This is a genomic window from Novosphingobium naphthalenivorans NBRC 102051, from assembly GCF_001590985.1.
Classification (GTDB): domain Bacteria; phylum Pseudomonadota; class Alphaproteobacteria; order Sphingomonadales; family Sphingomonadaceae; genus Novosphingobium; species Novosphingobium naphthalenivorans.
The window spans coordinates 1-44,535 of sequence record NZ_BCTX01000041.1 but is presented as its reverse complement, the minus strand read 5'-3'; the positions used below and the strand labels follow the sequence as shown (position 1 = coordinate 44,535).

General features: G+C 62.3%; 38 protein-coding genes and 3 tRNA genes. 20 read left to right on the top strand and 21 right to left on the bottom strand.

Annotated features, from left to right (window positions below; all coding sequences use genetic code 11):
• Positions 1-79: 79 nt before the first annotated feature.
• Positions 80-973, bottom strand: a complete 894-nt coding sequence (locus NN5_RS14395; protein WP_067734790.1) for a LysR family transcriptional regulator — start codon at positions 971-973, stop codon at positions 80-82.
• Between the two features lie 156 nt (positions 974-1,129).
• Between NN5_RS14395 and NN5_RS14390 the strand changes: the two genes are divergently transcribed.
• Together NN5_RS14390 and NN5_RS14385 are read left to right on the top strand one after the other, a co-directional pair.
• Complete coding sequence (locus NN5_RS14390; RefSeq protein WP_067734789.1) at positions 1,130-2,077, top strand: alpha/beta hydrolase; 948 nt, start codon at positions 1,130-1,132, stop codon at positions 2,075-2,077.
• Positions 2,074-3,039, top strand: a complete 966-nt coding sequence (locus NN5_RS14385) for an alpha/beta hydrolase (protein ID WP_217998657.1) — start codon at positions 2,074-2,076, stop codon at positions 3,037-3,039. Before NN5_RS14390 ends, NN5_RS14385 begins: the two co-directional genes overlap by 4 nt.
• Positions 3,040-3,228: 189 nt before the next feature.
• Here NN5_RS14385 and NN5_RS27440 read toward each other — a convergent pair whose 3' ends face one another.
• The 5 genes from NN5_RS27440 to NN5_RS14360 all read right to left on the bottom strand — a co-directional run bounded on the left by NN5_RS27440 (position 3,229) and on the right by NN5_RS14360 (position 9,376).
• Positions 3,229-4,281, bottom strand: a complete 1,053-nt coding sequence (locus NN5_RS27440) for an aromatic ring-hydroxylating oxygenase subunit alpha (RefSeq protein WP_067734787.1) — start codon at positions 4,279-4,281, stop codon at positions 3,229-3,231.
• 203 nt (positions 4,282-4,484) lie between these two features.
• Positions 4,485-4,868, bottom strand: coding sequence for a VOC family protein (locus tag NN5_RS14375; protein WP_067734786.1), 384 nt, complete (start codon positions 4,866-4,868; stop codon positions 4,485-4,487).
• 11 nt (positions 4,869-4,879) lie between these two features.
• A complete protein-coding gene (locus NN5_RS14370; RefSeq protein WP_067734785.1) occupies positions 4,880-5,863 on the bottom strand; it encodes an isopenicillin N synthase family dioxygenase in 984 nt (327 codons plus the stop codon).
• 27 nt (positions 5,864-5,890) lie between these two features.
• Positions 5,891-6,919, bottom strand: a complete 1,029-nt coding sequence (locus tag NN5_RS14365; protein WP_067734784.1) for an isopenicillin N synthase family dioxygenase — start codon at positions 6,917-6,919, stop codon at positions 5,891-5,893.
• A gap of 87 nt (positions 6,920-7,006) precedes the next feature.
• Entirely contained in the window at positions 7,007-9,376 is a 2,370-nt protein-coding gene (locus tag NN5_RS14360) for a TonB-dependent receptor (RefSeq protein ID WP_169800994.1), read from the bottom strand.
• A 76-nt stretch (positions 9,377-9,452) separates the two neighbouring features.
• Here NN5_RS14360 and NN5_RS14355 point away from each other — a divergent pair, with 76 nt between their 5' ends.
• The 5 genes from NN5_RS14355 (at position 9,453) to NN5_RS14340 (ending at position 12,487) form a co-directional block, all read left to right on the top strand.
• On the top strand, positions 9,453-10,430 hold the full coding sequence (locus tag NN5_RS14355) for a LysR family transcriptional regulator (RefSeq protein WP_084384946.1): 978 nt from the start codon (positions 9,453-9,455) through the stop codon (positions 10,428-10,430).
• A gap of 124 nt (positions 10,431-10,554) precedes the next feature.
• On the top strand, positions 10,555-10,797 hold the full coding sequence (locus NN5_RS14350; RefSeq protein ID WP_067734782.1) for a ribbon-helix-helix domain-containing protein: 243 nt from the start codon (positions 10,555-10,557) through the stop codon (positions 10,795-10,797).
• Between the two features lie 18 nt (positions 10,798-10,815).
• Positions 10,816-11,238, top strand: a complete 423-nt coding sequence (locus tag NN5_RS25205; protein ID WP_084384943.1) for a putative toxin-antitoxin system toxin component, PIN family — start codon at positions 10,816-10,818, stop codon at positions 11,236-11,238.
• Positions 11,239-11,594: 356 nt separating this feature from the next.
• Positions 11,595-11,915, top strand: a complete 321-nt coding sequence (locus NN5_RS14345; protein ID WP_067734781.1) for a DUF736 domain-containing protein — start codon at positions 11,595-11,597, stop codon at positions 11,913-11,915.
• Between the two features lie 347 nt (positions 11,916-12,262).
• Positions 12,263-12,487: a hypothetical protein gene (locus tag NN5_RS14340; RefSeq protein ID WP_067734780.1), complete on the top strand. Its 225-nt coding sequence runs from the start codon at positions 12,263-12,265 to the stop codon at positions 12,485-12,487.
• 74 nt (positions 12,488-12,561) lie between these two features.
• Here NN5_RS14340 and NN5_RS14335 read toward each other — a convergent pair whose 3' ends face one another.
• From NN5_RS14335 to NN5_RS14320, 4 genes are all read right to left on the bottom strand, one after another.
• Positions 12,562-13,497: a nucleotidyltransferase and HEPN domain-containing protein gene (locus NN5_RS14335; protein WP_067734796.1), complete on the bottom strand. Its 936-nt coding sequence runs from the start codon at positions 13,495-13,497 to the stop codon at positions 12,562-12,564.
• 78 nt (positions 13,498-13,575) lie between these two features.
• On the bottom strand, positions 13,576-13,818 hold the full coding sequence (locus tag NN5_RS14330; protein WP_067734779.1) for a hypothetical protein: 243 nt from the start codon (positions 13,816-13,818) through the stop codon (positions 13,576-13,578).
• Between the two features lie 3 nt (positions 13,819-13,821).
• Entirely contained in the window at positions 13,822-14,754 is a 933-nt protein-coding gene (locus tag NN5_RS14325) for a tyrosine-type recombinase/integrase (RefSeq protein ID WP_169800993.1), read from the bottom strand.
• Positions 14,755-15,013: 259 nt separating this feature from the next.
• A complete protein-coding gene (locus NN5_RS14320; RefSeq protein WP_169800992.1) occupies positions 15,014-16,309 on the bottom strand; it encodes a tyrosine-type recombinase/integrase in 1,296 nt (431 codons plus the stop codon).
• Between the two features lie 466 nt (positions 16,310-16,775).
• Between NN5_RS14320 and NN5_RS14315 the strand changes: the two genes are divergently transcribed.
• The 6 genes from NN5_RS14315 (at position 16,776) to NN5_RS14290 (ending at position 25,320) form a co-directional block, all read left to right on the top strand.
• On the top strand, positions 16,776-17,078 hold the full coding sequence (locus NN5_RS14315; protein ID WP_067734776.1) for a hypothetical protein: 303 nt from the start codon (positions 16,776-16,778) through the stop codon (positions 17,076-17,078).
• Positions 17,075-19,132, top strand: coding sequence for a type IV secretion system DNA-binding domain-containing protein (locus tag NN5_RS14310; RefSeq protein ID WP_067734775.1), 2,058 nt, complete (start codon positions 17,075-17,077; stop codon positions 19,130-19,132). The genes NN5_RS14315 and NN5_RS14310 overlap by 4 nt, the downstream gene beginning before the upstream one ends.
• On the top strand, positions 19,129-22,101 hold the full coding sequence (mobF, locus tag NN5_RS14305) for a MobF family relaxase (protein ID WP_067734774.1): 2,973 nt from the start codon (positions 19,129-19,131) through the stop codon (positions 22,099-22,101). Before NN5_RS14310 ends, mobF begins: the two co-directional genes overlap by 4 nt.
• Entirely contained in the window at positions 22,091-22,732 is a 642-nt protein-coding gene (locus tag NN5_RS14300; RefSeq protein WP_084384945.1) for a restriction endonuclease, read from the top strand. Before mobF ends, NN5_RS14300 begins: the two co-directional genes overlap by 11 nt.
• A 119-nt stretch (positions 22,733-22,851) precedes the next feature.
• Complete coding sequence (locus NN5_RS14295; protein WP_067734773.1) at positions 22,852-23,295, top strand: lytic transglycosylase domain-containing protein; 444 nt, start codon at positions 22,852-22,854, stop codon at positions 23,293-23,295.
• 453 nt (positions 23,296-23,748) lie between these two features.
• Positions 23,749-25,320, top strand: a complete 1,572-nt coding sequence (locus NN5_RS14290) for a recombinase family protein (protein ID WP_084384940.1) — start codon at positions 23,749-23,751, stop codon at positions 25,318-25,320.
• On the opposite strand, the gene NN5_RS14285 is transcribed toward NN5_RS14290, so the two are convergent.
• Together NN5_RS14285 and NN5_RS14280 are read right to left on the bottom strand one after the other, a co-directional pair.
• A tRNA-Asn gene (locus tag NN5_RS14285) sits at positions 25,306-25,380 on the bottom strand. The two genes, NN5_RS14290 and NN5_RS14285, sit on opposite strands and share 15 nt — an antisense overlap.
• Positions 25,381-25,490: 110 nt before the next feature.
• The gene (locus tag NN5_RS14280) at positions 25,491-26,270 is read right to left on the bottom strand and encodes an NAD kinase (protein WP_157081147.1); all 780 of its coding nucleotides are present in this window, start codon (positions 26,268-26,270) and stop codon (positions 25,491-25,493) included.
• An 86-nt stretch (positions 26,271-26,356) separates the two neighbouring features.
• On the opposite strand from NN5_RS14280, the gene NN5_RS14275 reads away from it, so the two are divergent.
• Positions 26,357-27,688 (top strand): bifunctional diguanylate cyclase/phosphodiesterase, encoded by a 1,332-nt coding sequence (locus NN5_RS14275; protein ID WP_067734771.1) that lies wholly within the window; start codon positions 26,357-26,359, stop codon positions 27,686-27,688.
• Positions 27,689-27,691: 3 nt separating this feature from the next.
• Here the strand turns inward: NN5_RS14275 and NN5_RS14270 are convergent, their stop codons facing one another.
• The 7 genes from NN5_RS14270 to NN5_RS14240 all read right to left on the bottom strand — a co-directional run bounded on the left by NN5_RS14270 (position 27,692) and on the right by NN5_RS14240 (position 36,102).
• A complete protein-coding gene (locus tag NN5_RS14270; protein ID WP_067734770.1) occupies positions 27,692-29,227 on the bottom strand; it encodes a glycosyltransferase family 39 protein in 1,536 nt (511 codons plus the stop codon).
• Between the two features lie 88 nt (positions 29,228-29,315).
• On the bottom strand, positions 29,316-32,819 hold the full coding sequence (mfd, locus tag NN5_RS14265) for a transcription-repair coupling factor (protein WP_067734793.1): 3,504 nt from the start codon (positions 32,817-32,819) through the stop codon (positions 29,316-29,318).
• Between the two features lie 628 nt (positions 32,820-33,447).
• Positions 33,448-33,684: a thioredoxin family protein gene (locus tag NN5_RS14260; protein ID WP_067734769.1), complete on the bottom strand. Its 237-nt coding sequence runs from the start codon at positions 33,682-33,684 to the stop codon at positions 33,448-33,450.
• Between the two features lie 13 nt (positions 33,685-33,697).
• Positions 33,698-34,753, bottom strand: a complete 1,056-nt coding sequence (locus NN5_RS14255) for a permease (RefSeq protein ID WP_067734768.1) — start codon at positions 34,751-34,753, stop codon at positions 33,698-33,700.
• Between the two features lies 1 nt (position 34,754).
• Entirely contained in the window at positions 34,755-35,090 is a 336-nt protein-coding gene (locus NN5_RS14250) for an ArsR/SmtB family transcription factor (protein ID WP_245656499.1), read from the bottom strand.
• Positions 35,091-35,352: 262 nt separating this feature from the next.
• A complete protein-coding gene (locus NN5_RS14245) occupies positions 35,353-35,622 on the bottom strand; it encodes an FAD assembly factor SdhE (protein ID WP_067734791.1) in 270 nt (89 codons plus the stop codon).
• A 54-nt stretch (positions 35,623-35,676) separates the two neighbouring features.
• A complete protein-coding gene (locus NN5_RS14240) occupies positions 35,677-36,102 on the bottom strand; it encodes a baeRF12 domain-containing protein (RefSeq protein WP_067734767.1) in 426 nt (141 codons plus the stop codon).
• Positions 36,103-36,206: 104 nt separating this feature from the next.
• Between NN5_RS14240 and recG the strand changes: the two genes are divergently transcribed.
• Entirely contained in the window at positions 36,207-38,264 is a 2,058-nt protein-coding gene (gene recG / locus NN5_RS14235; RefSeq protein WP_067734766.1) for an ATP-dependent DNA helicase RecG, read from the top strand.
• A gap of 79 nt (positions 38,265-38,343) precedes the next feature.
• Here the strand turns inward: recG and NN5_RS14230 are convergent.
• Positions 38,344-38,420, bottom strand: a tRNA-Pro gene (locus NN5_RS14230).
• Between the two features lie 301 nt (positions 38,421-38,721).
• Between NN5_RS14230 and thyA the strand changes: the two genes are divergently transcribed.
• From thyA to NN5_RS14210, 4 genes are all read left to right on the top strand, one after another.
• Entirely contained in the window at positions 38,722-39,657 is a 936-nt protein-coding gene (gene thyA, locus NN5_RS14225) for a thymidylate synthase (protein ID WP_067734765.1), read from the top strand.
• A 332-nt stretch (positions 39,658-39,989) separates the two neighbouring features.
• Positions 39,990-41,288 (top strand): 3-methyl-2-oxobutanoate dehydrogenase (2-methylpropanoyl-transferring) subunit alpha, encoded by a 1,299-nt coding sequence (locus tag NN5_RS14220; protein WP_067734764.1) that lies wholly within the window; start codon positions 39,990-39,992, stop codon positions 41,286-41,288.
• Positions 41,289-41,293: 5 nt separating this feature from the next.
• Complete coding sequence (locus NN5_RS14215; RefSeq protein WP_067734763.1) at positions 41,294-42,346, top strand: alpha-ketoacid dehydrogenase subunit beta; 1,053 nt, start codon at positions 41,294-41,296, stop codon at positions 42,344-42,346.
• A gap of 4 nt (positions 42,347-42,350) precedes the next feature.
• Positions 42,351-43,682, top strand: a complete 1,332-nt coding sequence (locus tag NN5_RS14210) for a dihydrolipoamide acetyltransferase family protein (protein ID WP_067734762.1) — start codon at positions 42,351-42,353, stop codon at positions 43,680-43,682.
• Between the two features lie 6 nt (positions 43,683-43,688).
• Here the strand turns inward: NN5_RS14210 and NN5_RS14205 are convergent, their stop codons facing one another.
• Entirely contained in the window at positions 43,689-44,054 is a 366-nt protein-coding gene (locus tag NN5_RS14205) for a hypothetical protein (RefSeq protein ID WP_245656497.1), read from the bottom strand.
• 290 nt (positions 44,055-44,344) lie between these two features.
• Between NN5_RS14205 and NN5_RS14200 the strand changes: the two genes are divergently transcribed.
• Positions 44,345-44,421, top strand: a tRNA-Asp gene (locus tag NN5_RS14200).
• The last annotated feature ends 114 nt before the right edge of the window (positions 44,422-44,535 follow it).

Genomic DNA, 44,535 nt, shown 5'->3' with positions numbered 1-44,535 from the left:
ATGCCGGAACCAATAGCTGTCGGTCCGCAGCCGGGGATGAACAAAATGTCTCTGAGCATCCGGGAAGGGTCGACCTCGGCTAGCCTCGGTGACGTAGAGTATCGATCAACATCGTGAATGCGGCGGAGGCATGCCGGCGGTGCGGGTAATAGAGGTGATAGCCCGGTAGGTCCGGCGTGAACCGATCGAGGACCCGCATCAGGCGGCCCTCGTTCAGGTCGCGCTGGACCTGGTCTAGCGGGAGATAGGCAAGCCCGAGGCCGTCGATGGCAGCATCCCGGATGAGGTCGATCGAGTTCAGCACCAGCGGGCCGTCGATGCGCACGCGCGTCTCCCGACCTCCGCCGACGAGACGCCATCCGTTGAGTGTGCCCGAGGTCGGCAGGCGAAGATTGATGGCGCGATGGTCGATGAGCCGGGCCGGCGAGGCTGGTGGAGGACATCGGCTGAAGTACTGGGGCGCCCCCACAATCGCCATCGGCGTGTCCGGGCCAATGCGGACGGCGATCATGTCCTTGGCGATCTCGCCACCAAGCCGGACGCCCGCGTCGAAGCGATCGGCTACGACATCGGCAAGGCCATAGTCGATGTTGATCTCCACGGTGATGTCGGGGTTGTCGATCAGGAGGTGCTTCATGGCCGGAACCAGAATGGTCTTTGCGGCATGCTCGACGCTGGTGATGCGGATCGTGCCAGTCGGGCGGTCGCGCAAGTCGCTGAGTGAGGCCACTGCAGTATCGAGATCATGCAGCATTGGGCCCAGTGTCGCGATCAGGCGCTCTCCCGCTTCCGTAGGCGCCACACTGCGCGTAGTGCGCGACAGAAGTCGCACGCCAAGCCGCTCCTCGATGCGTCGGACGATCTGGCTGACGGCGGATTGCGCCATGCCAAGACGCGCGGCTGCACGCGTAAAGCTGCGTTCTTCCGCCACGACCACGAACGTCGCAAGATCGGCGATCTCGTCGCGCCTCATTCATCACCTCAATGATGGAACCAATACAAATTATCCGTCTAATCGGATCAATTCCGAAGGTCTAGATTGCCTCTCGTCAGCAGGGAACCGGCCAGATGCAGACCAGATGCCGGTCACATGCCGAACAAGGCGGGAGGGACCCGCAGGAGACTGGAAATGGAAAAGATCAGCTTCGTCAATTCGAACAACCCGACGATCATCATGTCGGCCGTCATCGCGTTCCCCGAGGGCTTCGACGCAAGTCGCCGCTACCCGGCTATCGTCGTCTCGCATCCCGGTGGCGGGGTGAAGGAGCAGACGGCCGGGACCTATGGGCGCAAGCTCGCCGAACTCGGCTTCGTCACCGTCGCCTATGACGCGTCCTACCAGGGCGAAAGCGGCGGCGCGCCGCGCCAGCTCGAAAATCCGCATGTCCGCACCGAGGATGTCAGCGCGGTCATCGATCACCTTTCCACGCTGCCCTACATCGACCTGGATCGCATCGGCGCCATGGGCATTTGCGCGGGCGCTGGCTACACCGTCAACGCGGCCATCCAGGATCGCCGGATCAAGGCCCTGGGCACCGTCAGCGCGGTCAATATCGGCTCGATGTTCCGCAACGGCTGGGACAATTCCGTCCGCTCGATCGATGCGCTGCCCTATGTCGAGGCAAGCTCGAACGCCCGCACGGCCGATGCTGCCGGTGGCAACATTGCCACCATGCCGCTAGCACCGATGAGCGAAGCGGACGCGCCGAACGAGGAGCTGCGCCAGGCCTGGGAATACTACCATACGCCGCGCGCCGAATATCCGACCGCGCCAGGCTTCGCGACGCTGCGCAGCCTCAACCAGATCATCACCTACGATGCCTACCACATGGCTGACGTCTACCTTACGCAGCCGCTCCAGATCGTCGCCGGCTCCGTGGCGGGTAGCAAGTGGATGAGCGATGACCTGTTCGGCCGGGCCGCAGCAACGGACAAGGCGATGTATGTCGTCGAAGGGGCCAACCACATGGACCTTTATGACGGCGCGGCCTTCGTCGAAGAGGCGGTTGCCGTGCTCGGCACCTTCTTCAACGCCAGGCTTGCGGCAGGCGCAGCGGTTGAGACCGCCGCACAGTGACCGAGCAGACTTCGGCCAATAGACAGGAAAATCTCATGGAAACGGTCAGCATTCGCAATCCCGGCATGTACTGGGACATTGCCGCCAACATCCACTTCCCGCCCGCGTTTGACGCCAGCAAGCGCTATCCGGCGGTTATATCCAACCACCCAATCGGTAGCTGTAAGGAACAGACCGCCGGAAACGTCTATGGCGAGGCGCTGGCCAGGGCCGGCTTCGTGGTCATCGTGCCCGACGCCAGCTTCCAGGGTGCGAGCGGCGGAAGCCCGCGCTGGATCGAAGACCCCGAACAACGCGTGAAGGACTATCGGGACGTCATCGATTACGCCCAGTCGCTCCCTTATGTGGATCCCGAAAGGATCGGCATCCTCGGGGTCTGCGGCGGTGGCGGCTACTCGGTGAAGGCGACGATCATCGACAAGCGCATCAAGGCGCTGGTCACGATCACCGGCGTCAATTTCGGCCGCCTGATGCGCGAAGGTTTCAGCGCCTTCGATCCCGTCGCGGCGCTCGAAGGGATGGCCGCACAGCGTTCGGCCCAGAACGCCGGCGGCGATGAACTGGTCAACGTCTTCCTTCCCGCCAGTGTCGAAGAGGGCAAGGCCGCCGGCATCACCGACATCGATGTGCTCGAGGCGACCGACTACTATCGCAACCGCTGCGTGGCGGAAGGATCGGGGACCCGCATGCTGGTCTCGCATGCGGCGCCAGCCATCGCGTGGGACGCCTTCGCCTTTGCCGAGACCCTGCTGACGCAGCCGATGATGGTCGTGGTCGGCGACAAGCCCGGCGGCTTCGGCGCCTATCGTGATGGCCTCGAAATCCACAGCCGCGCCGCCTCGAAAGACAAGGAACTGGTCGTCGTCGAAGGCTGGTCGCACTACGACCTCTACGATCAGACCGAACCCGTCGGACAGGCGCTGGAAAGGCTCATCCCGTTCTTCGTGAAGCACCTGGGCTAAGCGAGGCCAGTGTCACACCCCGAAAGCGGCTGTATCGCGGTTGCCGGGGTGAGCCACCTTCCCGGACTGACATTTCAATGTCCGTGCTTGCAAGCACGGAGACAGAAATCGGATTGCAGACTGTCGGCACCTGAAGCGTTGAAAACGCCTGCTGAGCGTCTTGAAAGGGTCGAAATTAAATTGATCCATCTAGCAATAGAAAAATTCACCGAGCCCCAACGCGCGTAGACCACGGCGATACATCAACGAGCTCATGTCGGCGGGAATGTGGGCTTCCAGATCAGGATCAAGCGGAAGGCATTCCGGTATCTGTGCCTCTACGATTGCCTTATCTTCCTCAAAAATCCTCCGGGTGAACTCGTAAATTTCGTCCTCGGGGCGATCTGTATCGAAATTGCGGCAGGTAGGCGCAAATAGTCTCGTTTCCTTCGCCGAGACTGGGGAGGCCGCATTCATGACTACGAATCGTCCGTCATTGGGGAAGTGAATCTCAATTGTTGCGCTAAATGGCAGATGGCAACGGAAGTGACGCAGCCATTGAAACGTCGGCATTGCACGCCGGTGATCCTCAACGGGGTAGTTGCTCACACTGCTCCAATACTCTGCCTCAAAGCCGTTTTCGGTTCGCACCGGTGAATAGGGCGGGACTTCGCTGATGTCTGGGTCGCCAAACGTTTCCTTGTGAACAAAGGCAAAATGCGCGACATCCAGGAAGCCTTCGACTTGCCTCCCGGCGAAAGCGTGGATGTCAACTGAAGGGCAGACAACGCACTGGTAGCCCGCCTCGCCCCAGTGGGGCATGTCAATAATCATTCCCGGTTCCGGACACTCAACTGACCTGTCGAGGCAAGTCCAAATCAGGCCGTACCGTTCGATGTGTGGAAAAGGGACGAGGTGCATTCGCGCCGGGATGTCGCGGCTGGGATGGGCAGGTACGTGTGTGCATTGACCTGCCGGCCCAAACCGTAACCCATGGTAGGCACATTCAACGCCGCTGGGGACTTGCTTGCCCATGCTAAGCGGCACGCCGCGGTGAGGGCAAATGTCGGGTGCGACCACGAGTTCATCATCTGCGCGGTAGATGACAAGGGGCTGGTCCAACAGCTTGGTTCCAACAGGCCGCTGCCCCACCTCGCGCGCAAGAGCGATGGGATACCAATGACGAGCTAGAATGAACCAGTCGTCATGTGCGAAAGTGCAATTGCGAGGGATAGCGAGATTAGGGACAAGCGCCGCAGTCATGCCCGGACCCCTAGCTGCCTGCATTATTTGAACCTCATGAGATTTACGATCACGCCATCTAACTACGATATAGAGCCTTTCCGATACGAAAATTCGAGATGATACACCACTCCAAGGCATAATAAATTGCCGTTGGATTTAGAGGCGAGCAGGGATACTTGCAGCCCAGTCCTGCTCGCCTTCATAGGCAAAAACCAAGGTAACTAGCCGTGGAAATTTATCCGGAATGCATTCCCATCCAGATCGCGCAGGACAGATTGAAACCACCCATAGTAGGTCGTGAATGGCTCCTTCAGAATGCTTGCTCCAAGCCGGGCGGCCTTGGCGGTAAGTGAGCGAACCATTTCTTCGCTTTCGACATCGAATGTCAGGAGTACCCGGTCACCTGGCAGTTCTTGCTCTTTCAGACCAAGCAGATCGTAGGCATCCGGCGCACTGAAACCAATCGATGATCCTCCGGTGAGGAAACCTCGAAAGATTGGCGAGCGGCTCTCCAGGATCTCATCAAGGTCGAAAAGGCCACTGTAAAAGTCAGCCAGCCGGTCGATATCGGCAGTGAATATATTGGCATAGGTAAGCGCAACCATGCGTGGATTCCTTATGCGGTCAGGCCATAGGTCTTGCGGTACATTTCCGCGATGTGGGCTCCGACTGTCATCTCTCTGAAATCTGGTTTGCCGTTTTCCGGCATGCAGGTCGGGGCGCAGCGGACCGTGTAAAAGTAGTCAGGATCGAAGAACGTCGGCACCGAGTACCGGTCACGGCCGCTGTGGTTGTTGCGGACGCGGTGCATGTTGGAGTGATAGAGGCCGTTGGTAAGTATCCGGACCATCTCGCCCAGGTTAATGACGAAAGTCTCGGGGATCGGCGGTGCGGAAATCCAGTCCCCGGCTGCATTCTGTACTTCCAGGCCGCCAACATCATCCTGCAGAAGTATGGTGATCATTCCCCAATCAGTGTGCGCACCAGCACCAATTTGGTTGAAAGCGGCATCAACCGGCTGAGGACCGTACTTGAGCAGCCTGCCATTGAAGAGTGGCTCTCGCAGGCAATCTTCAAAATAGTCGCCGGGCAAATCGAGCGACTGCGCAATCAGACCCATCAGGTGGCGGCCGACGCGGAACATTTCGGCAATGTAGGCTTCGTACCGCTCGCGGAAATGCGGAAGATTCTGGGGCCACTGGTTTTGCCCGCAATTGGGTACACCGGCGCGCACATAAGGATGGTCATCGGACAGATCGCACCCGATCACAAACCCCTCTTTGAGGTCCGGCGGCGATCCGTCATCAAGCGTCTGCACTCCCGGAGCCTCGTATCCGCGCGTGCAATTGGAATGACGGGCATCGACTTTCAGCTTTTCCTCCAAAGGCAGGCTGAAAAATTCCCGCGCGAGTTCCAATTGCCCGTCCATCAAGGCGCGGGGCACGCCATGTCCGGAGATGTAGAAGAAACCTGTATCGCGGGCAGCCTTGTGGATTTCCCACGCAACGGCTTTGCACGCAGAGCTGTCGCCATTGAAACTCGGTGCGAGATCTATGACAGGAATGAACTCGGCAGGTTTGGGCGGTGTATAGACGATCATTGGAGAAGACTCCTGTACAGAGGGTGCTCAAACCGCGTCCGCTTGCCTGAATTTCGGTGTGTCGTTCATTTGGTTCATTTTCATTTCCAAATGCTCGAGCGATGTGGTCGGCGCATATTTCACAGGCTGACCGATGGCGCAGGTCGGGATGCACTCGATTACCGCGTCGTAGTTGGGCTGATGGAAGAAGACCAAGGACTGCCGGCGGCTGCCAACGCCCTCTTCGTGCGGCGGATTGACGACCCGGTGCATGGTGGAAACCCACTGGTCGTTAGTCCACTGTGCCATGAGGTCGCCCAGATTGATGATGAAGGTTCCCGCCACGATGGGCACGGGCACCCAGCGGCCATCAGCGGTCTGTACTTCAAGACCGCCCGGCTTGTTCTCGGTCTTGAGGATTGTCAGCCCGCCGTAATCGGTATGCGCGCCTGCCCGCAGTTGGCCTTCCTCCAGCATCTCCGGCTGGTCGGGATAGTTGCTGATCACCATGTTGGTGATGTGCTTGTTGATCTTGTCCTGAAACCAGTCCGGCGGCAGGTGCAGCGCCCGCGCGCACAATTCCATGAGGAGCGCTGCCAGGCCTTCCATCTCGCGATAGTAATCGATGATCGCAGGACGGAATTCGGGAACGTCTGGATCGGGCCAGATGTTGTCGCGGAAAATCCGCATTGCCGTTGGCGTGGTGAAGTAAGGGTCGCTCTTGTCGAGATCGAAGCGACCGATGTTGAAATATTCCCGATGATCGGGTTTGGCCTCGTCCTGGCCGATCGTGCTGGCCAGATTCCCGGTCTCGATGCCGAAATAACCGCGATAGATATCCGCGCTTGGCGCGGTGTATTTGACCTTGTCCTCGCCGGACAGATCGAAAAATCGCCTGCTGACGTTCTCCGCCCGCTCGATCACCCCGGCAGGAACGCCATGTCCCGACACCACGAGAAAGCCGATGCTGCGGGCCGCTTCCCCCACCTGTTCAGCCACTGCCTGGCGTTCTGCAGGCGTCCCGGTCCTCGCAGGATTGAGGTCAATGATGGGCACTACGCTTCCGTCGAAATTCATATCAATCTCCTGCGTTGCCGTCGAATGTTGTGGCAACGCAAATAGTCAACCGGCCGCCGCACCAACCGATTGCACGTTGGCACCCAATCAAAATTCGTACTTCACCGAAGCAATCGCCTGGCGCGGCGGGATGTACATGTCGCTTGTGGTGAAGCTGCCGAAGGGATTGGAATATCGCGAGGCGATGCCAGCCTTGTCGAAAATGTTTGTCACAGTAAGCCCGATCGTCCAGCGGGTATCCTGCGGCATGAACACCACATTAGCGTTCACCTGCGTGTAGCCAGGCACCACGTCCCTCGCACCGTCATTGAAGATGCGGTACTGAAACTTGCCGCGATAGATCAGTTCTGCATGGGAACGCAGCGTGCCCAATCCGCCAAGCTCTAGAGTGTGGGTCGCGCCGATAGTGCCTTGCCACTTTGGCAGCTTTGGCGGCAGGTTGCCCTTGGTATTGCGCGTCTGCAGGGCACGCAAACCAATTGTGTAGGCATCAAACGGCCCGTAACCCAGGGCCGCAGCCGCCAGCGTCGCCGCATGCGCGCGCGAGGGATCGAGTGTAATGTAATCACCGACCAGTTCACCGTCGAGGTAGGTCACGTTGCCGTCGAGCCTGAGATGGTCGGTCAGGTCCACCGTGGCTTCGGCTTCGGCACCCCAGATCCGGGTCTTTGGGACGTTCGAGACGCCGCCCTGATAGGGGATCGGATCTTCCTCCTGATACTGCAGGTTCTTGTAGTCATAGAAGAAGGCTGCTGCATTGAAGGTCGCGCGGCCACCGGCGAAACGGTTTTTCGCTCCCAGCTCATACGCCCATACATGCTCGGAATTATAGGTCAGCGGAACCAGGAGCGGCGTGCTGTTGTTGCTGACGCCGCCGGGCTTGTAGCCGCGTGAAATGCTCGCGTAGACCATATTGGCCGGCGTGATTTCGAAGTCGATCTCTCCCTTGCCGGTTACAGCATCTTCCCGCGTCCGGGCTTGGACCGGCGGGGCAAATATGTCGAACAGCGTGCTGTTTCTGCTCTTGAAATTGTCATGGTTGAATCGCAGACCCACCGTCGCGCTCAACCGGTCGGACAGCTTGTACGTGCCTTGCGCGAAAGCGGCATAGCTGTAGCGGCTCTGGCGTGAGTTCAACGCGTAGTCGAGATTGTAGGGGTAGTTCGCAAAGGTCAGCGGCAACGTCAGATCATAGCTGGGAACGGCGTCTGTCCCGCGGTACTCGAGGATATCCTGCCCCAGTTTCTGGTAGAGGAAATAGGCGCCCACAATGTAGCTGAGCGGCCCGTCGCCGTTCGATGTGAGATTGAACTCCTGGCTGAACGCATCGACGCTGTTGTTCCAGTACGGCTGCGCATCGTATTCACCGGTGCTGGCATAATCGAGCCGGTCTACGTCTATTTGATTGTGGTTGCGCGTCGTCTGGTACGACGTGAGCGACTTCAAGGTCGCAGCCCCGAAATCATAACGCAGGTCCGCGTAAGCCAAAAAGAAGTCGAGCTTGTACTTGTTGGGGTAATCCTGCGAAATTCGGCGCGGATTCGGATCAGGGTCGTCCAGATTCTTCTGCGCCGCACCATGTTCGTCGGCGTTGAAGTATTGCGCCGTGATCTGGGCGGAAAAGCGGTCGTTCGGTGTCCAGAGCAGCGAGATCTTGCCGGAGACCCGGTCTGCATCATCAAGGCCATATCGTCCGTAATTTGGACCCAGACTGGTCTGACGTGCGAAGCCTTCGTGATAATAACGCTGGACTGTGCCGCGAACGGCCAGTGTGTCCGAGACCGGGATGTTGAGTGTGGCCGTAGAGCGAAACAGATCGTAATTGCCCAGTTCAAGCTGCACGGAACCTGAGGTGCTCCCGGTATCCGGCTTCGTGGTGATGGCATTGATAATGCCGCCAGTCGCGCTCTGGCCAAAAACCGTGCCCTGAGGTCCGCGGAGGACTTCGACCCGCTGCAAGTCAAGGAAGTCCTGCTGCAACGCATAGGGGCTGACAACATAGACCCCATCAATATGGAAGGATGTTCCCGGCTCTGCGCTCAGGTTGTCCGAAGCCTCATATCCGATACCGCGAATGGAAACGACCCGCACGAAGCTGCCGCTGTTCGCCACGGTGAGACCAGGAACGAAGCCGTTCATGTCGATCAGCTGAGTAATGTTCGACTGTTGGAGGGCCTCGTTCGAGAGCGCCGTGATCGCCAGCGGCGCCTTCTGAAGCGTGGTTTCCTTCTTCTCGCCGGTGACAATGATATCGCCTGTGGAGGTTTCCAGTTCGGCGCCAGCCGCTTCGGAGGCCGCCATGGCGGTTGAAGCAACACCGAATGCCGCCGGAACGGCAAGGCCCGCCAGAAGCATGAACTTGATCTTGAGCTTCATCTCTATCACGCGTCCCCAATTAGACGGGCGGCGTCCTTGCCGCCCGATGCTGCCGCCCCCGGCGGCGGCGTCGAAGATCAAGTGACATCCAATCCTGTCCTTTTCTATCGCCAAATTTTGGATATGGTGTTCGCGAAATGAGAACAGGAGTGTTGAAATGCTTCTTGGTAGAGCGGCCATCTATTTCGATGAAGTGGCGAGGCGCGGGGGCTTGCGTCGGGCTGCGGAAATGCTCCACATCGCGCCTTCCGCCATAGACCGCCAAATCATCCAGCTTGAGGAAGACCTTGGCACAAAGCTTTTCGAGCGGACTTCGACTGGCATGCGAATGACCGCTGCTGGTGAACTCTTGGTAGATGGTGTCAGGCGCTGGCGCCGTGACCTCGAGCGCATCCGCTCGGAGGTCGACAACCTCGTCGGTCTGCGTCGGGGCCATGTCTCGATCGGGCTGGTCGAAGGCGCAACCGACATCGTTGCCTCGGCAATCGCTTGCTTTCAGGAGAAGTACCCCGCCATTCAGTACAGCATGGAAGTCATGGGATCACAGAGCGTGATCGACCGGGTCATGTCGCACGACACCGATGTGGGTGTAACCTTCAATCCGCCGGATGAACGGGCGTTGCGGGTGGAAAAGACCATGTTTCACCGCCTCGGCATCATTCTGCGGCCTGATCACCCGCTCGCGTCTGTAACCGAAGTTTCACTGGCCCAATGCGCCGAATTTCCGCTGATCGTTCCCGATGAAACCATCTCCATTCGGAAAGTCGTCGATGAGGCCTGGGCTCGTTCGATAGGAGGAGTGCTTCGCCCCGTAGCTGAAGTCAGCAGCATTGGGTTGATCAAGTCCTTGGCTGCGCGTGGGGTGGGGCTAGGATTGTTAACAGTAATCAACGCTTTGAAGGAAATTGAGGCTGGGGAACTCACTTTTATCCCCTTATCTGACGAGCGCATCGATCTGTTCGGGCTTTCAGTCATTTCTGCATCCGGGCGCGCGTTACCTTTGCCCGCCTCTTTGATGATACAGATGCTCGCACGGGAATTGGATCATTGGGATTACACCGGCCCAACCGGACATCCTTTTTTCCTGCAGGTCGAAAGCGATCCGCCAAGCGGACGCCAATCGAGCCTTCCCTGAATGACGTCGGGTCCCCATTCGATTGGAGTTCACTGATGGCAAGGTCCCTCCGATCTAATAGTCGGTCAATAATTGCACTTAAGCGCTTATGTTGATATACGCTTACCGTCAGGAGATGCACGCCATGGGCGAAGAAATCACACGCTGGTCGGTCAACGTCGATAGCCGCACGGATATCGACCTTCGCACTTATCTCGCCCAGCGCGGCATGAAGAAGGGCGATCTCTCGAAATTCATCGAAGACGCCGTCAAGTGGCGGCTGCTGGATTTGACAATGGCCGAGACGCGCGAAGCTTTCGCTGATGCCGATGCTACTGAACTGGACGCTCTCATCGACGAGGCTGTCAGCGCGGCGCGATCGAACTGACAATCTGACTTCCCAGGCATGCGCATCGTTCTCGACACCAATGTCTTGGTGAGCGGCCTCTTGTCGGCGACTTCTCCACCGAGTGAGCTGCTAGGATATTGGCGGCAGGGCCGCTTTCGTCTGCTTTGCTGCGAGGAGCAACTCGAGGAAGTGCGGCGTGTGACGCGCTATCCTAAAATTCGCGAACGCCTTGCCCCAGCGATTGCAGGACGACTGGTCAATGAACTGCGTGGTCTGGCAGACATGGTTGATCGGCTTCCCTCGCTTGATGTCTCGCCTGACCCTTGGGATAACTATCTTCTCGCATTGGCGCAGGAAGGCCGCGCCGATTACCTGGTTACAGGAGATAAATCAGACTTGCTGAGCCTTGGCCGGCATCGCGAAACGCCGATCGTCACCGTGCGGCAGATGCTCGAAAAGTTGGGTGGATCTGGCTCCTGATCTTGCGATCATAGCTTCGTCCGAACGAGGCCCTCATGATGCAGTGCTTCTCTTGAATGTGGCAGCACAGATCCAGAGCCTTTGAGATGCAGGTTCGCCTTCCACTTGAATGATCCCGAAGCCATCGGCTCCGAAGGCAACGACCTGGAACAGCACGCACGTCTGCCAAACCATCGCCTCCGGCTTATTTCCCCGCCCGCCTTGGCGGGCTCCTCGCGGCCGCTCCGCTTTCAAATAAGCCTGCGGGCTCCGGTCCTTCGCTGCCGCTACGGCCTGACGGTTAGCAGCCGCGCTGGCGCCGCTCCGACGGTCTGCCCATCGCCCGGATGGTTCGGGCGACCATCAGGAGAAAGAACATGCCCGCAATCGGTTTCGTCACTCGCTCAGGCTCGACCTTCAAGGGTCAGCTCCGCACAATTTCCGTTCGCGCGGAAATCGAAATTTCGCCCAACACCAACAAGACCGCAGATAGCCAGCCGGATTTCCGTGTCACTTCCGCAGGCGTCGAGGTCGGCGCAGGCTGGCAGCGGCGCAGCGAAGCTTCCGGCAACGAATACGTTTCCCTGACCCTGGCGGCTCCCGAGTTCGGTCCCCGCAGGCTCTACGCGAACCTCGGCCGTGCCGCCGGTCAGGACAACGAGGAAACCTACGCGATCATCTGGAACCCCGCCGACTGACAGGCAGATTGCTCCCCGGCCGTGTGGCCGGGGAGCTTCATTCCGACAGATTGGAGGTCGCGCGGGAAGGGGGCTGAAACCGCCCCAATAGACAGCGCCCTGCACGAGAGGTTGGAATACTTCTCTCAGAATGCCCATGGTGTCATGCGCCCCGCGTCCGCCTCAAGGATGAGCGGTTCCCCCAATTTTGCCGCTGCCTCCACTTCGCTGCGCTGCGCTCCAGCCCCGGCAAAATCGGCTCCCCCACTCCCCGCTGCGCGGCGCCCGGGCAGAGCCCGGGCGTCCTTGACCCGGCCGCACGCCGCATGAGCCGGCGCCCCTGTCATTCAAGAAGACAGGAGGCTAGCATGCATACGATTTCGAACACGGCACAGGCCGACAACGCCGCCTACTTTGCAGCCTGCACGCGGGCACAGCACCGCGCGCGCAGCAGCTACTTCACGCAGTACGTGATCATGGACCGGGAGTTCGGCTATCTCGCGGTGGACGAGGGGGACTACAGCCCCATGCCGATGGAGATGATCGACAGAGTGGTTTACGCCGTCACCGGCAAGCTCGACGACGAGTTTTGACCGGATCGGGGAGAGGGCCTGCCAGGCTCTCTCCCGCGCATCCGTGTGATCGCCCCGGCTCGCTTGATAGCCTTTCACACGCCGCGTTCGAGTTCCACTGCCTGTTCCAAAGCGGCAAGTCGTTCTGCGCACACGGCGCTCGCGACCTGTCCCAGCGCTTCGATCCTTTCAGTCAGCCACTCGATCTCTTCGATCGAAATACGGTAGTGCTTGCTGTAGCGCGCTTTGACGTAGGCTTCCCGGAGCTTGCTGAACATCGCCCGATCCTTGCGGCTCTCTCTCGGCCATACGTCAACCAGCCGGAGATCCAGCGTTTCCGCACGCGTTCTGAGAAATGCGAGGTTGTGATTGTGGGGCGTATAGAAAGTGCAAACGAGCAGCGTGCCATGATAGAGGAACTCTGCGGCCTGATGCAGGTTGAACACCGCTTCCTTTAACCGCCCCTGTTTTGTGACGTAAAAGGCGGTGTCACGGCGGCCGGCCGCCGCCGGAAACCACTCGTCATAATATTCTCGCGCCATCTTCAGCGCGGCTTGTGGCGCCTTCGGCTTGGGCTGATGGAATTCGACATCGTCAGATTCATACAGGGCGATGCCGTCGCGCGCGATGTCCATGAAAAAGTATCGGCCATGAGCGAGGCCGTCATTCACCTGCTGCAGCGAATGGACGATGAAGTTGACCGGGGTGCGAAGGCTCCCGGTAATGCTGAATTCACGCAGGAGGCGATCGTCAAGCTTTGCCCAGTGTTCGGCGCGATCGGTCAGCTTGCTGTCGTTGACAACGATGAGGATGTCGAAATCTGACTGATAACCCTTTGACGTGTGCGGCTCATCGACCCAGCCGCCGCGCGCATAGCTGCCGTAGAGCACGATCTTCTTTATGCGGCTGCGCTTCTTGCGGTCGCTGGTGACTAACGAATGCGCATCCTCGAATTCCTCGAAGATGAGCTGGACAACACGTTCCAGTTCGCGCTGCTTTGCCGGAGGAAGATGATCGATATTGGTTCTCACGGGCGTTTCCTTAGCAAGCCCTTCCGAACGATGCACGCCCATGGCGCAGTGCCACGTCCGGAAGGGTGTTGTTAGCTTCTATCTGTCGATGTCGGCTGCAGCGCGGGCGATCTCCCGCACCGCTATGAGCAGGTGCCGACGGAAGCGGCGCCGTGAAATGCGCAGCCTTCGACAGATCCGTTCCGGGCTCCAGCCACGGTTGACCCTGAGCCGGATGACGATCGTCGCTAACCGGGTCATGCGCGGCGCTGCCTGACGCCATATCCTTTGACCCATCTCCTGCTCGGCCTGGCTCAGTTCGGCGATGATCATGATCGCCACCGGTCATGACGCGCCTCCATGGGTTTTCGCCCGCGTGGTTGGCTCTTCCCGCCGCCGCGTTGGTGGCTTCACCTGATCGAGGATCAACATTCCGATCCGTTCGGCGCTGGCCCTGAGCGTGTCGTCAGCAAGATGGGCATAGCGCGCAGTCGTCTGGATGCGTTTATGTCCCAGCAGTCGCGAGACGGTGAACAGGCTTTCGCCCGCCATGATGGCATGGCTGGCAAAGCTGTGCCGGAGGTCGTGGATGCGCAGCGTCGCTGGAAGCTGTGCCTCCTTCCTCACCGAGAGCCACACGGTCCTGACCCGTTCGTAGGGCACTGCCTCTCCGAACTGGAACACCTTCTGGCGTCTGCGCGCGGCCGTTCGTCGCCGTCTGTACGAGGTGAAGAACCGGCGGGCTGCGGTTCCCAGCGGTACATCGCGGGCGCCGGTCTTGCTGTCACGAAGCCGGAGCAGTTCGGGCCGGACATCCTCCCAGCGCAGGGACAGGATCTCGCCCACCCGGCAGCCGGTGAGGAGCAGGGCTTCGAGGACACCGGCCGCAGGACAACCGATGTTCGACCTACGCGTCAGGACGCTACCGAGGCGGGCCATCTGCGGCTTGGAGAGGAACGTACCGACAGCACGCCGCCGGTTCAGCCGAATTCCAACCGCCGGGTTCGACCAGTCCGGTGGCAGCATGTCCCACCGCTGAGCCGATGTGAGCATCTGGCTCAGAATGCCGAGCGCCCGGTTCGCGCCGCCCGGGCTGGTCAGCCCGTATCGCTGGAACCAGCACACGACATCGCGGCGGGTAATGGTATCGATTGGGGATGATCCGAATGCCGGGAGCAGTTGCAGCCGGACGTAGCTGCGATAGGTTCGGAGGCCTGATGGCTTCAGGTTTGTCGCATGACGCAGTTCGTGCTGGGCGCACAATTCCCGAAAAGTCACAGATCGCCTGACGGCTTTTCTGTCTCCGGCCAGGAATGCGACCGCCGCCATGCGGGCGGCTTTCACCCCCATGGCAGGGAAGATCCCGAGCGTCGATCTTATGGGAACTCCATTGGTTCGTTCCCGAACTTCCCATGTCTTGGTGCCGGATGGGCGCACACGCAGACTGAGGCATACCTGACGTTCGTCGCGCAGTGCATATTCCCGTGTTCCCGGTCGAGCCCTGCTGCAGATCGCGTCGGTGAGGCGCGTCTTAAGGTTAGCCATTTCCCACCTCCGTGAGGCTGACCTCAAACGACCGAACGCGCTGCTGCGTACGTGCGCGGGAGGGACGGTGTCGGGTGGGTGAGGGGGCGCCCGGATCGGAGAGGGCGTCATCGATCAGTTGCGATACGCGGTTTGCTGATCGCCTGATCGCGGAGGTCGGCATGTGCGCATAGACGAGCGTGCTGTCGATGTCGTGATGCCCGAGCAGGGCGCCAACCACCTTGAGATCAAGGCCGTTCGTTACCCCGACTGCGGCGAAGTGATGGCGCAGGTCATGGAGCCGCAAGGTGGGGACTCCTGCGGCCTTCCTGATCTTCTTCCACGCGAAATCCACCGACGATCTCGGGGCATCATCGTTCATACCGGGGAACACGAAGCGGCCGCCGCACAGGGAACGCCGCCAATCGAGAATGGCTACGGCAGGAGCACAGAGCCAGATCGTCCTCGGCCCCGATTTCGAGTCCTCCAGGACCGCTCGGCCGTCTTCGACACGATCCCATTCGAGGGTCAGGATCTCGCTCTTGCGGGCTCCTGTGAGAAGTAGCAGCCGGATGACGTCGCACGGATCGGGATACGCGTCAGTGTGCCCTTCGATCGCCTTCCACAGGAGGCGCATGGTGGCAGGCGTGAGGTGACCGCCTCGCTCGCCCCGGGCCTTCTTTCGCAAACCTCGGCAGGGGTTCGAGCCGCCTTTGCGCAGTCCGTGGTCCTCGGCGTAGAGCATCATTCCGGAAAGAGTCGAGAGCGCCATGCGTGCCGCGCTCGTCGTCCGGGTGAGCTCCTGATGCCATTTCATGACCTCGCTTCGGGTGATCGCCCGGACCTGGCGAGCACCGAGCGCGGGTAGAATGTGGAGGCGTGCCGCCCCTTCCATGATCCGTCCCGTGGACGGTTTCCATCGCCGGTCTTCACCGAAGGCGAGATAGCCCGCCATCACTTCCGCGACGCTCGCCGTCTCGGAATAGAGGTCAGGGTTGTCCTTTTGCGGGGTGGGCAGGGGCGCCGTGCAGAACGCCCGCGCGGACTGAACGGGAAGAGAGAACGCATCCCCCAGGGTCTTCCGGCGGGTCTTACCTTTGCGGCTTTCAAACATGATCCAGGTTCTCGAACCGGAGGCTCGAAGACGAAGGGCGAGGCCCAGGGCATCGCTGTCGTGGATCAGTTTTTCACCCGTTGAGGGCAAGGGCAGTGAGGGAATGTCGACCCCGGCAAGGTCGATCCTTTTAGTCCTGCGCATTGAAGCACTCCATGTCTCCGGCGTCCGTGCGCCGGGGAAGAAGCGCGTCACCGGGCAAGTTCCCGGGGACACGCGGGGAACTTCATGGACAGGCATTGCGCGCACGATTGTGCCGACACCGAGTCCCTTGATCCGGACGGAAGGAGGACAAGAAAAAGTCCATGACCTTCAGCCTTTTGACCCTCCCGGGCCAGGATCAGGGGGCGCAAGAGCAAGCTCTTGCGTGTTGTCGTCACTCATGCCCCGAGGGGCAATTTTGTAATGCACCGTACGCACGGGTGCTGCGAGCGCGAATCTAGCGGTTTTCTGCGGGTTTCAGGCGTCCCGATCTGTCCGACGGGTTGTCGCCGGTCGTCGGACGGCGTCAGACATGAAATTATCCGATCCGATTAAGCTGTTGATCGTCATCGTCATCTTTCGTCAGACGCGTCAGACGCGATAAATTCTTGAGATCGTGGGGCTATTCTGGTAATAAGGCGGTGCTTCATCACGTGTCGGCGCTGTTCAGGAACAGCGCATGGCCCGCATTTCGATCCGCCTCGACGATCCACGGCATGACCGTCTGATCGACCGGGCACGTGCAGTTGGCATCACGCCATCAGCCTATATTCGGGATGTCCTCGACCGCGACGAGGGCAGTGATCCGGCGGGCTATCACGCCCGGTTCGATGAACTTCACGCGACCCTCATTCAGACCCTCGCGATCCTCGCCAAGTCGGTCGGCAGGCGCACCCCGGACGTCCTGGAAGAGGGCCTTGCCGATGCCAAGCGCCTGCTCCGCGAAAGGGGGCTGCTCGATCCCGAGCAGGACCGGCCGTGAGCATCTTCCGCAACGACACGCTGGGCTCCTGGACCAGAGGTGGGCAAGCCATTGTCCACAACGTCAGGATGACCACCCAGGTCTTTTACCAGACCGCTCTTGCCGGCTTGGTCATCTGGATCGGCGGAACGCTTTGGTATGCTCTCGAGAAGACCGACGCATACCAGCGCTTCGTCCTTTTGAAGCTTGGCCAGGCCGCAATGATGGGCGACAGCGTTCCCGGAAACGCCGCGCCCATCCTCTTCAAAACTCCCGGTGGCCATCAATACTGGACCACGCCCAAAGGGCTTCTGGCTTCCGGAGTGGCGCACAAGACGCTCCACAGTTTCGAAACATCGCTTCTTCATGGGGCCATTCTCTCCGGCATCTTCGCGCTGGCGATGCTCGCCTGGGCCTGGTTCTACTTCACCCGGACGGGGAAGGGGCTGGGGTCCAACCAGTTCCTCCGCGGGGCTCGTTTCGGGACAGTGCGGCAAATCCGCCGCGCGCTGTGGCGCCATGCTCGCGGCAGCTTCGAGATCGGAGGCGTCAATGTCCCGGATGCCTTCGAGCCCGAGCATATCCTGATCTGCGGTGCACCCGGCACGGGCAAGACCAACATGATCGTGAAGATGCTGAGCGGCATCAGGAAGGCAAAGCGCAGGGCGATCGTCTACGACACCGCCGGCACCTTTGTAGAGAAATTCTATCGGCCGGGAATCGACGTTCTCCTCAATCCGCTCGATGAGCGATCCGATTGCTGGTCGCCTTGGGTCGATGTCCCAAAAGACTACCAATACGATCAGATCGCCGAGTCCACGATCCCCGACAAAACCGGAGATCCGTTCTGGGCCAAGGCCGCGCGAGGGACGCTGGTCGCGGTTCTCCGCAAGCTTGCCCGACAGCAACGCACTCTCGTTTCCATTCTCCTCGATACGCTGCTGAGATCTAAACTCCCCGACCTTGCGGCCTTCGCGCAAGGGACGGACGCTGCCGCCTTCATCAGCATGGAGGGGGAGCGAACCTCAGCCGGTATCCAGGCGGAGCTGGCTTCGGTCATGCGCAGCTTTTCCTATCTCGACGATACCGAGGACGGACTTTCCATCCGCGATTGGGTGGCCAACGAGAAGGACGATAGCTGGCTGTTCATCAGCGTGAAGGCCGACCAGCTTCCATCGCTCCGTCCCCTCATCACGGTATGGCTCGACATCGCCATCAGCGCGATCATGAGCATGACGCCGGATCGCAACCGGCGGCTCTACTGTGTTGTCGACGAGCTTCCGTCGCTCCAGAAACTGCCCTCGCTCTCCGACTTCCTGGCCCGCGCGCGGAAGTACGGGGGCTGCGGCATCTTGGGCTTTCAGTCCTACCCGCAGCTCGAAGCGACCTACGGGATTCAGGATGCCGCTGCCATCACCGGCTACTGCTCGACCTGGGTGGCGCTCCGGGCCAACGATACTCCCACGGCGAAGCATGTCAGCGAGAACCTCGGCCAGGTCGAACAGGTCGAAGCCAACGAAGGCATGTCCTACGGCGTCAATGATATGCGCGACGGCGTGAACCTCAGCCGCATGCAGGTGACGCGACCGCTGGTGATGCACACCGAGGTCACCAATCTCCCGAACCTGGAAGGATATCTCCGCTTCGGGCGAAACCTTCCGGTGGTCCGGTTCGAGGACCGTTACAACACGGTTCCTTCCATCGGGGTTGCCTTCAAGGAGCGAACGGCGCCACCCATTCGGCTCTCGGCGCCGCCAGCCGTCCCCGCCCCACAACCAGTTCCGCCATCACAACCATCGCCCAAAGGGCCGAAGCCGGCGTCATCCCGCCCGCGGCGGCAGCGGGCCGGGCCGGAGAGCCCAGAACTGCCATTGTCCACTCCCGCACAGCAACCGACGAAACCGGCAGCGCCGACCGGGATTGGACTGAACGGCAGCGAGACTCAGGCAAACGATGAGCGCAAAGACGAGCAGGCGACACCTCCTGAACTCACTCTCTACGGTAAGGCAGCCGGGTTCCGGTTGCGGCAGCATGGTCGGCACGATGGCGATCGCAATTCCGCGAGGCCGGCATGATCCATCCTCGCCGCCTCAAGGGCACGCCCGCCAATATCGCCCGCTACTATACGGTGGGAGACTACTACACCAAGGGATCCGACGAGCATTCGGAATGGGGTGGCCGGATAGCGGCCGAACTTGGTCTTGAGGGCGAGAAGGTCGATCCCGCTCTGTTTCAGGAATTGCTGGCGGGCAAGATTGGCGATCAGCAACTGGGCCGTCACCGCAAGCATGGCCAGATTCAGCATCACCAGGGATGGGACTTCGCCGTCAACGCGCCCAAGTCGGTGTCGATCATGGCGCTGGTCGCCGGCGACGACAGGATCGTTGCCGCTCACGAGCAAGCCGTGAGCGTAGCACTTTCCTACCTGGAAGAGCACGCGACGCTACGCCATCGCTCAGAGGGCAAGATTGTCCATGAAACGACCGGGCGGCTGATCTTCGCCCGCTTTACCGAGCACGCCTCGCGCGAACTCGACCCCCATCTGCACACCCATGTCGTGGTCATGAACATCACCAACCGTCAGGATGGTGAGCAGATGGTGAGCCTCGAGACGCGCGCCATGTTCGCCGAGCAGATGGTCGCAGGGCAGGTCTATCGCAACGAGCTTGCCCATCGTCTCCGCGAACTCGGCTACGAGGTCCAGTTCGATCCCCGTAAAGGGTTGTTCGAAATTCGGGGAGTGCCCAGAGGCCTCATCTCGGAACTGTCTCAACGGGCCGAGCAGATCGAAGCCCATGCGAAGGAACACGGCCTGACGGGTCAGGCTGCCCGCCGACAGTCCTTCTATGAAACCCGTGGCCCTAAGGAAAAGGTGTCGCTGGAGGCTCTGCACACGCGCTGGCAGGACCGGCTTGGTGGGTATCGAGAGACCATCGAATTCACCCTGATCGAAGCTGGACGGGAAGGGGAGCGGACGATCGCGGTCGATCCCGCTACCGCTGCTCGGGCGATGCTGTTCGGGCTGCGTCAGGGGGAGGGTCGGGAGGCCGTCAACAACCTTGGTCGGTTGCTCCAGTACGGATTGGCATCGCATGTCGGGGAGGTCCGGCTCTCCGACATCCGTCCGCTCGCGGAAAATCACGAGGCGCAGCGCAAACTGCTCGAAACCCGTGAGCAGACAGGCGATCAGATCCTCACACGAGGTCGCACCTCCCGGCGCTCGGCCCGTCTTGAGCTTGCCCTATCCGATCACCTTGCCCTTGCTCTCAATGACGCGACACCCATCGCGACGGCGGAGCGATTGCAGGAAATCAGCGCTGAAAAGGGCCTGAATGTCGCTCAGGAAGTCGCCCTTCTCCATATAGGAACTACCTCCCATCGGGTTGTCGGAGTCCATGGTGTCGGCGGCGCCGGCAAATCAACCCTCGTAGGAGCGTTGAACGAGGCAGCGGCTCCCGGAACAACGCTGATCGCTTTAGCTCCGACGTCGTCGGCAGCAGCCGGTTTGGGGAAAGACGCGCAGATCGAATCCCGCACGGTGGCGAGCCTGATCGCCGGCGGCGGCCATCGTCTGGATGATAGCCATGTGCTGATCCTGGACGAGGCAGGCCAACTCGGAAACCGGCAGGCGCTGCGCGTTCTCGAAATCAGCCGCACGACCGGGGCGCGACTCATCCTGCTCGGCGACAACAAGCAGACCGGCGCTATCGAGCAGGGAAAGCCCTTCTGGCTCCTGCAGCGGCTCGGCCTCCCGAAAGAAGAACTGACAGAGTCGGTGCGGCAGCAGACCCGGGCGATGAAGGCGGCGGTCACCCAAGCCCGCCTCAACAACTATGCCGGGTCGCTCGAAAATCTCGACAAGGTGGTCAGCGGCGCAAACAGCGAGACGCTCGCCGAACTCCTGGTTGGTGAATGGACCCGGCTGAAGCCGGAGAATCGCGCCAACACCAACATCCTCGTGCTGGAGAATTCCACCCGGCTGATCGTCAACACCAAGATTCGGGAGGCCCTGAAAACCGAAGGTGCCGTTGCCGCTGAGGAAGCCCGCCTTTCGGTGTTGACCCCGTCCGGCATGACCGACCAGGAAAAGCAGATGGCTCGCTTCTATTCCGGCGGCCAGGTGCTCATCTTTTCGCGCGGCGTCGCCGGCCTCGGCATTGTGCGCGATGCCGAATATCGTGTTGTTGGTCTCGCACGCGATGCCCGCGGTCGACAGGTTGTAAACCTCGTGGATGAGAACGGTCGCACCATCCGGTGGGATCCCCGGTTGGGTAGGGCTTCGCAGGTCAATGTATTCAAGAGCGAGGAACGCGACCTCGCCCAGGGTGACCGCATCCAGTGGCGCCTCGTCAATCACGACCTCAACCTGAAGAACGCGGAGCGTGGCACCGTCGAGCGGCTGGAAGGTGCTGTCGCCACCATCCGTTGGGACCGGGATGGCCGGGTTCAGGACGTCGATCTCTCGCTTCATAAGAATTGGGACCACGGCTACGCGGAAACCGTCTATTCCGCCCAATCGAAGACTTATGATCGCGTCTATGTCCTGGCGCCGGTCAACTCGTCGCTGGTCACCGGTCAGAACTATTACACCGCCATCACGCGCGCGCGCTACGGCGTGAAACTCTGGACCGAGAATGAAAAGCGGCTCATCGATAAATTGGAGCGCCGCTCCGGTGAGAAGACCTCCTCACTCGAAGGGCTGGGCCGCCTCGATCGTGACAGCCTCAAAGACCGGGGAATCCGGCACAGCGAGCGACTGGACGAGCTGAGAGACCGGCAGCGCACCGATCGGGCAGCCCGCAAGGAACGCATGGAGGCCGAGCGGGAACTCCGCCTTCGAGCTCAGCAGCCTGACGGCTTGGCCGCCTTTCTGGCGGGGCGCGCGCAGTCCGCCGCGCAAGCGATGGACCAGTGGCTGACATCCCTGCTCGGACGGGGCGGGGCAGCCCCCGAAAACTCCCACCCGGCCGAGCGCCAGGCTGAGCCGGCATCGCAATCACCCAACACCCAGACCCACGAACATGGAGGCGGTCATGATCGCTGAAAAGAGCATTCGCGCGGCGGTCCTGACCCTGACCGCGGCGACCATATCAACCGTTCCGGCCCAAGCAAAATCGGGCTTTCTGGAGCCGCATCATCATTACCTATGGATCTTCTTCATATCGCTTGTTCTGATCGCTTGGCTCGGCCGCCGATTGCGGGTGCCAATCCGCCATCGATGGCGCCACCGGCAAGCGCGAACGATGTTCCTGCAACTGCAAGGGGCGGATCGCGGCCAGCCTCCGGGCGTCATCTATTCTCGCCTGCGCGGCATGGATCCGCTCGCGTTCGAGGAACTCCTGCTCGAATGCTTCGAGCGCCGTGGCTGCGGGGTTGTCCGTAATCGCCGCTATACCGGCGATGGCGGTCTTGACGGCAAGGTTATCATTCAGGGGCGGACCTGGCTTATCCAGGCCAAGCGCTATGCCAGCGCCATTCGTCCAGAGCATGTCGACGGATTTGCCACGCTGTGCCGGTCGAAGGGTATGCCGGGGCTATTTATTCATACCGGGCGGACAGGGCCGTCCAGCCGAGTCCTATTCGATCACCATACCCATATCGAAGTCATATCGGGCGAACGGCTCCTTGCTCCGATCCAGGGCGACCCGCTGATGATCATGGGGGTCGACATATGATCACGCGGTCCACGCCCCTTGCACGTCGGGCACGTCCCCTTAAAACTTCTTGGGCGGTTCTCGCTTCGCTATTCCTTTCCAATCCGACCCAGGCGGCTTCTCGGGAGCCAGCAACGAGCATGTTGGAAGGCGAGATCGCCCGCTGTATCCGGCAGGCATCATCCGGCAAGCTCTGGCTTGAAAAAACCCTATGGGGCCTTCGGGACCAGGAAGGCGGCTGGGTCGGCGCTGAGATCGAGAATAGCAATGGCAGCCATGATCTTGGCCCGTTGCAGGTCAATAGCTGGTGGGTTCCGAAGCTCGCCGCCATGACGGGACGTCCTGCTTCTCACGTGCGTTGGTGGCTCACGCACGACGCCTGCTTCAACGTGAACGCCGCCCGATGGATATTCCTGTCCAGCCTGGCGATGACACGGGATTATTGGAGGGCAGTGGGTGCCTACCATAGCCCCACTCAATGGCGGCAACGACGCTATGCAGCCAGCGTCGCGGTCCATCTCCAGCGACGCTTCGGGCGAGACGCCTTCTTCACCCGTGCGTCGGTCCAGGTGGTGCGGCCATGAAACGGCTACGCCTTCCTACCACGGCTTATGGAGCGGTGCCGCCAACCACGCCTTCCGAACGGCCCTCTTTACCGACCGCTTCCGCACATGACGAATCGCGATCGGACGATCGCTGGACAGTTCGGCGCAGCGCATTCTCGCGGGAACTTATCTTGGACGCCCAGGCTCTTTTCGAGGAGCGTTTGAAACGGCCCGTATCGGAAAATGAGGCTAGGAACCTTCTGGGGAACCTCGCGGACTATATGTGGATGCTCGTCCAATGGGAGGTGACGCCGCCAGATGTCAATTCTAACATGCCCCCGAAGGCGTCTCCGCGGAAAAAACGAGGGCGACCCCGTAAAACGCAGCGATAAGACGACATACCTTCTGACCCATCCATGGGCACACCATTCGATCTAGAGAAGAGGGGAGGGGGTGTTGGGTGGATAGCTTCATTGCAGGTTGGAGTAAGACATGGCGAGGCCACGTAAAGCCAAGGAAACCAGGAACTCGGGAGCCCGTCAAAGATCGGCTGCCGAGAAAGCAGTCCTCTATGCTCGGGTTTCGACGGCGGAACAGGAGAAAGAAGGCTTTTCAATCGACGCCCAGATTGCGTTGATCCGGGATTATGCGGAGCGCCAAGGATTCGCCATTGTCGAGCAATATGTAGATGTAGAGACCGCCAAGAAGACCGGACGCACTCAATTTGAAGCGATGCTTAAATATCTACGGGCTCATCCCGGTGTCCGACATCTCCTCGTGGAGAAGACCGATCGCCTTTACCGAAACATCAAGGATTGGGTAACGCTCGACGCCTTCGATATCGAACTCCATCTCGTAAAGGAGGGAACAGTCCTTTCGCACGAGTCGCGCTCGTCGGAAAAGTTCATGCATGGCATCAAGGTCCTGATGGCTAAGAACTACGTGGACAACCTATCCGAGGAAGCCAGGAAGGGGATGATCGAGAAGGCCAAGCAAGGTATTTGGCCGACACACGCTCCCATCGGCTATCTCAATGTCGTTGGTCCGCACGGCAAAAAAATCATCGTGCCCGACCCCGACATGGCGCCAATCGTCACACGCGTTTTCGAGTGGTTTGAGACAGGGAGTTATTCTCTCAAGGAGGTTACGGCGAAGGCCCGCGCCGACGGTCTGCGATATCGCCGCAGCGGTCGACCCGTGGGTCTGAGCACGATCCACTATACGCTTCGCAATCGCTTGTATGCTGGGGCGTTCGAATGGGCTGGCAGGCTCTACCAAGGCACCCATGAGCCCATCGTCACTACCGAGACATGGGAGAACGTCCAAGAGGTATTGGATGGCCGTAGCGTCAGCAACGTGCGCGCTGAGCCTCTGCGATTCGCATTCGCCGGTCTGATCACGTGTGGGCATTGCGGCTGCGCAGTTGTCGCGCAGATGCAGCGAGGCCGCTACATCTACTACCACTGCTCAGGCTTCAAGCAGAAGTGCCCCGAGAAATATGTTCGGGAAGAGGCCTTGGTTCAGGCGTTCGAGGAACAGCTCGCGCGTCTCCACATGGATGACAGGGTCTTCTCGCTGATCGAAAGAGCTATCCGGGAAGCGCACACCGACAAGAGCAGGGAGAGAGTGGAGACGGTCGGACGCCTTCGCCTAGAAGCCGATCGTCTTCAGGAACGGCTCGATAAGCTCTACGTCGATCATCTCGATGGCAGGATCACCGCCGACATGCATGACCGAATGGCGTCCACATGGCGAGAAGAACGGGCTAGGTGTCAACGTCAGATCGAGCTTCTCCACAACGCTGAAGATAATTTCGTCGATGACGGAATCGCGTTGCTTGACCTAGCTCGAAAGGCTCATCGAACCTTCAGCATACAGTCTCCCGGTGCCAAAAACACCGCTTTGGATCTGTTGGTTTTGAACAGCACTTGGGCTCATGGGAAGCTCACAGTTACCTTCCGAGAACCCTTTGGAATGCTTGAGAAAATGCCCCCTGAAACTCCGAGCCCGGAACCCGAAAAAGGGCCCGAAAACTCGGATGTTTCAGAATGGCTCCCCGAGTAGGATTCGAACCTACGGCCATTCGATTAACAGTCGAATGCTCTACCGCTGAGCTATCGGGGAGCAGCCCTGCAGTGTCTCCACCGCGGGGCAGGGGTGCGCCTATAAGCGGGGTCTGATGGCTTGGCAACCCTGTCCTTGAGGAAATTTCATCGAAATTTTCTCAAGGCGATTCAGACCTGGAACTGCTCGGCGAAAATGCGCTCTTCCAGCGTGTAGCCAGGGTCGAACAGCAAGGTCAGTTCCTTTTCCGCGGTGGCGGCGATGCGCACCGTAGAGACGTCGCGCACTTCCTTCTGGTCGGCGACGGCGGCGACGGGGCGTTTGCCCGGCTCGCGAATCCGGAATTCGACTTCGGCGCTCTCGGGCAGGATCGCGCCTTTCCACCGGCGCGGGCGGAACGGGCTGATCGGGGTGAGCGCCAGCATCCGGCTGCCCAGCGGCAGAATCGGTCCATTGGCGGAAAGGTTGTAGGCGGTGGAGCCGACCGGGGTGGCGACGAGAATGCCGTCGCCCGCCAGTTCCTCCATGCGCACGCGGCCGTTGATTCGCACTTCCAGCTTGGCGGTCTGGCGCGTTTCGCGCAGCAGCGAGACTTCGTTGATCGCATAGAAGCTGAATTGCTGCCCGTCCTGCGTCGTCGCATGCATGCACAGCGGGCTGACCGGCACGCGGTGGGCTTCGGCAATGCGTTTGGCGATCGGCACGTGATCGTGCTGGCCGTTCATCAGGAAGCCGACCGTGCCCAGGTTCATCCCGTACACCGGCTTGATCATGTCGCGGTCGAGCATTTCGTGCAGGACATGGAGCAGGAAGCCGTCTCCGCCGAGCACGACCAGCATTTCGGCTTCTTCCGGCGAAACCCACGGATAAGCGTCTATGAGCGACCTTGCGCCGGCCTGCGCTTTCGCGCTGTCCGACACGATCAGTGCCAGCTTCGGATCATTGCTCATCAAATTTCCCGGCTGCCATCGTCCCATTATGGGTGGGCTGTAGAATTTTGAACCGTTTGGCAAGCGGTTTGGGCTAGAGGGCGGAAATGGGCGCACCTCAACAAGAACACCTGACGAACCATCCCTCCCGCAGGATCGAGGACCGGTTGACCGGGATTCCCGGCATCGAGGCCGTGCATGACCGGATCGCCGCCTGGCGTACCGATCCGGCGATGGCGCCGCGCCATGCGCACGTTCACGCCATGCTGCTGGGGCTGCGGCGGCTTGAGGCGATCAACATTGCCTATGGCGAGGCGGCGGGCGATGGCGCGTTGGAGGAAGTGGCCAATCGCATCCAGCATTTCGCGTCCGAGGAACTCGACGGGCCCTGGCAATTCGCCCGCGTCGGCGGCGGCAATTTCCTGATCGTCGCCAACGAGGCCTGCAGCCGCGAGCGGTGGCAGCTGTTCGCCGACCAGCTCGCCGATCTGATCGCCCGCCCGATTGCGGCACCCACCGGCGTCCTGCGCCTGTCGCCCCGTGTCGCGCTGCTCCGTGCCCTGACCGGCGAGAGTGTCGAATCGATGCTGGACCGGCTCGGCACGACGCTGCAGCATGTGAACGAGCAGCAGGGCGGGCGGCTCGCCTGGGCCGATGGCGAAGTGACGCCGCCGGGCCGGTCCAGCGCGCAACTCGAAGCCGACCTTCTGGGCGCCATCGACCGCGACGAGATCGAAGTGCTGTTCCAGCCCCAGTTCAGTCTCACCGATGACAGCCTGACCGGCGCCGAGGCCCTGGCCCGCTGGAATCACCCCGAACTGGGCCGGATCGGCGCGGGTGCGCTGTTCGCCATTGCCGAGCGGGCGGACTATGTCGCGCAGCTTTCCCGCCATATCGCCCGCAAGGCGCTGTGGGCGGCGCAGGGCTGGCCGGGGACCTTGCGTCTCTCGATCAATGTCACCCCGGCCGATCTGGCTTTCGGCAGCTACGTGCGCCAGATGCTCGACCTCGTGCGCGAGAGCGGCTTTCCGCCGCGCCGGCTGACGCTGGAAATCACCGAGCAGGCGCTGATTGGCGATGTCGCGCAGGCGGCCGAGATGATGGCTGAATTCTCCGCCCAGGGCATCCGCATCGCGCTCGACGACTTCGGCGCCGGGTTCTGCAACTTCCGCTATCTCAAGGTCCTGCCGATGCATTACCTGAAGCTGGACCGTTCGATGATCGAGGGCATTACCAGCGACAAGCGCGATGTGGCGGTGCTGCGCGCGATCGTCGCCATGGCCGAGGCGCTCGACCTCAAGGTGATTGCCGAGGGGATCGAGGAGGAGGCCCAGCGCGAAGTCGCTGCGCGCGAGGGCTGCACCTACTTTCAGGGCTTCCTGCGCGCGCAGCCGATGAGTGCGGTCCTGTTCGCTGAACTGGCCCAGGCCGCGGCCTGAGCGTCAGATCCGCTCGTAGATCTCCACATCGCCGAAGCGTGCGGCAAGGCGGTAGTGCGCCGCCAGCCAGCCGTCGATGTCCTTGCCCGCCTCGCGTACCCAGGTGCGGCCGCGGTCCATGCGGTCGGTCACGACGAAACGCGGGGCGCTGGCCATGATCCGTCCGGTCTCGTCCGCGCTGACGTATCCGTGCTTGCTGAGCGTGTCGATGATCGCCTTGCGCGCGAGATTGCTGGGATAGACGCCCGCGCGCGAGAGCGGCGGGGCGTCGAGGTAATAGAGCACGAGGTGCATGTGCAGCGCCCAGACTCGCGGATGGGTGCCGCCGTGCTGGCGGATCCAGTCCGCCGCGTCGCGGATGTCATGACCGGACGATTCCGGGTGCCGCAGCAAGGCGAGCGTGCGCGGGGCTCCGGTCGCCAGCGCGGCAAGCGGAGGGACGGCCGCCAGGGCTGCGGCGAGGGGCAGGGCGATCATGGACATCCGCCCGGCACGGGCCGCTGCAGCGATCGCGAAAGCGGCAAAGATGCCGAGGAAAGGCATGGCCTGCAGCCAGTAGTGCGGATAGGCCGCGCCGCCGATCAGCAGCGAGGCGCTCACGGCCAGCAGTCCGCTCCAGGTCACCAGCACCACTCGCGTCCGGGCCGAACTGCGGGGCAGGAGCGGCAGCAGGCTTGCCACCATGCCGGCGGCGGCGAGCAGGGTCATCGGGATATAGGCGAACGGGGCGATCTGGGCGGTGTAGTAGTACTGCGTGGCATGAAGGCGCAGCACCTCCAGCGCGGAAAGCTGCCCCGAATAGGCCAGCGGCACATCGATCATCGCCAGCCGGAATGTGGCGAGTTCTCCAGCTACTGCATAGACCGCTGCCAGCACCGCGGGCGGGACCAGCCCGGCGGCGCCATAGGCCAGCCAGGCCCGTCTGGCGCAGCGTCCGGACAGGGAGAGGGAATGCCCGAGGAGCAGGAGCCCCAGGGCGAGTGCCACGACCGCCAGGTTGGTCCGCGTCAGGACTGCCAGCGCGACCAGCAATCCGCACCCGGCGGCATCGCGCAGGCCGATTTCGTCCTTGCGCACCAGCAGCCATACGGCAGGCATGAGGAAAGCGATGGCGGGCAGCTCCGAACTGGTATCGAGCCCCAGCACGCCCGAGCACAGCGCCACGGTCATCAAGGCGCCTGCCAGCGCCGGCCATCCGCCCACGGCCCGCCGGGCGATCAGGAACCCGAAGAACGAAGCGATGAAGACTGCCGCGGCGCCGATCAGGCGGATCGCGAGCAGGCTCTTGCCGAACAGGGCGATCACTGCCCCGAACAGCAGGAACACCACCGGCGGCTTGAGGTCGAACTGGTGGACGAAGGGCAAGTGCCCCTTGGCCACGTCGGCGCCCATCAGGATGTAGGCCCATTCGTCGGAATCGATGTGCTCGGTGAGAAACGAGCCGCCGCGCACCAGCAGTACGACCGATGCGATCAGCAGCGCCGCCGCTATGGTGCCGGCGCCTTGCGGTGTTCCCGGACGGGGAGAGGGAATGGCCATGGTGGCCCGGCATGACGGAAATTGCTTGCGATCGCGTTACGCGGCGCGATGCGACGGGGGCGGGGCGGGTTGGAGCGCGGCGGGCGCGTCAGTTCGCCTTGCGCGCCACCGAGGCGAGGCCCTTGGTCAGCTGGAACAGCCCGTTGAGGCGGCTCTTCGGATCGCCCCAGGCGCGGGCGAGCACCAGCTTGTTGTCCGGCCGCAGCTTGACCGTACCCTGCAGCCGTTCGGCATAGGCGATCAGGCCCAGGGGGTTGGGGAAGCTGTCGTTGTGGAAGCTGACCAGCGTGCCGCGCGGGCCAACGTCGATCTTGGCGATATGCGCCGCGATCGCCTGCCGCTTGATCTGGATGAGCTGGATCAGGTTGGCGGTGGCTGCGGGCAAGTCGCCGAAGCGGTCGATCATCTCGGCCGACAGGGACTCGATCTCCTGCTGGCTGTCCGCATCGTTGAGGCGGCGGTAAAGCGCCATGCGCACGGCCAGATCGGGCACGTATTCGTCCGGGATCATGATCGGGGCATCGACCGTGATCTGCGGGCTGAGGCCGGAGGTATCCTTCTCCAGGCCGACGCCGCCCGCGCGGGCTTCCAGGATCGCGTCTTCGAGCATCGACTGGTAGAGTTCGAAGCCCACTTCGCGGATATGGCCGGACTGCTCGTCGCCCAGCAGATTGCCCGCGCCGCGAATGTCGAGATCGTGGCTGGCGAGCTGGAAGCCCGCGCCCAGACTGTCGAGATCGCCCAGCACTTTCAGGCGCTTCTCGGCCACCTCGGATAGCTGCTGGCTGGCTGGCGTCGTCAGGTAGGCATAAGCGCGCAGCTTCGAGCGGCCCACGCGCCCTCGTAGCTGGTAGAGCTGAGCGAGGCCGAAGCGGTCGGCGCGGTGGATGATGATCGTATTGGCGCGCGGGATGTCGATGCCGCTCTCGACGATCGTGGTCGAAAGCAGCACTTCGTACTTGCCCTCGTAGAACGCGCTCATGCGCTCTTCCACTTCGCCCGCGCCCATCTGGCCGTGCGCGGTGATGAACTTCACTTCAGGCACGTGCTTGTGCAGCCAGTCCTCGACCTCGGGCATGTCCGAGATGCGCGGCACGATGATGAAGCTCTGCCCGCCGCGATGATGTTCGCGCAGCAGCGCCTCGCGCATCACCATGTCGTCCCATTCCATCACGTAAGTGCGCACCGCGAGGCGGTCGACCGGCGGGGTCTGGATGGTCGAGAGTTCGCGCAGGCCGCTCATCGCCATCTGCAGCGTGCGGGGGATCGGCGTGGCGGTGAGCGTCAGCACGTGCACGTCGGTGCGAAGCTGCTTGAGCTTTTCCTTGTGATTGACGCCGAAGCGCTGCTCCTCGTCGACAATCACGAGCCCGAGCCGCTTGAACTGCACCGACTTCGACAGGATCGCGTGGGTGCCGCAGACGATGTCGACGGTGCCGCTGGCCAGCCCCTCGCGGGTGGTGCGTGCTTCCTTCTCGGGCACGAGGCGCGAGAGGCGGCCGACTTCGAGCGGGAAGCCGGCGAAACGCTCGGCAAAGCCGGCATAGTGCTGGCGGGCGAGCAGGGTGGTCGGCGCCACCACCGCCACCTGCTGCCCGGCCATGGCGGCCACGAAAGCCGCGCGCAGGGCCACTTCGGTCTTGCCGAAGCCGACATCGCCGCAGACGAGGCGGTCCATCGGCTTGCCTTCGGAGAGGTCGCCCAGAACGTCCTCGATGGCGCGGTCCTGATCCTCGGTTTCCTGCCAGGGGAAGCGGTCGACGAACTGGTCGTAGGCCGAGCCTTCGGGCACCAGCACAGGCGCCTTGCGCAGCGCGCGCGCGGCGGCGGTCTTCATCAGCTCGCCCGCAATCTCGCGGATGCGTTCCTTGAGGCGTGCACGCCGCTTCTGCCAGCCTTCGCCGCCCAGCTTGTCGAGCGCGACGCCCTCGCTCTCGCTGCCGTAGCGCGAAAGCACATCGAGGTTCTCGACCGGGATGTAGAGCTTGTCGCCGCCCGCATAGGTCAGCATCACGCAGTCGTGCGGGCTCTGGCCCACCGGGATCGACTGCAGGCCTTCGTAGCGGCCGATGCCGTGGTCCATGTGGACGATCAGGTCGCCCGGCGTCAGCGCCGAAAGTTCGGCGAGGAAAGCGTCGGAATCCTTGCGCTTCTTCTTGCGGCGCACGAGCCGGTCGCCGAGGATGTCCTGCTCGGTGACGACTTCGATCGCATCGTTCGAAAAGCCGGTTTCGAGTGGCAGCACCAGCGCGGCGGAGCGGCCCTGCACGGCGAGGCCCAGCGCTTCCTGCCAGGTATCGGCCAGACGCGGCTCCGGTCCCCATTTGTTTGACTGGCTTGCTTCGCCCAGAATCGAGACGAGACGCGCCCGGCTGCCGGTGGAATAGGCCGCAAGGATCGCCTTGCGGCCGCTCTTGCCGATCGCCTGCAGGTGCTTCGCCGCAGCCTCATAGGCATTGTCGCCGCGCGCCCGCTCGGGCGTGAAGTCGCGGGCATTGCCGAAGCCGAAATCGATGACCTTGCCGCTTTCGGGCTTGGAGAAGGGATCGGCCTGATGAACGGGGAAACTGGAAAGCGCCTGCCGCAGCTCCTCCTCGCCCAGATAGAGCGCGTCGATTGCCAGCGGGCGATAGCTGCCCGCCTTCTGGCCCGAGGTTTCAAGGCGCGCCTTGTGATAATCGGCAATGTCGCCGAGCCGTTCTTCGATCGCGCCAACGGCCGAGGCATCGGCGACGATCAGGTCGTCGTCCGAGAGGTGATCGAACAGCGTGACGAGCCGGTCTTCGAACAGCGGCAGCCAGTGCTCCATGCCCGCCAGCCGCCGCCCGTCGCTGACCGCCTGATAGAGCGGATCGCCGGTCGCATTGGCCCCGAACATCTCGCGGTAGCGGCTGCGGAAGCGCTTGACGGTATCCTCGTCGAGCAGGGATTCGCTGGCGGGCAGCAGCAGGAATTCATCGATCGTGCCGGTCGAGCGCTGGGTGCCGGTATCGAACAGGCGCAGCGTTTCCAGTTCGTCCCCGAAAAAGTCGAGCCGCAGGCCACCTGCAGATCCAGAGGCATCGAGCCCCGAAGGCACGATGTCGAAGATCGAGCCGCGCACCGCGAACTCGCCCGCGTCGATCGCGGTATCGCTGCGCTGGTAGCCTTGGCGCCGCAGCAGCGCGATCAGGCTTTCGTGGCCGATCTCCATGCCCGGCTTGATAAGGCGCACCGATTCCCGGATGCGGAACGGCGTGAGCACGCGCTGCAGCACGGCATTGGTGGTGGTGACGAGCAGTTGCGGACCGGACCGCTTCGCTTGCAAGCGGTGCAGCGCCGCCAGCCTGCGCGAGCTGACCGACAGCGCCGGGCTGGCGCGGTCATAGGGCAAGCAGTCCCACGCCGGGAACTCGACGACATCCAGCTCGGGCGCGAAGAACCGCGCTGCTTCGGCCACGGCACTCATCGCCGCTTCGTTGTCGGCAATGAACACGGCGCGGCCTTTGGCGGCGCGCGCCAGGTCAGCCATGACCAGCGGCTGCGCCCCGCGCGTCACCGAGGCCAGCGTCAGCGGCGTCGTGGCCGAGAGAATGCGTTGAATGTCGGGCATGACAGGAATGGCGCGAGATAGCGGCTCGGGCGCGAAATTCAATCGCCTTGGGTGCCTTGGCGCGCGCGGGAAATTCGAGGGATGGAACGGATGGCGGCTATTGCGGTATTTTGTCTGTGAGCTGTCATTCCGGAGACGCCGACAGAGCGGACGTTTCAAGATCCTCCCCCACCGGGGGAGGTGGCAGACACGAAGTGGCTGACGGAGGGGGGGCGCGCTCAAACGTAACGCCAGCGTGTGCAAGCCCCCTCCACCACCCTGCGGGCGGTTCCCCTCCCCCGATGGGGGAGGATTTCGTGACTGCTCACCCCGACAAAGCGGCCATCCAGCGAGCTCACGCAGCTTTCTGAAAGCTGCCTCCTCTTCTCCCCTACCCATTTCCGTCATCCCCGCGAAGGCGGGGATCCCGCTTTTCTTCGGCTTCCGCTCGGCCTGGGCAAGGTGACGACAAGGAAGCGGGGCCCCCGCCTTCGCGGGGCGACAAGTTCTTTTGCCGGGAGTCCGACTTTCCCGTCATTCACCACATCGCCGTACTTGCCGAAAATCTGCCCGTCGATCACGGGCATGGGGAGTATCCGGGGTCATACGGCAGGCTGCCCCTGCGAACCAGGACAGCCAGCCATGCAGATCACGCATTCAGCCAGCGCTTGAGATCGTCTTCCTTGGGCAGGCCTCCGGCATGGACGACCTTGCCGTCGATGACGATGCCGGGCGTGGAAACGATGCCGTATTTGGCGATCTCGGCGTAATCCGTGACTTTCTCGACCGAGACGTCGAGCCCCAGTTCGCCGGCGGCGGCTTTCACCATGTCTTCGGTCGTCTGGCACCGCTTGCAGCCGGGGCCGAGCACTTTGATGTCTTTCATGAGAGGATACCTTTTACGAGAAGAGGGCGTTGAACAGGTAGCCGACGGCCAGAATGCCGCAGCCGACCACGGCAATGAACACGGCGATCAGTTTCAGGCTGAGCACTTTGCGCAGAATGATCATTTCGGGAAACGACAGCGCAATCACCGACATCATGAAGGCGAGAACAGTGCCGAGCGCGGTGCCCTTGCCGAGCAGGGCCTCGATGACCGGGATGATGCCGGCGGCGTTCGAATACATCGGGATGCCGAGCAGGATCGCGGCCGGAACCGACCACCAGCGATCGGCGCCCATGATGTGCGAGAGAAGCTCGGCGGGCACGTATCCGTGAATGAAGGCCCCGGCCGCGATCCCGGCGATGATCCAGTACCAGACTTTGCCAACGATCTCCTTGACCGCGTCCCAGCCGGCCTCGAAGCGGTCGACCCAGGACATATGGATGTCTTCGAGTTCGGTCTCGCCGGCACGGACTTCCCGCACCCAGGGCTCAAGCCAGCCTTCGAGATGCAGGCGGCCGATGACCCAGCCCGCGACGATCGCCAGACCGAGGCCGAAGGCGAGATAGGTCAGCGCGACTTGCCAGCCGACCAGCGCGAAAAGGAGCCCGAGGGCGACTTCGTTCACCATCGGCGCGGCAATCAGGAACGAGAAGGTGACGCCGAGCGGAACCCCGGCGGATACGAAACCGACGAAGAGCGGCACTGCCGAGCAGGAACAGAACGGCGTGACAATGCCCAGATGCGCCGCGGCGATGTTGCCCAGACCTTCGCGCTTGCCCGCCAGCAGGGCGCGGGTGTGCTCGGGCGAGAAGAACGTGCGCACCACGCCCATGGCGAACACCACGAGCGTGAGCAGCATCAGCACTTTGGGGGTGTCGTAGAAGAAGAATTCGACCGAGGACGCCAGATGGCTTCCCGGCTTGATCGGAGTCTGCGCCACCAGCCACTGCGCGGAAGGCAGGAGTTGCCGGTAGAGGGCGAACCACAAGACGAGCGCAGCGGCGATACCGGCAAACCAGATGGCTTGCGACTTGCGCATGTCTTTCAGCGACAGGGCGTGCGTGTTCATATCAGGCGGCCTTCCTGTGGCAGAGGGCATTTTCCAACGGCGGTAATGCGGCCAGAATCGCATCGACAACGGCTGTCCAGGCGGGCGGCAGGGCCGGGTTGCGGCGATACCGCACCCATTGTGCGTCGCGCCGGTCGACCAGCAGACCGGCGGCCTTCAGCCGTCCCATGTGCCGTGACATGCGCGACTGGGTCACGCCCAGCCTGTCCATCAGTTCGCAGACGCAATGCTCCTCACCGTCCCAGACCATTTGCAGCGCGCGCAGCCGGGTGGGTTCGGAAAGAGCGTTCAGCAGTTCGTCGATTGGCCTGTCCATGTTCCCTGCATATGCGTTCACCCGCATATGCGCTTTGAGGCACATCAATAAGAGAGGACTTTTCGCCGGGCCAGGAAACCGCATGGGGCTTTCCTACCCAGTTTTCCTATTGGGCCATCATCTGTCAGACTCGCTGCGGCCCCGGTGCAGGCGGCGTTCTTTGACATCGTTGGCAATCATCACGGGCGGCGTGAAGTTCATGGCCGCACAAGTCTATGATTTTACAGTAAACCTGAGAAACTTTCCGGTGCGCGATGTGGACAAACTTAGCGAAGTTTGCCGCTCAGCGCGGGATCTCGACGTAATCGAGCTTCATCATGCGGTCCATCAGCGGACTGCGGTATTCCTCGGGAATGCTCTGCGTGCCGAGCGCCCAGGCCATGATGTCGACGTCTTCCTCTTCGATCATGGTTTCGAACAGGTCGATCTCGGCTTCGGTCCATTCGGCATGGAAGCGATCGAAGAAGCAGCCGATCATGTAGTCGGCCTCGCGCGTGCCGCGGTGCCAGGCGCGGAACTTCAGGCGGGCGAGGCGGGATGAAAGCTCGGTCATGGCCGCGCCGATACGCCACGGCGCGGCCATGGGCAAGACTTGTGAGGGCTGGCCCTAGTGGGCGCGCAGGGCCTCGACGATCTCGTCGGGCTTGCGGCCGGTGAGAGTCTTGGTCAGTTCGCCGATCAGTGCTTCTTCCAGCTTGCCGTGGTAGTGGCGGCGCATCTCGCCCAACGTGCGGGGATCGGCGATGATCACGAGTTTCTCGATCCGGTGGGCGAGCACTTCGGAATTGAGCCAATGCGCCACGGCCGAGGCGTGCGCGGCCTCTTCCAGCTTTTCGAGGCGTCCGATGGGGCCCCCAAGCTGGAGGCGGGAAACCTTGTCATGGTCCTGACCGCCCGAGCTGTAGTCGGTCAATTCCAAGGTGGGGACTTCGATCGCGGCAAGGTCCGGCGCGGCTTCGGTTCCGGCGTTGCGGTAGAGTTCGAAGTGTTCCCCGTCGACGACGGCAAAGAGCGTTCCGTGTGGTAACAGCATGGCTTCCTCCTCTTTGCCCGAATTCTACCAGTTAGCGGAAACTTTGGACAAGGAATAATGGCGGGCTCTGGTGAAAATGGCACGCCACGCGCTATGAGGCGGGCATGCGGCCCGAAGCGCTCAATTCCCTGTTCGTCGAAGTCGATGCGCTCGAAGGTGTCGGGCCCAAGTTGCGGCGCCCGCTGGAAAAGCTGGGGCTGACCCGGATCAAGGACGTGGCCTATCACTTGCCCGACCGTTTCGTGGAGCGGCGGGCGGTCACGAACCTCGACGAGGCGGGCGTGGGCGAGAATGTCATCGTTGCCCTGACCGTGCGCGAGCATCGCGCCTCGTCGGGGCGGGGGCCATTCCGGGTGCTGGCGGAAGACGCGATCGGCAATGTCTGCACGCTGACCTATTTCGGCCGCGCCTCCTACACCGCGCGGAAACAGCTTCCCGTCGGCGAAACGCGCTGGGTGGCAGGGCGGCTCGACCAGTACGGGCAGATGCTGCAGATCGTGCATCCCGAACATGTCTCGGAAAGCGCGTCCGCGCCGCTCGGCCAATTGCGCGAGGCCGTCTATCCGCTCTCGGAAGGACTGACACAGGGGCGTGTGGCCGGGCTCGCCGCCCAGGCGCTCAAGGTCTTGCCGGATCTTCCCGAATGGATCGAGCCGGGCCTGCTGGCGCGAACGGACTGGCCCGCCTGGCAGGCCGCGCTGCGCGAGGCGCACAAGGGGCCGGATGCGGCGGCGCGCGACCGGCTGGCCTACGACGAACTGCTGGCCAATGCTCTGGCGCTGATGCTGGTGCGGCAGAGCAACCGCTCGCAGCGCGGCACGCCGCTGAGCGGAGATGGTTCGCTGCGCGGCAAGCTGCGGTTGCCCTTCGCGCTGACCGGCGCGCAGAAGCGCTCGATCGGCGAGATCGAGAGCGACATGGCGCAAGCTGCGCCGATGCTGCGGCTGCTGCAGGGCGATGTCGGCGCGGGCAAGACCGTTGTCGCGCTCTCGGCGATGCTGATCGCGGTGGAGGCGGGAGCGCAGGCAGCGATGCTGGCGCCGACCGAAATCCTCGCGCGGCAGCATTTCGAGACTCTGCGCAAGATGCTCGAAGGGACCGGGGTCGAGATCGCGCTGCTGACCGGGCGCGACAAGGGCAGGGCGCGTGAAGCCATCCTGATGGGGCTGGTCGATGGCTCGATCCGGATCGTGGTGGGCACCCATGCGATCTTTCAGGATGCGGTGGAATACCGGAACCTCGCTCTGGTGGTGATCGATGAGCAGCACCGGTTCGGCGTCGGCCAGCGGCTGATGCTGGCGCGCAAGGGCCGCCGCACCCCGCACACGCTGGCCATGACCGCGACCCCGATCCCGCGTACGTTGACGCTGGCGCAATATGGCGAAATGGACGTGTCGAAGCTGGACGAACTGCCGCCCGGCCGCCAGGCGATCGATACCCGCGTGGTCTCGGTGGAGCGGATGGGCGATGTCGTCGGCGCGCTGGCGCGGCATTTCGAAACCGGGCAGCAGGCCTACTGGGTCTGCCCGATGGTGCGGGAAAGCGAGACCGACGATCTCGCCGCGGCCGAGGCGCGTTATGCGACACTGAAGGAGCGTTTCGGCGAGGATGTCGTGCTGGTCCACGGCCAGCTTCGCCCCGAGGCCAAGGATGCGGCGATGGAACGGTTCGCGGTGGGCGAGGCGAAATTGCTGGTGGCGACGACGGTTATCGAAGTCGGCGTGGACGTGCCCAATGCGACGCTGATGGTGATCGAGCAGGCCGAACGCTTCGGTCTGGCCCAGCTCCATCAGCTTCGGGGACGCGTAGGGCGCGGCAGCGAGAAATCGACCTGCCTGCTGCTGCGCGGGCAGGCCTTGTCGGAAACGGCCAAGCAGCGCCTTGCGTTGATGCGCGAGACGCAGGACGGGTTCCGGCTCGCGGAAGAGGATCTGGAACTGCGCGGTGGCGGCGAACTGCTGGGCACCCGTCAGTCGGGCGATACGCCGTTCCGCATCGCCAGCCTTGAGCAGATCCAGAAGCTGCTGCCGCTGGCGCATGACGATGCCCGGCTGCTGATCGAACGCGACGGCGGCCTGTCGGGCTCGCGGGGAGAAGCCGCGCGATTGCTGCTCTACCTGTTCGAGCGTGACTGGGGTGTGCAGCTTCTTCGCGGCGGCTGACGAAGCGCAGACGCGCCGAACCGGCCGCTGCGGCTAGGCCGCGCGGCATATGGTTCTTATGCAAATTTTTGAAATGAAATGGTCGGGGAGAGAGGATTCGAACCTCCGGCCCCTGCCTCCCGAAGACAGTGCTCTACCAGGCTGAGCTACTCCCCGACCGATCGTTCCGCGTTAAAGCGGCCCGAGGCAGGAGCGCGCCTATAGAGAGCGATTCCGGCGGTGGCAAGAGGCGTTTATGCTTTTTATGCAGAGCGGCGTTCCGTTGCGGATGCCGGCGATCCGGAGATGTCCATGCGATGGCGGAAAAGACGGAAATTCTCGGCGGTTACAGGTATGTTTGCAGCCGCGTTCGAAAGCAGGCGGGCAAACGCAGCCTTTGGAGCGTGGATGAAAGCGGGCTGTCTCTTCCGCTCCCCCCGATGCGGCGGTAGGACCGGGGCACAGACAGGGGAAGTCCATGCCGTCCGCATCCGCATCGCACTTTGAACACCAGTATCTCGATCTGCTGCGGGAGGTTTGGGAGCATGGCGACGAAAGGCGCGACCGCACGGGAGTCGGTACTCGTTCGCTGTTCGGGCCGAGTATGCGTTTCGATCTGTCCGGCGACTCCGTGCCGCTGCTTACCACCAAGCGCGTCGCCTGGAAGACCGCCGCGCGCGAGATGCTGTGGTTCCTGACCGGCGATACCAACATCCGCGAACTCGTCCGCCAGAAAGTGCATATCTGGACTGACTGGCCGCTGGACCGCTTTCGCCGGGAAACGGGCGAGGACATCGACCGCGATACCTTCGAGGCACGGGTTCTGGAGGATGATGCGTTTGCCCAGGCCTGGGGCGATCTTGGTCCCGTTTACGGCAAGCAATGGGTAAGCTGGGACACTTACGAGCCGGTGGGCGATGGCCTGTTCCGCAAGGGGCAGCCGGTCAACCAGATCGCGCAGCTGGTGCATGACATCCGGCACAACCCTACCTCGCGCCGCCTCCTGTTCACGGGGTGGAATGTCGCCGAACTGGGCGGCATGGCCTTGCCGCCGTGCCATATGACCTATCAGTATCATGTCGCGGGCGGCCGGCTGTCGGGCATGTTGTGGCAGCGTTCCTGCGATCTGGGGCTGGGATTCGCCTTCAATGCCTTTTCGGCGGCGATGCTGCTGCGGATGCTGGCGCAGCAATGCGATCTTGAGCCCGGCGAACTCGTCTGGAGCGCGGGCGACGCGCATGTCTATCTCAATCACGAGCATCTGGTGCACGAACAGCTTGCCCGCACGCCGCGCGGCCGTCCGCTGTTGAAGATCGGCCGCCGGCCGGATTCGATCTTCGACTACCGGATCGAGGACTTCGAAGTGCTGGATTACGAGCCTCACGCGCATATCGCCGCGCCGGTGGCCGTATAGCCACTTTCTTGCGCCGCGCGTGGCCGAGGGACCGGCGGTTTTCATCGCTGCTGCCTAATTTTACTTCTTCGGGCGTGTCCTGCGCGATTGCGGAACGGGCTTGCGGTGGAGCACCTGTTTGCCGCCGCTAAAGGGCGCGCGTGGGCATCGCTATTTTGGAGCCTGCGTCATGAACTTTGCCAGCCGCCAGGCGTTTTGAGAGCGTGCAGGAGTGCGGTGCTCACGCCAAGCCACGCATGATTGACATTACGGCGTTGAGTAATATTATGACTTAACCGTAGAATTTTGATGCTCAGGATTCTCGCGGCCCGACTATGGCGGGAGAGGATAAAATGGCCGAAGGTCCGGTCCGATCAGGTAAGCCGCGGGGCAATCTGCCGCCGCTTGAATTCTATGTCCCCGAGCCGCGTTACCGGCCCGGCGATACGGTCGATTATTCGCATCTGGTCATACCGCCAGCCGGCATGGTCGCGCGCCCTGACGAAGCGTGCGAGGCCCGTGAAACTTGGCCTTTGACGACCGATCTGATCCGCGTTCTGGGCGATGATGGCCGCGCTGTCGGCGCGTGGAATCCCCATCTCGATCCCGAGACGCTGCGCCGCATCCTGCGCATGATGGCGCTGACCCGCGCTTTCGATGATCGCATGTATCGCGGCCAGCGGCAGGGCAAGACCAGTTTCTACATGAAGTCCACCGGCGAGGAGGCGATTTCGATCGCCTGCGCCTTCGCCCTGGCCGAGGACGACATGGTGTTCCCCAGCTACCGGCAGCAGGGCATCCTGATCTCGCGCGGCTATCCGCTGGTCGAGATGATCAACCAGATCTACTCGAACCGCGCGGACCGTCTGAAAGGCCGCCAGTTGCCGATCATGTATTCGGCGAAGGACTACGGCTTTTTCACCATATCGGGCAATCTCGCCACGCAGTTCCCGCAAGCGGTGGGCTGGGCCATGGCCAGCGCGATCAAGGGCGATACCCGCATCGCCACTAGCTTCATCGGCGAGGGATCGAGCGCGGAAGGCGACTTCCACGCGGCGATGACTTTTGCCGCGGTGTACAACGCGCCGGTCGTGCTCAACGTGGTCAACAACCAGTGGGCGATCTCCAGCTTTTCCGGTTTCGCCGGGGCCGAACGCACGACGTTCGCCGCCCGGGCGGCCGGTTACGGCATTGCCGGGCTGCGGGTCGACGGTAACGATGCCCTGGCGGTCTATGCGGCGATGCAATGGGCGGCCAACCGTGCCCGCGCCAACAAGGGGCCGACGCTGATCGAGCACTTCACCTACCGTGCCGAGGGGCATTCCACTTCGGACGATCCCAGCGCCTACCGTTCTGCCCGTGAGGCCGAGGAATGGCCGCTGGGCGATCCGATCACGCGCCTGAAGAATCATCTCGTCTCGCTCGGCGAATGGTCCGACGATCAACATGCCGAGATGGACCGGACACTGGCGGAGGAAGTTCGCGCAGCGACCAAGGAGGCCGAAAAGAACGGCATCCTGGGGCACGGCCTGCACCACCCGTTCCACACGATGTTCGAGGACGTCTTCGAGGAACTGCCCTGGCACCTTCGCGAGCAGGCCGATCAGGCCATCCGCGAGCGCCGGACCAAATGGCCCGAGTGGAAGGAGTAGAGGCGATGCTGGAAGAAGAACCCGTCAGCCTCCATGAGGCTCCCACGCGGTCGCTCAACATGATCGAGGCGATCAACGAAGCGCTCGACATCACCATGGCGCGCGATCCGGATATCGTGATCATGGGCGAGGATGTCGGCTATTTCGGCGGTGTGTTCCGTGCGACGGCCGGTCTGCAGAAGAAATTCGGCAAGAACCGGGTATTCGATTCGCCGATCAACGAATGCGGGATTATTGGTGCGGCGGTCGGGATGGCGGCCTATGGCTTGCGGCCGGTGCCCGAGATTCAGTTCGCCGACTATATCTATCCCGGCCTCGATCAGCTCGTCTCGGAAGCCGCGCGCCTGCGTTATCGTTCGGCGGGCGAGTTCATCGCACCGATCACGATCCGCTCGCCCTTCGGTGGCGGTATCTTCGGCGGCCAGACCCACAGCCAGAGCCCCGAAGCGCTGTTCACGCACGTGGCGGGCCTGAAGACAGTGATCCCTTCGACTCCGCACGATGCCAAGGGCCTGCTGATCGCCGCGATCGAGGACAACGATCCCGTGATCTTCTTCGAGCCCAAGCGCATCTACAACGGCCCTTTCGATGGCAATTACGATAGCCCTTCGAAGACCTGGAAAGCCCATCCCGGCGGCAAAGTGCCGGAAGGCTATTATTCGATCCCGCTCGGCAAGGCGCGCACGGTGCGCGAAGGGTCGGCCATGACCGTGCTTGTCTACGGCACCATGGTCCACGTTGCCGAAGCTGTGCTGGAAGCCAAGGGCGTCGATGCCGAGATCATCGATCTGCGTACGCTGGTGCCGCTCGACATAGAGGCTGTGGAAAAGTCCGTGGAAAAGACCGGGAAATGCCTGGTGATACACGAGGCGACCCGCACTTCCGGCTTTGGCGCGGAGCTTGTCGCGCTCGTGCAGGAACGCTGCTTCTACCACCTTGAAGCCCCCATCGAACGTGTGACCGGGTTCGACACCCCGTATCCGCACAGCCTCGAATGGGCCTATTTCCCCGGTCCCGTCCGCATTGGCGAGGCGGTGGACCGGCTGATGAAGGATTGATCCGATGGGTCGCTTTACATTCCGCTTGCCCGACATTGGCGAAGGCATTGCCGAAGCCGAGATCGTTGCCTGGCACGTCAAGGTCGGCGACATGGTCGAGGAAGACGGCCGCCTGGCCGACATGATGACCGACAAGGCTACCGTGGAAATGGAAAGCCCGGTGGCGGGCATGGTGCTCGAAGTCGCCGGTGAAACGGGCGATGTGATTGCCATCGGCTCGCCGCTGGTGGTGCTGGAGATAGAGGGCGAAGGAAATCAGGTGGACGGGGACGCCGGGCGTGAAGCTGCGAAGTCCGCACCTGCCGCGATCGTCGAAGAACCGGCGTTGCCCGAAGAGCCCGCAGCAAAGCCGGAGCCGGTTTTGGCACCCGAACCCGTTTCGGTGTCCCCGACAGCCCCGGTTGAACCTGTGCCTGCCGTTACCGGAACAGCGGCACCTTCACCGCGCGCGCCGGCCGGTCACGCGAGAGTCATGGCCAGCCCGGCGGTGCGTAAGCGCGCTGCTGATCTGGGCATCGATCTCGGAGAAGTCCGTCCCGCCGAGGATGGCCGCGTTCGGCACGCTGATCTGGATGCCTTTCTGGCCTATAACTCGGCAGGCGGCTTCCAGCCTGCCGGGCACAGGGGCAGGGACGAACAGGTCCGCGTCATCGGCCTGCGCCGCCGCATCGCCGAAAATATGGCGGCGTCCAAGCGCAACATTCCCCACTTCGCCTATGTCGAGGAATATGACGTCACGGCGCTGGAGGAGTTGCGCGGCCAGCTCAACGAAGGCCGGGGCGAACGGCCCAAGCTGACGATGCTGCCGTTCCTGATCACGGCGATCTGCAAGTTGATTCCGAAATACCCGATGCTCAATGCGCACTACGATGACGAGGCGGGCGTGGTCGCGCGTTATGGCTCGGTGCATCTGGGCATGGCGGCGCAGACCCCCGCTGGCCTGATGGTGCCGGTGATCCGCGATGCGCAGGACCGCAACCTGTGGCAACTCGCTGCCGAGATTTCCCGTCTTGCTGCTGCCGCACGGGACGGATCGGCCAAGTCCGGCGAGCTTTCCGGCTCGACGATCACGGTGACGTCGCTTGGCCCGATGGGCGGCGTTGCGACGACGCCGGTCATCAACCGCCCCGAAGTCGCGATCATCGGCCCAAATCGCATCGTCGAGCGGCCGATGTTCGTGAAGGATGCCAGTGGCATCGAGCGGGTCGAAAAGCGCAAGCTGATGAACATCTCGATGAGCTGTGACCATCGCGTGGTCGATGGCTGGGATGCAGCAAGCTTCGCGCAGGACCTCAAGAATCTGATCGAGGCGCCGGCGTTGATTCTCGCGGGGTAGGGCGCGCTACCGCACGATCCCCGCATAAGCGATTTCGCCGCGTCCGCGTGCTGCAAGGCTGGCGGGGATGCGCCAGCGCACGTGCGTGACGTCTTCGGGCGTCGCGTCGCGGCCATTGATCCGCAGGTCTTCCAGACGGCCCCAGGTCCGGCCGCCATCAACGGAGACTTCCTGCACGTTGCTGGCGCTGGTCTGGTAGGCGAGCGACGCGGGGAGGGGATTGGTAATCACGAAGCCGCCGTCTCCGCCCATCCGATACCACCTTACGACCGTGACGACCCGGTCTCCCGGCGCAAGCTGCCGCGCCGGTTCGAGGCGGCGGCTCGCATCCGATTCGATGCGCTCGACGTAAACAGCGCTGTCGGTGGCCACGGCCGCCGGGGCCTGGGCCAAGGCGGACGATGCAAGGGCCGGGCCCAGCGCCAAGGTGGCGGCAAGAGGGATCATTCGCTTCGGATGCACTGGTTTCATCCCCTGAACGCCCGGTCGCGGGCGCCCGGCAGAATGGCCCGACAGTCGCCAAAATATGGTTAACGCAGCTTCATCGCGGCAGTGCCCAACCGGCCTCCCGCAAAAAATCCATCAGGGCCCGGCAAGGCAGTTGACAGGCCCCCAAGGCTGGCTTAGTGGCGCGGCTCCCAAGCGGACGCACCGCAAAGTACGCGGGTGTAGCTCAGTTGGTTAGAGTGTCGGCCTGTCACGCCGAAGGTCGCGGGTTCGAGCCCCGTCACTCGCGCCACTTGGGATCTCTACCGGGAAAGCCGGAAGGGATGCGGACGGTCAGGGTCAACCTGACCACTTACATTGCTGCGCGGGTGTAGCTCAGTTGGTTAGAGTGTCGGCCTGTCACGCC

Bases quoted from the DNA above. Each gene is read 5' to 3' on its own strand.
- NN5_RS14395 (WP_067734790.1), bottom strand. From the start codon at position 973: ATGAGGCGCGACGAGATCGCCGATCTTGCGACGTTCGTGGTCGTGGCG.
- NN5_RS14390 (WP_067734789.1), top strand. From the start codon at position 1,130: ATGGAAAAGATCAGCTTCGTCAATTCGAACAACCCGACGATCATCATG.
- NN5_RS27440 (WP_067734787.1), bottom strand. From the start codon at position 4,281: ATGACTGCGGCGCTTGTCCCTAATCTCGCTATCCCTCGCAATTGCACT.
- NN5_RS14375 (WP_067734786.1), bottom strand. From the start codon at position 4,868: ATGGTTGCGCTTACCTATGCCAATATATTCACTGCCGATATCGACCGG.
- NN5_RS14370 (WP_067734785.1), bottom strand. From the start codon at position 5,863: ATGATCGTCTATACACCGCCCAAACCTGCCGAGTTCATTCCTGTCATA.
- NN5_RS14365 (WP_067734784.1), bottom strand. From the start codon at position 6,919: ATGAATTTCGACGGAAGCGTAGTGCCCATCATTGACCTCAATCCTGCG.
- NN5_RS14355 (WP_084384946.1), top strand. From the start codon at position 9,453: ATGCTTCTTGGTAGAGCGGCCATCTATTTCGATGAAGTGGCGAGGCGC.
- NN5_RS14350 (WP_067734782.1), top strand. From the start codon at position 10,555: ATGGGCGAAGAAATCACACGCTGGTCGGTCAACGTCGATAGCCGCACG.
- NN5_RS25205 (WP_084384943.1), top strand. From the start codon at position 10,816: ATGCGCATCGTTCTCGACACCAATGTCTTGGTGAGCGGCCTCTTGTCG.
- NN5_RS14345 (WP_067734781.1), top strand. From the start codon at position 11,595: ATGCCCGCAATCGGTTTCGTCACTCGCTCAGGCTCGACCTTCAAGGGT.
- NN5_RS14340 (WP_067734780.1), top strand. From the start codon at position 12,263: ATGCATACGATTTCGAACACGGCACAGGCCGACAACGCCGCCTACTTT.
- NN5_RS14315 (WP_067734776.1), top strand. From the start codon at position 16,776: ATGGCCCGCATTTCGATCCGCCTCGACGATCCACGGCATGACCGTCTG.
- mobF (WP_067734774.1), top strand. From the start codon at position 19,129: ATGATCCATCCTCGCCGCCTCAAGGGCACGCCCGCCAATATCGCCCGC.
- NN5_RS14300 (WP_084384945.1), top strand. From the start codon at position 22,091: ATGATCGCTGAAAAGAGCATTCGCGCGGCGGTCCTGACCCTGACCGCG.
- NN5_RS14295 (WP_067734773.1), top strand. From the start codon at position 22,852: ATGTTGGAAGGCGAGATCGCCCGCTGTATCCGGCAGGCATCATCCGGC.
- NN5_RS14290 (WP_084384940.1), top strand. From the start codon at position 23,749: ATGGCGAGGCCACGTAAAGCCAAGGAAACCAGGAACTCGGGAGCCCGT.
- NN5_RS14280 (WP_157081147.1), bottom strand. From the start codon at position 26,270: ATGAGCAATGATCCGAAGCTGGCACTGATCGTGTCGGACAGCGCGAAA.
- NN5_RS14275 (WP_067734771.1), top strand. From the start codon at position 26,357: ATGGGCGCACCTCAACAAGAACACCTGACGAACCATCCCTCCCGCAGG.
- NN5_RS14270 (WP_067734770.1), bottom strand. From the start codon at position 29,227: ATGGCCATTCCCTCTCCCCGTCCGGGAACACCGCAAGGCGCCGGCACC.
- mfd (WP_067734793.1), bottom strand. From the start codon at position 32,819: ATGCCCGACATTCAACGCATTCTCTCGGCCACGACGCCGCTGACGCTG.
- NN5_RS14260 (WP_067734769.1), bottom strand. From the start codon at position 33,684: ATGAAAGACATCAAAGTGCTCGGCCCCGGCTGCAAGCGGTGCCAGACG.
- NN5_RS14255 (WP_067734768.1), bottom strand. From the start codon at position 34,753: ATGAACACGCACGCCCTGTCGCTGAAAGACATGCGCAAGTCGCAAGCC.
- NN5_RS14245 (WP_067734791.1), bottom strand. From the start codon at position 35,622: ATGACCGAGCTTTCATCCCGCCTCGCCCGCCTGAAGTTCCGCGCCTGG.
- NN5_RS14240 (WP_067734767.1), bottom strand. From the start codon at position 36,102: ATGCTGTTACCACACGGAACGCTCTTTGCCGTCGTCGACGGGGAACAC.
- recG (WP_067734766.1), top strand. From the start codon at position 36,207: ATGCGGCCCGAAGCGCTCAATTCCCTGTTCGTCGAAGTCGATGCGCTC.
- thyA (WP_067734765.1), top strand. From the start codon at position 38,722: ATGCCGTCCGCATCCGCATCGCACTTTGAACACCAGTATCTCGATCTG.
- NN5_RS14220 (WP_067734764.1), top strand. From the start codon at position 39,990: ATGGCCGAAGGTCCGGTCCGATCAGGTAAGCCGCGGGGCAATCTGCCG.
- NN5_RS14215 (WP_067734763.1), top strand. From the start codon at position 41,294: ATGCTGGAAGAAGAACCCGTCAGCCTCCATGAGGCTCCCACGCGGTCG.
- NN5_RS14210 (WP_067734762.1), top strand. From the start codon at position 42,351: ATGGGTCGCTTTACATTCCGCTTGCCCGACATTGGCGAAGGCATTGCC.